Source organism: Massilia sp. BSC265, from assembly GCF_000740675.1.
In the GTDB taxonomy this organism is placed as follows: domain Bacteria; phylum Pseudomonadota; class Gammaproteobacteria; order Burkholderiales; family Burkholderiaceae_D; genus Telluria.
Genome location: NZ_JPXI01000031.1, coordinates 226,969 through 284,639 on the forward strand (window position 1 = coordinate 226,969; position 57,671 = coordinate 284,639).

Genomic DNA, 57,671 nt, shown 5'->3' on the forward strand with positions numbered 1-57,671 from the left:
AGGTACCGCCGCGCACTTCGCCAACGATGCGCGTCAGACTGTCGTTCATGTGACGCAGCGCGCGCAGCAGGGCGCCGGTTTCGTCCTTGGTACGCGCGTCGAAGCGGTGCGTCAGGTCGCCGCTGGCGACGGTCTCGGCCACGGTGACGGCTTGGCGGATCGGCGCGACAATGCTGCGGGTAAGCAGCCACGCCATGACAAAACCGACGATGACGATGACGCCTGCGAACAGGATGACCAAGTTCCTGGTCTGCACCTGAATTTCCTGGATGGCGGCGCCCTGGGCATCCATGTTCCGGTGCTGCATGACGACCAGTTGGTCGAGCAGGTCCTGATAGGTTTTTGCCGCCGGCAAATAGACATCATTGATCAGCTTTAAGGCTGCTTCATGTTGCCCCTCGGCCTTGGCCATCTCCGCAGCGGTGGTCGCATCCTTGTAGACCTTGCGCTGGTCGACGATCTTTTGGTACAGCGACTGTTCCGCAGGGGTGTCCAGCAGGGGCTTGATCATATTGATGAGCTCGGTTGACCTGCCGCTGGTTGTTGCCGCATCGTCCTTAAAAAAGGTCTTGAGGCTGTCGTCACTGCTCTTGATGATGGCTGTCGTGCGGCGGATCGCCCCGAACACTTGTTTATTCCACTCCACAATCATGCGTTCTTTCTTCAACGGTAGTGCCATCGCCTCCGTCGATGCGGCGACCATACTCAGGCGCCATAGGCTGAAGCCGGCACAAGCCGTTGCCATCGCCAGAATCAGCGCAAATCCGACGCCGAGGCGCCTGCCGATATTCATGTTCACAATCCAATTCACCAGCTGCTCCTCTTGGTCGACTCAAATGAGCGGCATTCTATCTTTCTGAAAGCAAAAAATAATTTCAATGTGGAAAATACGTACCGACTTGGTGCGGAGCGGCAACACCCAGGCCAATGGATGGCCCCTGCCGGTGCGAGCGGTGTCGATGGCGCCAGCGCGCCTGCCCTGGGAATTGCAGGGCATGGCAAGACGATTGGGCGTTGAAGAGATCGGCGGCGCGGGAAGGGCGGATGGCCCTGGAGACGCAAGCGCTTTTGCCGTACTGATGAGGGGAGACTGGTTGCCGATCTGGCGCAGGAAGGCACAAAGCAAAACAGCGAGTCGAGGACTCGCTGTTCTTGAATTCGTGGTCGGGGTGAGAGGATTCGAACCTCCGGCCTCTACGTCCCGAACGTAGCGCTCTACCGGGCTAAGCTACACCCCGACTGTTTGAGATTCCGTTTCCGAAATCTCGGGAAGGCATTACTATAGTCGGCTCAATGGTTCCTGTCAACAGCGAAACTGCAGAGCTGCTGCAGGCTTGCCTTGTAGACGCTCTCCGGCAGGCTTGATATCGCCTCGGCCGCGCGCCTGGCAGCCTGTTCCGCTTGCTGGCGGGTGTAGTCCAGTGCGCCGCTCGAGGTCACGGCGGCCAGCACCGCCTCGAACTGTTCTTCGTCGCCGTGCTCGATGCAGCTGCGCACCAGCTGGCGCTGTTGTTCGGTGCCGTTTTCCATCAGCCAGATCAGCGGCAGGGTAGGCTTGCCTTCGCGCAAATCATCGCCCAGGTTCTTGCCGATCTCGGCGGCGTCGCCGGCGTAGTCCAGCACATCGTCGATCAGCTGGAACGCCGTGCCGAGCGAGCGGCCGTATTCGCCGGCCGCGGCGATCTGCTCGTCGCTGGCGCCACCCACCAGCGCGCCCAGCTCGGCGGCCGCCTCGAACAGCTTGGCGGTCTTGGAGCGGATCACTTTCAGGTAGCTTTCATGCGTGACGTCCGGGTCGTGCATGTTCAGCAGTTGCAGCACTTCGCCTTCGGCGATCACGTTGGTGGCGTCGGACAGGATGCGCATCACGCGCATGTCGTCGAGGCTGACCATCATCTGGAACGAGCGCGAATATAAAAAGTCGCCGACCAGCACCGAGGCGGCGTTGCCGAACAGGGCATTGGCGGTCTGGCGGCCGCGGCGCATCGAGGATTCGTCGACCACGTCGTCGTGCAGCAGCGTCGCGGTGTGGATGAATTCGACCACCGCCGCCAATTCGTGGTGGGCGGTACCCTTGTAGTTATAGGCATTGGCCAGCAGCAGCACCAGCACCGGCCGGATCCGCTTGCCGCCCGCGCTGATGATGTACTCGGCGATCTGGTTCACCAGGCTCACTTCCGAGTGCAGCCGCTGTCGGATCACCGCGTTCACGGCCTCCATGTCGGTGGCGATCGATTGGGCGATGTTGTTCTGGGCGTGTTGGGTAGCGGCTGACAAGGCGAACCTGCAATAAACAGTGAGTATTCGGTTAAGTGCGGCGATTATACGACATGCAAGGGGAGAGCGTCCCACTGATGACTCCCTGGGACTCCCTGGCGAGCCGAAGTGGCCAGGCCGCGTGTCGCCCGAGGCTTGGCATTGCGTTAAGCGAGCAACACGTCCCGCCGAAATCGTCAAGGTCTTTTGACGCGCTGCAGCGAGTTATGTATAATCGCCTGTTCCCCGGCTTCCTAACAGTTCAGCGTCTCGACGCCGGTGGGAATCTTTTAAACATTTGATGAGGTTTCAATCATGTACGCGGTCATAAAAACCGGTGGCAAGCAATACAAAGTTGTCGCTGGCGAAAAACTCAAAGTAGAACAGATACCTGCTGACATTGGTTCCGAACTCACCATCGATCAAGTTCTCGCGCTCGGCGCGGGCGACAGCATCAAGTTTGGTGCTCCGCTGGTCGAAGGTGCCTCGGTCCTGGTGAAAGTTGTTTCCCACGGTCGCCACGACAAGGTCCGCATCTTCAAGATGCGCCGTCGTAAGCACTACCAGAAGCGTCAGGGCCATCGCCAGAACTTCACCGAAATCCAGGTGGTGTCGATCAACGGCTAATCGCCGTCTGATTCACCAAGTTCATTCATCAAGGAGCAAATAAATGGCACACAAAAAAGGTGGCGGTACTACCCGCAACGGCCGTGACTCAGAAAGCAAACGCCTTGGCGTGAAAGTCTACGGCGGCCAGGCGATCAACGCCGGCGGCATCATCATCCGTCAACGCGGCACCCCGGTGCGCGCTGGCGCCAACGTCGGCACCGGCAAGGACCACACCCTGTTCGCGCTGGTCGACGGTACCGTCAAGTTCGTCAAGCAAGGCGTCGGCTCGAAGCAGTACGTGACCGTCGTTGCTAGCGAAGCAGTCGCAGCCTAAGTCATTAGGTCATCGCGCCGCCTTCGAGCGGCGCTCTTTGTAAGGCGCAAGCCTTCCATCGAAAGGCTCTGCCCAAGGTAGGGCCTTTTTAGTTTTTATCGGTCATCATCATGAAGTTTATCGACGAAGCAAGAATTGAAGTCATCGCCGGCGACGGCGGCAACGGGTGCGCCTCGTTCCGCCGCGAGAAGTTCCGCCCATTCGGCGGCCCGGACGGCGGCGACGGCGGCAAGGGCGGCTCGATCTACGTGGTGGCCGACCGTAACATCAACACCCTGGTGGACTTCCGCTACTCGAAGACCCACCACGCCCGCAACGGCGAACCGGGCCGCGGCTCGGACTGCTACGGCAAGGGCGCCGAGGACGTCTACCTGCGCATGCCGGTGGGCACCCTGATCATCGACGACGTCAACGGCGAGATCATCGCCGACCTGACCGAGCACGGCCAGACCGAACTGCTGGCCAAGGGCGGCGAGGGCGGCTGGGGCAACATCCACTTCAAGACCTCGACCAACCGCGCGCCGCGCCAGAAGACCGAGGGCAAGGCGGGCGAGCGCCGCACCCTGCGCCTGGAACTGAAGGTGCTGGCCGACGTGGGCCTCTTGGGCATGCCGAACGCCGGCAAGTCCACTTTTATTACCGCCGTGTCGAATGCGCGCCCGAAGATCGCCGATTACCCGTTCACCACCCTGCACCCGAACCTGGGCGTGGTGCGCGTGTCGCACGAGAAGAGTTTTGTCATCGCCGACATCCCGGGCCTGATCGAGGGCGCGGCCGAAGGCGCGGGCCTGGGCCACCAGTTCCTGCGCCACCTGGCGCGTACCGGCCTGCTGCTGCACATCGTCGACCTGTCGGGCTTCGACAGCAAGGTCGATCCGGTCAAGGAAGCCAAGGCCCTGGTCAAGGAACTCGAAAAATACGACGAAGAGCTGCTCAACAAGCCGCGCTGGCTGGTGCTGAACAAGCTCGACGTGGTGGACGAGGCCGAGCGCAAGAAGATCGTCAAGGATTTCGTCAAGCGCATGGCCTGGAAGGGCCCCGTGTTCGAGATCTCGGCATTGAACCGCGAAGGCTGCCAGGACCTGGTCAACGCCATCTACCTGCACCTGGAAGAGAAGCGCACGACCGAGCAGCGGGCCGAAGAAACCGCGATGACCGAGGAAGCTCGCGGCATCCATTCGATTGACCCGGACGATCCGCGTTTCAAGATCATCGAAGACTAAGTTGAGTGCAGCTGTGCTGAACCGCAGCTGGCTGCGCAGCCAGCTGCTGCAAATCCTCGCCACCGCCAGTTCGCTGGCGGCACTGGCGGCCATGCTCGATCCCGACCGTATCGCGTCGGCGATGGGCATTTTTCTGGTCGGCGTGAACGGCTACAGCCAGTTCTACGCCATCTACGTGGGCATGCGCCTCGCTACCGCGATGCTGGCGCTGCTGGCATCGAGACAGGGCGACCAGCCCCTCCTCGTCGACCTCACCGCATTGTTCCTCCTGGCCCAGCCGGCCGGGCGTCTCGTCGCCGCTTTCGCGATCGGGCTGCCGAAGGGGGTATTATTAGCAGTCTGCGCGGTCGAGTTGTTGGCAGGACTTTCCCTGCTGGCCTTACGGCCGCGAGGAAAATTCCTGTCACCATGAACTCACTTGCCCACTCCACGCTCCAGCAAGCTTCCCGCATCATCGTCAAGGTCGGTTCCTCGCTCGTCACGGACGAGGGCAGGGGCCTGGACCACACCGCTATCGCCCGCTGGGCGGCCCAGATCGCCGCACTGCGCGGCCTCGGCAAGGAAGTCGTGCTCGTGTCGTCCGGCGCAATCGCCGAAGGCATGCTGCGCCTGGGCTTCGCGGCACGGCCGACCGACATCCATGAACTGCAGGCCTGCGCCGCCGTGGGCCAGATGGGCCTGGCGCAGATCTACGAGACCAGTTTCCGTACCCACGGCATCGGCACAGCCCAGGTGCTGCTGACCCACGCCGACCTGGCCGACCGCGAGCGCTACCTGAACGCGCGTTCGACGCTCACCACCCTGCTGCGCCTGGGCGTGGTCCCGATCATCAACGAGAACGATACGGTCGTCACCGACGAGATCAAGTTCGGCGACAATGACACGCTCGGCGCCTTGGTGGCCAATTTGATCGAAGCCGACGCGCTGGTAATTTTGACCGACCAGCGCGGCCTGTATTCGAGCGATCCGCGCAAGGATCCGAATGCGCAACTGATCCAGGAAGCCCAGGCGGGCGACCCGGCACTGGAAGCGATGGCCGGCGGCGCCGGCTCCAGCATCGGGCGCGGCGGCATGCTGACCAAGGTGCTCGCCGCCAAGCGCGCGGCGCGCTCGGGCGCCCACACCATCATCGCCTGGGGCCGCGAAGAGAACGTCCTGGGCCGCCTGGCAGCCGGCGAGGCCATCGGCACCCAGCTCACGGCGGCAACCGGCCGCCTGACCGCGCGCCGCCAGTGGATGATCGACCACCTCCATACCACCGGCGAAGTCGTGATCGATGCGGGTGCGGTGCAGAAGCTGACCAACGAGGGGAAATCGCTGCTGCCGATCGGGGTGGTCGCGGTGCGCGGCGAGTTCGGGCGCGGGCAGGTGATTACCTGCATCGACGAGGCGGGCAAGCCGCTGGCGCGCGGGCTGACCAACTACACCAGCAGCGAAGTGCGGCGCATCATGCGCCATTCGTCGGCCGAGATCGAGCGCATCCTGGGTTATGTCGAGGGGCCGGAACTGGTCCACCGCGACAATCTCGTGTTGCTGTAGGGGGGGATCTAGTCCGGTGGACTAGATCACGGTCCAGTGGGCCAGATCACGCTCTGCCGACCGCCCTACGGTAAGATGCATAACGCGCCGCGGTTGGCGCGTTTTTTCACTCACGGAGCCCATGAACACCACTTCCCCCCTCGCCGTCGTCCAGGCGCAGCTCGACGCCTACAATGCCAAGGACCTCGACGCGCTGATGCGCACCTACGCCCCCGACGCCCAGCAGTTCTCTCTGCATGGCGCGCTGCTGGCGCAAGGTCATGACCAGATCCGCCTGCGCTACCAGGAGCGCTTTGCGGAACCCGAGCTGCACGCCCGCCTTTTGAACCGCTCCGTACTCGGCAACTTCGTCACCGACCTCGAGATCGTGACCCGCAACTTCCCGGAAGGCCGGGGCACGGTGGAGATGCTGTGCGTGTACGAGGTGGTGGACGGGCGCATCGTGCGCGCCTCGTTCGCTACCGGCGAAAAACGGCTCGGCTGAGGCGATCAGGCCAGTTCGGCCGCCTGTACCGCGGCCTGCACCGCAGGATCCATCACGCCGGCCGGCGCCGGCGTCTTTTCCTTGTATTCGCACAGGTCCACGATCAGGCAGTTCCAGCACTTCGGCTTGCGCGCCACGCAGGTGTAGCGGCCGTGCAGGATCAGCCAGTGGTGGGCGTCGTGCAGGAAGTCCTTGGGCACGAACTTGAGCAGCTTCTGCTCGACGATGTCGACGTTCTTGCCCGGTGCGATTTTGGTGCGATTCGAGACCCGGAAGATGTGGGTGTCGACCGCCATGGTCGGTTCCCCGAAGGCCGTGTTGAGCACCACGTTGGCGGTCTTGCGGCCCACGCCGGGCAGGGCTTCCAGCGCCTCGCGCGAGCGCGGTACCTCGCCGCCATGCTGCTCCACCAGGATCCGGCAGGTCGCCATGACATTGGCGGCCTTGGTGTTGTACAGGCCGATGGTCGAGATATAGGACTTGAGTTCGTCCAGGCCCAGGTCGAGGATTGCCCGCGGCGTGTTCGCCACCGGATAGAGGCGGCGCGTGGCCTTGTTGACGCCGACGTCGGTCGACTGCGCGGACAGCAGCACCGCGATCAGGAGTTCGAAGGGCGTGGTGAATTCGAGCTCGGTGGTCGGCTTCGGATTGGCCGTGCGAAAGCGCGTGAAAATTTCTAAACGTTTGGCCGGGTTCATCAGTTTTGCTTACGTTTTGTCTGGCGAATTGCCCGCCGCCTTCAGGCGCGCCCGTTCCATCGCCGCGGCGATGATGGCGCGCTTGCGCTCCTTCTCCGCCAGTTCTTCCGGCGTATTGGTCACTTCCGCCGTCACGGCGCGCATCTTTTCCAGCGCCTTGGCGGCCAGGCGCGCGTCGTTTTCTTCCCTCTCGCGGCGCAGGCGCTCGGTGCGGAAGTCATGGCGGCTTCGTGCCGCGTCGGCGGCTTCCTGCGACCATGCGGCCCAGCCGGTTTCGAGCGTGACGGGCACCATCGAGATGCAGTCGACCGGGCAGGGCGCCACGCACAGATCGCAGCCGGTGCACAGGCTCGGCAGGATGGTGTGCATCTGCTTGGCCGCGCCCATGATGGCGTCCACCGGGCAGGCCTGGATGCACAGCGTGCAGCCGATGCAGAGCGATTCGTCGATGAAGGCGACCGGGCGCGGGCGCTCGATGCCGTTGGCCGGATTGAGCGGAATGACCGGACGCCCGGTAACGGCGGACAGGCGGCGCACGCCCTCCATGCCGCCGGGCGGGCACTGGTTGATCTCGGCTTCGCCGCGCGCGATCGCTTCCGCATACGGACGGCATGCGGGATAGCCGCACTTCGTGCATTGCGTCTGCGGCAGTGCGTCTTCGATCAGGTCGGCGAGGGTCTTGGTCACGGTGCGATGAACGGGTAAAAGCGACATTATCCGCCAAAACCGGGGGAGACGCGAAGTTGCCCTGCGTGCTGGAGCGAACAGACTGCCGTGTCCGTGCGTGCTGTACTGGAGCCTCGACGCTGAACGGAGGTCACATGAACAAACTCATCGTACCGGTACTCGTTGCCGTGGTGCTGGCCGGTGGCGCCGCGGCCCAGGCGCACCAGCGCGGCGAACAGGAAGCGCGTGCGCAGCAGGCGAAGCAGGCCGCCAAGGCCGGCCCTTATCGCAGCGTGGAGTCCAGCGGCCAGCTCAAGCGCGGCGAGCAGCTGCCGCCACGTTACCGGACCCATCATTTCGTGGTGGAGAACTGGAAGGCGCATCGCCTGACGGAGCCGCCGCCGGGGCACCAGTGGGTGCAGGCGGGGAGCGATTTTGCGATGGTGGCGATTGCAACCGGGGTGGTGCAGGAGGTGCTGGTGGGGCGGTGAAACGAGACCGCAGCCCCAAACAAGAATGCCGGAGCAAGCTCCGGCATTTTTACGTCAATCAGGCATGCGCCCGGATGAATTCCCCGATCTTCGGGCAGATGATCTCGCGCCAGCGGCGGCCCGAGAAGATGCCGTAGTGGCCGCACTTGGGCGCCACGAACTCCTGGTGCATCTCCTTCGGGATGCCCGTGCACAGGTCGTGCGCGGCGCGGGTCTGGCCCAGGCCGGAGATGTCGTCCAGCTCGCCCTCGACAGTGAACAGCGCCACCGTCTTGATGTCCTGCGGACGCACCAGCTGGCCGCCGACTTCCCAGGTTCCCTTCGGCAGGCGGTGTTCCTGGAACACGGTCTTGATGGTCTCCAGGTAGTACTCGGCCGGCATGTCGAGGACGGCGTTGTACTCGTCGTAGAACTGGCGGTGCGCTTCGGCCGAATCGTCGTCGCCGCGCACCAGGTGCTGGTAGAACTCGCGGTGGCTCTGGGCGTGGCGGCCCGGGTTCATCGCGATGAAGCCGGCATGCTGCAGGAAGCCCGGATAGACCTTGCGGCCGAAGCCCGGGTAGTTGCCCGGCACCGAGTAGATCACGGTGTTCTCGAACCACGAGAACGGTTTCTCGACCGCCAGGTCATTCACCGCGGTGGGCGACTTGCGCGGGTCGATCGGGCCGCCCATCATCGTCATGGTCTTCGGCAGCTTGGGATCGTTGTTGGTCGCCATCAGCGAGATCGCCGCCAGCACCGGCACGGTCGGCTGGCACACCGAGATCACGTGCACGTCCGGGCCGAGGTGGCGGATGAAGTCCTGGACGTAGTAGATGTAGTCGTCAAGGTGGAACGGACCCTTCGACAGCGGCACCATGCGCGCGTCGATCCAGTCGGTGATGTAGACGTCATGCTCGACCAGCAGGGCGCGCACGGTGTCGCGCAGCAGGGTGGCATGGTGACCCGACAGGGGCGCGACGACCAGCACCTTCGGCTGCCCGAGCGCGGCAAAATCCTTGTCGCTCAGGTCTTTCTTGAAATGGATGAGCTTGCAGAACGGCTTTTCGACGGCCGTGCGCTCGATGATGCCGACGTCGGCATCATTGATACGCACGGTCTTGATGCCGAACGCCGGCTTTTCGTAATCCTTCCCCAGGCGGTACATCAGCTCGTAGCCGGCAGCGATACGCTGCGCGAACGGGGTGTGCGCGAACGGCGAAACGGGGTTGGAGAACAGTTTCGACGACGCATCTGCCCACTGCATCAGCGGGGTCAGGAAGGAGCGTTGCATCTCGTGCAGTTGGTAAAGCATAAATAATTCCTTCGGGTGGACTAGGCGTCGCAATCGATTGCGCATGCTCTCAGTCAATTATAGGGGATAGTGATTTACTTGTGGAAACAGTCGTTTTCACTTCCCTTTATTCACAGACCAGTTGTAGCATATTTGTGCAATACCGCTCGGTGAAGCGGACCACATAAGCAGGTAGGCGCTGTCCGACACGGCTTTTCCGTTGCATCGGACTTACTGAACGCAGACGCGAGCGCCAATGAAAAATGCCGCCGAGCTTGCGCCGGGCGGCATTTTTTACCAGAAGGTAAAAATCAGTCGAAGACCGGGGTCTCGACGCCGAGAATCTTGTGCAGTTTCGGCGAGGTCGTCGTGTACTGCATGTGGATCTTCTTGTCCGGGAAGATGTACGGCGCGGCGCCGAAGGCAGCCAGCGCGGCTTCGTGGAAGCCCGACAGGATCAGCTTCTTCTTGCCCGGGTAGGTGTTGATGTCGCCCACGGCGAAGATGCCCGGCACGTTGGTCTCGAACTTCTCGGTGTCCACGACCTTGAGCTGCTTGCGCTCGATGTCCAGGCCCCATTCGGCAATCGGGCCCAGCTTCGGCGACAGGCCGAAGAACACCAGCAGCATGTCCAGCGGTACGCGGCGGGTGACGCCGTCGGCGCCGGTGACCTTCACTTCGGTCAGCTTGCCGTCCGCTTCATCGAAGCCGGTGACCTGGCCGATGATCAGCTGCATCTCGTACTCGTCGCACAGGGCCTTCATCTTGGCCACCGAAGCCGGGGCCGCGCGGAAATCTTCGCGGCGGTGCAGCAGCACGACCGACTCGGCCTTGCTGACGAAGTTCAGGGCCCAGTCCAGGGCGGAGTCGCCGCCGCCGCAGATGACCAGATTCTTGCCTTCGAACAGCGCCGGATCCTTGACGCGGTAGAACAGCTGGCTGTTCTCGAATTTCTCGATGCCGTCGACCTTCATGGTGCGCGCCTGGAACGAGCCGACGCCGGCAGCGATGAAGATGGTCTTGGTGATGAAGCGGGTCCCAAGCGAGGTCTCGACGTTGAAGCGGTTGTCTTCGCGGCGCTGGACGGTGGTCACTTCCTGGCCCAGGTGGAAGGTCGGCTCGAAGGGCTCGATCTGCTTGAGCAGGTTGTCGGTCAGTTCCTGGCCGGTGCACACCGGCACGGCCGGGATGTCGTAGATCGGCTTGTCCGGATACAGTTCCACGCACTGGCCGCCGACAGCCGGCAGCGAATCGATGACGTGGGCCTTGATTTCGAGGAGGCCGAGTTCGAAGACCTGGAACAGGCCGACCGGACCGGCGCCGATGATCACGGCATCGGCGTCGATCGCGCCGGCGAACGAGCTGTTGGGAGCGATGCTGCCCGCTTCGTGGGAGGCACTGATAGTCATGCGCTTAAACTTTCTGTGAATTATGGCTGTAGATGCGTGGCTGTAGACGCGTGGGTGTGGATGAGACGATGGCCGCTAGTGTGCCATGATTGACGAACCTGCGCAGAAGGCGACCCCGGGCGGGGCCGCCCTTGTCGCGGTCAGCGGGCGAGCTGGTCCAGCTTGTCTTTGACGTCTTTCCACTCTTCGGCGTCGGGGAGCGCCGGCTTGGTCTTGGTGATCGATGGCCAGAAGCGCGCGAGATCCGCGTTCAGCTTGATGAACTGCTGCTGGTCGGACGGCACGTCTTCTTCCGCATAGATCGCGTTCACCGGGCACTCGGCCACGCAGACGGCGCAGTCGATGCATTCGTCAGGGTCGATGGCGAGGAAATTCGGGCCTTCCCGGAAACAATCTACCGGGCATACATCGACGCAGTCGGTGTAGCGACAACGGATGCACGATTCGGTGACAACGTGGGTCATAACAGTCCTATTAGTTGTTGAAGTGTCGCGGCACCGGGCGCTGCGTGGGCCGGCGGGACTTGCAAAGCACTGTATTTTAGGGCAATTCGGGTTTTCCTACAAATCAGGCTTATACACAATATATATAAGCAAATGTGGACCGCGATGGCGTGCCGCGGCGGCCATCCACGGTCCGGACTTGCTCTTTGCCGCACACGTAACGCTCATGCGCTGGTCCTGAGCCGGTCGAGCAGGGCCTGCCAGTCGCCGCCGCTGCCGTCCTCGCGCAGGAATACGGTATGGCAGCGCGGGCCGTCCTCGACCGTGATCTCCCAGCGCGGCAGGTCGGCCCCGAGCGGGCAGCTGGGCGATGCCGAGAAGAAGTCGAGCCGTTGCAGGAGATCCTCGAAATCGCCGCCGCCGGGGTGGGCGGCGGTGTCGAGGTCGTAGGCTTCGGCCAGCCCGGCGAAACCGCCGCAGGCGCGGGCGCTGATTTTCATGTGGATTTCATGTGGACACCGGCACGACGCGCGCGTCAGGCACGACGCATTCGCCGATCCGGCCGTTGGATGCGCACCAGCGCGCCAGCGCCTGGGCTTCGCTGTCGAGTACCCGGTCCACCCGGTAGTATTCGGGCAGGTTCATGGTGCCGCAGCAGGAACGGCGGTCCTGGCGCGCGCCCGGCTTGTCGCAGACCTTCGGCACCAGCGGTCCGCACGCCAGTTGGCCCATGGCGGCCGGTCCGGAGAGCTCCTGCGGCTGCTCGACCACGTCACGGCGCGCGAACTGGTTGCGGATGAAGCCCGCGTAGGCGGCCGGCTTGCCGTCTTCCTGCACGATGCGCAGCATCCCGTTGACCACGTCGACGTAGGTCGCGGCGCGGTCGGGCGCGGCGATCAGGGCGCGCAGCAGCAACCCGCGCAGGTAGGCCGCCACCCGGTGCAGCACCGCTGCGCAGTCGTCGTAAACGGGGTTGCGCTCGTAGGCGAACATGTCGGCCAGCACGTCGTACATGGCGCCGGTGAACACCTGCGAGATCGCGTGCACCTGGGTGCCGGCCTGCGCCAGCGTCAGGTCGTTGTCGGCATTGCGCAGGCCGGTGGTGCCGCCCAGCGCCGTGCCGAACTGCTCGGCGATGTCGGAGAGATAAGTCTTGTCGTGCAGGTGGGCCTTGGTCTGGGCCACCACCGCTTCGCACTGGTCGAGTTGGGACAGGGCCAGGAAGATCGCGGTGAGGTCGCCGAAGGCTTCGTGCAGGCCGCCGGTCTGGGGCGGGGCGTCGGCCAGCAGCCATTGCGGCTTGATGCCGTCGAGCACCGCGTGCGCCGTCTCGTGGGCCACGATGTCGAAGGAGCGACAGGTGTACACGCGCGCAGCCTCGCCTCCTTCAACCCCGTTGGGAATGAAATCGCCGAACTTCAGGCAGCCCTGGGTGCGGCTGTAGAAGGCGTTCATCACGTTCGGCAGGCCATAGGGGTAGACCGCCAGCGGACGCGTGTCCAGGCTGGTGTTCCACTGCCAGGGCAGGGGCATGTCGAGGCCGGCGGCGAGCAGGGAGCGCTGGTACATGGTCAGCGTCTGGCGCACCACGGCAAAAGTGTGCACCGCGTCGAACTGCGGGGTGTCGGGCTGGGTGACGAAGTCGCCGAGGGCATTCGGCTCGACCGGGTCGATGCCGGGCGCGCCCGGGGCGATGCGGGCGTCGCGCGGGCCGGCCAGCACCGGGCCGGGCAGGTAAGCGCGGCGGGTGCCGATCTCGCCCACCGACGGGTCCTGCTTCCACATCAGGACGCGGGCGCCGAAGGCATGGGGCAGCGCCGGCGCTTCGAGTGGTTCTTCCTCGGGCCCGGATTCCATCGTCGGGTCGCCGGATGGCTCGGCGGGCTGCTCGAGCAGCTTGGCGAGACGGTGCTGCTGCTGGTAGGGGGCGCTGGGCGTAGGGATGAAGCGGACCGGCGGCTGGTCACGAGACGTGTCCAGTTCGTCCGGCAAGAGGGCACCTGATTCCATGACGGCTCCTTGCGAATTGTCGGGCGGCATTCCAATGGTCGCGCGCCGGGCGGCGCAGGCATTGAGAGGAATCAATTGATTTGGATCGAGACCCGAAACGCTCACAAGACTGGCCGACTCTGCCGTCTGCTGGCATCATGGCGGACTTTTCTTGCAACCGTGCATAACTACACAGAAGAAGGATTGCCCAGCATGTCGGAAATTAGCATCGTCCAGGAACACAACCTGAGCCCCCAACAGGCGCGCGAGGCCGCCCAGCAGGTGGCGCAGCGGATCGCGGCCGAGTATGGCCTGGCGTGCCAGTGGGACGGCGACGTGCTGCGCTTCGAGCGCAGCGGCGTGGAGGGCGCGCTCAGCCTGGAAGGCCAGCGCGCGGCCATGCGGATCCGCCTGGGATTCTTCATGGGCGCATTCGCCCCGGCCATCGAGGCCAAGGTGACGGAAAAGATGCGCAAGGTGTTCGTGACCGCCTGATTTCAGGCAGGGCCCGGGCACTGCCCGGGCGCCGCCACGGGGTGGCCGGGAGGGCCGGATCAGCCCTTGAGTTCTTCGATCAGGTCGATGTACTGCTGCATCGCGTCTTCCTGCGAGGTGCCCTTGAGGGCGGCCCAGGCGTCGTACTTGGCGCGGTTGACGAAATCGGTCATGCCCGGGCGCTCGCCGGTGACGTCGCCGCTCGATCCCTGCTTGTACAGCGCGTAGATCTTCAGCAAGGTCATGTTGTCCGGGCGTTCCGGCAGATTCTTGGATTCGGCCTGGGCCTGGGCGAACTGTTCCTGCAAGCTCATGAATACTCCTGTGTTGGTTGCGTTGGCAATGTGGAAATGCAGGAGAGGATCTTAGCGCAGGAGGGGCGTGTCCACTGCCAAACCGAGCGAACTTTAGAGGGGATGCTCAAGGGGGGGAGGGTGGTCGGCTTCGCCGACCGCGCGTTCAAGCGGCACGCGTATGGACGATGTGCTTGATCGCACCGTGTAGTTGAATGCGCGCACGGCAAAGCGTGATCTGGTCCACCGGACCAGATCACGTCTACGCGTTGCTTAGACCGCCAGCAGTTCGACGTCGAAGATCAGCGTCGCGTTCGGCGGAATCACGCCGCCGGCGCCGCGTGCGCCGTAGCCCAGGCTGGCCGGGATGGTCAGGCGGCGCTGGCCGCCGACCTTCATGCCCTGCACGCCTTCATCCCAGCCGCGGATCACGTGGCCGGCGCCCAGCGCGAACTGGAACGGGTCGTTGCGGTCCTTGCTCGAATCGAACTTGGCGCCCTGGCTGCCGTCGTCGTTGCGCAGCCAGCCGGTGTAGTGGACGGTGACGTGCTGGCCGGCTTTGGCCTCGGCGCCGCTGCCGGCGACGGTGTCTTCGTATTGCAGGCCGGAATCAGTGGTAATGGTGGACATGGTTTTCCCTGTTGTTCAAGTTGAACGGCGATTGTAGTGCATCGGTCCTGGTCGCGCCAATGCGCCTGCCTGCCGGCCAGGCGGCCTTGTGCGCGCATCTGGGTACAATGGCAATATCGGAATCGGGAACAAGGAGCTGCAATGCAGAGAACCAGAGCTGCCACGCAGGGCGTCGGCACCGCCTATCGGCGCGCGCTGCGCGCCCAGTTCTCGCGCCGCATGCTGCTGCTGTCCGGCGCGCCGCTGGTGCTGTCGCTGCTGCTGTGGGGCGCTGTGCTGTGGACCGGCCTGCAGCCCTTGCTCGACTGGCTGCAGGGCGTGTTCGCGGACTATGGCTGGCACCAAGCGAGCGGCAACATGCTGGCCATGCTCGGCCTGGGCGTGCTCAAGGTGATGGTGGTGCCGTTGCTGGCGATTGCGCTGCTGCTGCCCCTGATGATCGGTTCGGCGCTGCTGTTCATGGGCGTGATCGCCATGCCGCAGATCGAGCGCCACGTGGGCAACAGCCAGTATCCCAAGCTGCAGCGCAAGGAGGGTGGCAGTTTTTTCGGCAGCGTTGCCGTCAACGTCGGCAGCACGGCGGTGTTTGCGGTGCTGTGGCTGTTCACGCTGCCGCTGTATGCGCTGCCGCCGCTGGCCTGGCTGGTGCAGGCCTGCCTGTGGGCCTGGGTGACCTCGCGCGTGATGAGCTACGACGCGCTGGCCGCGCACGCCAGTCCCGAAGAGCGGCACGAGCTGATGCGGCGCCACCGCGGCGCGCTGTGGGGCATCGGCTTCGCCTCCGGCCTGGCCGGCGCCTTGCCCGGCATCGCCTGGATGGGCGGTGCGCTGCTCTCGATCGTGCTGTTTCCCTTCCTGGCCATGCTGTCGCTGTGGCTGTATGTCATGATCTTCCTGTTCGCCGGGCTGTGGTTCCAGTATTTCTGCCTCGGAGCGCTTGAAGAACTGCGCGCGGGCGCACACCTGAACGAAGGAGAACGCCATGGCATTCGGCCTGATCGTCATCGGTGACGAGATCCTGTCCGGCAGGCGCCAGGACAAGCATTTTTCGACAGTGGTGGAGCTGTTCGGCGCGCGCGGCCTGCAGCTGGCCTGGGCCGAATTCGTGGGCGACGACCCAGTCCGCCTGACGGCGCTGCTCCGGCGCAGCTTTGCCGGGGAAGACATCGTGTTCTCCTGCGGCGGCATCGGCGCCACCCCGGACGACCACACGCGCCAGTGCGCGGCCGCCGCGCTCGGGCTGCCCCTGGTGCTGCATCCCGAAGGGCGCCTGAACATCGAGGAGCGCATCCGCGAGACCGCGCGCGAGGCGGGGATGGAGGCCGACCTCGGGGCGCCCGAGAACCTGCAGCGCCTGAAGATGGCCGAATTCCCGCAGGGCGCAAGCCTGATCCCGAATCCCTACAACCGCATCGCCGGTTTTTCGATAAAGGACCCGGGCGTGGCCGACCACCACTTCGTGCCCGGCTTCCCGGTCATGGCCTGGCCCATGATCGAATGGGTGCTCGACACCCACTACGCTCATTTATTCCACGCCTCTGTCCACCTGGAACGCGCGCTGATCGTTTACGAGCAGGCGGAGGCATCGCTCACCCCGCTGATGGAGGCGATCGAGCGCGAATATCCAGGGGTAAGGGTGTTCAGCCTGCCGAGCGTGGGCGACGCCCGGACCCGGCGCCACATCGAACTGGGAGTGAAGGGCGCGCCTGCGCAAGTGGAGCCTGCATTCCTTGCCATGCAGGCCGAACTGCAGCGCCGCGGGGCCGAATTCCGGCCTTTGTAGGACTGCATGCCATCCTGCTAACCCAGCCGTTGTTTTTTTGCGAAAATTCTTCGCGCGCATCAAATTTGTTAAACGGTGTCTCGCGCGTGTCGTATTGATGTGGTGGAATGATACCTGTGGAGGTGCAATCCTGAGTGAGTTTGCACCGCGCATTTTTGCAGACTGACGAGGACCCAATCACTCGAACACACCAGGGCAAGGATGGCGGGCAGGTTGCAGGGATTGAGCACGATTTGATTCAGACCAGTTGAGCCATCATGGATAGTATTCGCCGCATCGAGCGGCCCAGTAATGTCAGCAATGTCATGCGCGCGCTAGGCGAGTGGTTCCGGCGAACCGCCCAGGCCATGAGCGGCAGCGCCCCCGCGCTCGCATCCGCGGGCGGCAGCGATGTTCCCCTGTACGAAGCCTATCCGCACCTGGCGGCCGGCGGTGGTGCGCCCAGCGGCGCGCCTGTGCCGCCGGAGCGCCCCGAAGGAGCGCCCGAAGGAGCGCCCGAGCCGGCGCCGCGCAAGCGCCGCTTCAAGCCCTGGTTCTACCTTGCCCTCCTGATCCTGCTGGTGCTGCTGGGCGGCTGGGGCGCGCTCGAGATGCGCACCTCGCGCCTGCAGGCGAAGATCTTCGCCGAGATGGCCGCCGATCTCACCTTCCGCATGGAGAAGGGGCCGAGCAACGCGATCCGCTTCCCCGATGCAAGCCCCTATGACACCCGCCTGGGCTACGCCAGCATGCCGGCCTACCTGCAGAAGCTGCAGTCGCGCGGCTACTACATCGACGCCCAGGCCCGCATGTCGCCCAAGATGGTGGAGTTCGCCGACCGCGGCCTGTACGCCACCTACCACGAAAAGACCAAGGTCGGCCTCGAGATCCTCGACTGCCGCGCGCAGCCGCTGTTCGCCTCGCGCTTCCCCGAGCGCTTCTACCACAAGTTCGAGGAAGCGCCGCCGCTGCTGGTGCAAAGCCTGCTGTTCATCGAGAACCGCGAACTGCTCGACCCGGCCTACCCGCATCGCAATCCGGCGGTCGAATGGGACCGCTTCTCGAAAGCGGTGTTCGACAAGACCCTGAGCAGTATCGGCCTGGGCGGCGGCGGGCGCGTGGCCGGCGGCTCGACGCTCGCGACCCAGATCGAGAAGTACCGCCATTCGCCGGAAGGACGCACCGGTTCGCTGCAGGACAAGATGATCCAGATGGCCTCGGCCACGCTGCGCGCCTACCAGGACGGCGAAGACACCACGAAGGCACGGCGCCAGATCGTGCTCGACTACCTGAATACCGTGCCGCTGTCGGCCAAGCCGGGCTACGGCGAAGTCAACGGCATCGGCGACGGCATGTGGGTCTGGTACGGCCGCGACTTCGACAAGACCAGCAAGATGCTGCGCGGCCCGATGGACAGTACCGAGGCGGTGACGGCCTACAAGGAAGCGCTGTCCCTGATGATCGCGCAGCGCCGCCCGGCCTACTACCTGGGCGCCGGCGAGCATGACCTCGAAACCCTCACCAACAGCCACCTGCGCGTGCTGGCGCAGGCCGGCGTGATCTCGCCGCAGCTGCGCGACGCCGCCCTGAAGGTGGAGCTGCATCCGGCCCAGGGCTCGGGCGTGGCCGCGCCGGGCGCCGACGCCTTCGTGTCGCGCAAGGCCGCCAACGCGGTGCGCAACCACCTCGGCTACCTGGTGGGCGACAACCGCCTGTACAACCTCGACCGCCTCGACCTGTCGGTGGTGTCGACGCTCGACTCCCAGGTCCAGCAGGCCGTCACCGACGTGCTGCGCAAGCTGTCCGATGCCGAGGTCGCGAAAGCCGCCGGCCTGACCGGCAAGGGCCTGCTCGGCAACGGCGACCCGTCCCAGGTGGTGTACAGCTTCACCCTGATGGAGCGCGGCGAGCACGTGAACTACCTGCGCGTCCAGACCGACAACTACGACCAGCCGCTCGACATCAACGAAGGCGCCAAGCTCGACCTCGGTTCCACCGCCAAGCTGCGCACCCTGGTGACCTACCTCGACATCGTCGACCAGCTGCACAAGCGCTTCGAGCCGATGGACGAGATCGGCCTGATGGGCGTGACGGTCGATGCGAAGGACCGCATGTCGCAATGGGCGCTGGAATACTTCCGTACGCTGCCCAAGGGTGCCGACCGCGGCCTCAAGCCGATGCTGGCGGCGGCGATGGAGCGCAAGTACTCGGCCAACCCGGGCGAAGCCTTCTTCACCGGCGGCGGCCTGCACACCTTCGGCAACTTCAGCAAGCTGGACAACAGCAAGATCATGACGGTCACCGAGGCCCTGCGCCAGTCGACCAACCTGGTCTTCGTGCGCATGATGCGCGACGTGGTGCGCTACTACATGTTCCAGCTGCCGGGCTCCTCGGCCCAGCTGCTGGCCGATGCCGACGACCCGCGCCGCCAGATGTACCTGGCCCGCTTCGCCGACAACGAAGGCAAGGTCTTCATGGCCAAGTTCTGGAACAAGTACAAGGGCAAGACCCCGGCCGAGATCGAGGCGCTGCTGTTCTCGGGCGTGCGTCCGCTGGCCTCCAAGCTGGCCGCCGCGCACCGCACCGTGTTCCCGGATGCCACCCTGGCGCAGTTCGGCGAATTCATCACCAAGTCGCTGCCGGCGGCGAGCGACATGGACCCCGACCGCATCCCGAAGATGTACGAGATGTACGACCCGCGCAATATGTCGCTGGCCGACCGCGGCTACGTGGCCTCGGTCCACCCGCTGGAACTCTGGCTGGCGGGCTACCTGCGCACCCATCCGAAGGCCGGCTGGACCGAAGTGACGAATGCCAGCGTCAAGGAGCGCCAGGAAGTGTATTCGTGGCTGTTCAAGACCCACCGCAAGCACGCGCAGGACAACCGCATCGCCGGCCTGCTCGAGGTGGAAGCCTTCCTGAAGATCCACGCCCAGTGGAAGAAGATGGGTTATCCCTTCGATTCGCTGGTGCCGTCCTATGCGACCACGCTGGGCGCCTCGGCCGACCGTCCGGCCGCGCTGGCCGAGCTGATGGGCATCATCGTCAACGGCGGCGTGCGCAAGCCGGTCGAGCGCATCGACTCGCTGCACTTCGCCAAGGCGACGCCTTACGAGACCCTGGTCAAGCGCAGCAAGGGCGGCGGCAAGGAGCAGGTGCTGGCGCCGGAAGTGGCACGCGCGGTCGCGGACGCAATCCAGGGCGTGGTCACCGACGGCACCGCCAAGCGCGTCAAGACCGCCTTCATGCAGTCCGACGGCAGCGTGATCGCGGTGGGCGGCAAGACCGGCACCGGCGACCAGCGCTTCGAAGTGTATGCGCGCGGCGGGCGTGTGATCGAGTCGCGCTACGTGAACCGCTCGGCCACCTTCGTCTTCAATATCGGCGAGCGCTACTTCGGCAGCATGACCGCCTACGTGCACGGCCCGCAGTCCGGTAACTACGACTTCACCAGCGCGCTGCCGGTGCAACTGCTGGCCAACCTGGCGCCGAGCCTGATGCCGATGATCGAGCCGCCTCCGGGCAGCATTGCCGCCCAGCGTCAGTGCGTCCGTTGAAAGGGGAGGCTGGCGCACCCGGGGAAGCAAAGCGCGGTGCGCGGGTCGGCTCTGTCATGCGGGCCATGACGCGTGTGCGCCAGTTCAGCATCGTGTCCCTGCGCGATCTGCTGGTCGCAAGCGGGCCGACGCTGCTGGCGGCGGTCGCGGTGGCCGTGCTGGCCTACATCTGGGTCGACCCGGCGCCGCCGCGCCAGCTCGGCATGGCCACCGGTCAGTTCAACAGCGCCTACGAGGAATTCGGCCGCCAGTATGCCGCCCGGCTGGCGCGCGACGAGATCAAGCTGAGCCTGCAGCCTTCGCTCGGGTCCCGTGACAACCTGCAGCGCCTCCTCGAGGGCAAGGTGGACGTCGCCTTCGTGCAGAGCGGCTCCACGGAAGACGGCGAGGCTGCACGGGCCGGACTGCTCTCGCTGGGCAGCCTGTTCACCGAACCGGTCTGGTTGTTCCTGCGCGAGCCGGCTGGGGTAACGCAGCTGACCGACCTGCGCGGCAAGCGCATCAACCTGGGGCCGGAAGGCACAGGCGTGCCGCGCCTGTTCCGCCAACTGCTGGACGCCAACGGCATCGGGCCGGGCGAGCTGGAGATCGGGGCGCTGGAGAACACGCCGGCCACGGTGGAACTGCTGGCGGGCCGCATCGACGGCCTGGTGTTCAGTTCCGCGCCGGAAGCGCCGCTGATCCAGATGCTGCTGCAGACCCCCGGCATCAAGCTATTCAACTTCACCCAGGCCGATGCCTACACCCGCCGCCTGCCTTTCCTGACCCACGTGGTGCTGCCGCGCGGGATCGTCGACCTCGGGCGCGACATCCCGGCCCAGGACTACCACCTGATCGCGCCCACCGCCACCCTGGTGGCGCGCGAAGACCTGCACCCGGCCCTGATGGGCCTGCTGGTGAAGTCGGCCGGCGAGATCCACGGCAAGGCGGGGTGGTTCCAGCAGCAGGGCCAGTTCCCCTCGCCGAAGTACACCGAGATCCCGGTGGCGCGCGAGGCGGAGCGCTACTACCGCGACGGTCCGCCTTTCCTGCAGCGCTACATGCGCTTCTGGCTGGCCAACCTGTTCGAGCGCCTGTGGGTGGTTGCGGTGGCGCTGGCCGCGCTCCTGATTCCCTTGTCGAAGATCGTTCCGCCGATCTACGTGTGGCGGGTGCGCTCGCGCGTGTATCGCTGGTACGGCGAACTGCGCAAGGTGGAGCAGGAACTGGAAACGATCGCGCCGGAAGACCGGGAAGCCGCGCGTGAAGGCTTGCTGCTGCGCCTGGATGACATCGAGGAGCGCGTCAACCACATCTCGATCCCGCTCGCCTACGCGGAAGAGCTGTATCGCCTGCGCAGCCACATCAACTTCGTGCGTGAGCGGGTGCGCGGCACTATCGACCAGCATGGCATGGCGCTTCCCCAAGGGCTGATGCGGAAATAGCAATTTCTCTCGCGGAAACGATTACACTGGCGGCCTTTGTCTCGAATTCGAAAGAAGCCATGATCCGTCGTCCGTTGTCCGCCCTTGCATTGGGCGTGATGCTGGCCTGTGCCGTTGGGGCCCAGGCTGCAAGCGTATCCGCAGCACATGCGGATGCGCCGGCCCAAAAGCGCAACCCGCGCGAGGCCTATACCAAGTATGAGTACCGCATCCCGATGCGTGACGGCGTCAAGCTGTTCACGACGGTGTACGTGCCGAAGGACAGCTCCAAACCGTATCCCTTCCTGGTGCAGCGCACCCCCTACAGCGCCGGCGTGTATGCGCAGGGCGAGCAGCGCTACGGCGTGGACTGGTTCCCCGAGGCGCTCAGCCCCTCGCGCGAGCTGGAGGAATCCGGCTACATCTTCGTGACCCAGGACGTGCGCGGCCGCTACATGTCGGAAGGCTTGTGGCAGGAAATGACCCCGCATGCCAAGGGCAAGCGCCTCAAGGGCGAGGGCCAGGAAAGCGAGGACATGCACGACACCGTCGAATGGCTGCTGAAGCACATCCCGAACAACAACGGCCGCGTCGGCATCTGGGGCATCAGCTACCCGGGCTTCTACGCGGCCGCGAGCATCATCGACTCGCACCCGGCGATCAAGGCCGCCTCGCCGCAGGCGCCGATCGCCGATCTGTACATGGGCGACGACTCCTACCACGGCGGCGCCTTCATGCTGTCGGCGAACTTCGACTTTTATTCGTCCTTCCTGCCGCAGAAGAACCCGACCACGGGCAACAAGGAGCGTTCGCGCTTCGAGTACGGCGAGGCCGACGCCTACGACTTCTTCCTGAAGCGCCTGACGATGGAAAACATCCTCGCCAGCATGAGCGCGGAGCAGCGCGAGCTGCTCGAGCCGACCATCGTGCACGATACCTACGACGAGTTCTGGCGTTCGCGCGCCATCACGCCGCACATGAAGAACGTGAAGGCGGCGGTGCTGACCGTGGGCGGCTGGTTCGACGCGGAAGACCCGGCGGGGCCGTTCGCGATTTATAAAGCGGTCGGCAAGAACAACCCGGGCACGCCGAACGCGCTGGTGATGGGCCCCTGGGTGCACGGCGGCTGGGCCCGCAGCGACGGCGCGCGCCTGGGTCACGTGAGCTTCGATGCGAAGACGGGCGAATACTTCCGCCGCGAGATCCAGTTCCCCTTCTTCGAGCAGCACCTGAAGGGTGTGAAACCGGCGCGCGCGATCCCGAGCGTGACGGCTTTCGAAACCGGCACCAACGTCTGGCGCAGCTACGCGGCCTGGCCGCCGGCGCCGGCGAAGGCGCGCACCCTGTACTTCGGCCCGAACGGTAGGCTGGACTGGAAGCCGCCAGTTGCCAGCGGCGCCGGCTACGACGAATACGTGGCCGACCCGCGCAAGCCGGTGCCCTTCATCGGCTACCCGGCCACGGGCGTGCCGCGCGAGTACATGGTGTCGGACCAACGCTTCGCCGCGACCCGCCCCGACGTGCTGGTGTACCAGAGCGAGGTGCTGGAAGAGGACGTGACGGTGGTCGGTTCTGTGGTGCCGAAGCTGTTCGTGTCGACCACCGGGACGGACGCCGACTGGGTGGTCAAGCTGATCGACGTCTACCCAAGCGGGTATCCCACCCCGGCGGTCGAGCGCAAGGGCAACGACGTCGCTCCTCCGAGCCTGAACCTGGGCGGCTACCAGCAACTGGTGCGCGGCAATCCGCTGCGCGGCAAGTTCCGCAACAGCTTCGAGAAGCCCGAGCCTTTCACCCCGGGCAAGCAGGAAGCGATCAGCTTCGACATCGGCGAAGTGAACCACACCTTCCGCCGCGGCCACCGCATCATGGTGCAGGTGCAAAGCTCGTGGTTCCCGCTGGTCGACCTGAATCCGCAGACCTTCACCCACATCCCGAAAGCGAAGCCGGAAGACTTCAAAAAGGCGACCCAGCGCGTGTATCGTGCGCCGGACGCGGCATCGGGCCTGCAGCTGATGGTGATGCCGGCTAACTGATGTCGCAGGCGTGATCTGGTCCAGTGGACCAGATCACGCCTACGCGCCGATCCAGGGCAAGCCCGCTTTGCACCAGCCCCCGATGGTCTTGCGATGCCCCTCCGCATCGCGGTCGCCTTCAAAACCTTCGAGGATGTCGTAGGACTCGGCAAACCCATGCTCGGTCGCCACGCGCGCACTGTGGCGCGAGCGCACGCCCGAGCGGCACAGGAACAGCAGCACCTCGTCCTTGCGCGCCAGCTGTTCCAGCTGCGCACCGAATGCGGGATTCGGCGCGCCGCCCGGGTAGGTGGCCCACTGCAGCGCAAGGTGCTGGGTCTCGGGGATCGCCACCCGGCCGACCCAGTCGCGCTCGGCACTGGTGCGCACGTCGACCAGCTTGACGCGTGGATCGCTCTGCAAGAGCGCGAAGGCTTCTGCGGGCGTCACCGCACCCGCATAGGGCTGGCCTGCGGCGCGCTGGCGCGCCTGGGCAAGGATGGTCTCGGTCGTCGTCATGATGTGATCCGTTTTGAACAAGAAAAGTCAGTGCACCAACTTGGTTCGGTGTATCCTGCGCTGCGATGGTGCACGGCCATCGTTGGCGCACCAAGTTGGTGCGGCGATGCACGCTGGTGCACCGGCAGGCGATGGGCATACCGGGCGATTTTAGGCTGGATGCGCGCGATTTCCAACGAAGCATTGTGCATTTGTTCATAACGCGGGCTTGGCACGGTTCATGCTTTGAGATACAGCAAGTTGCCGCGCTGCGAGCTTATCCGCGCGGCACCCCCTTTTCAATCAGGAGATACGAATGGCAAAGACGGCTGCAGACGTAATTCAACTCATCAAAGACAACGAAGTGAAGTTCGTTGACCTGCGCTTCGCGGATACCCGCGGCAAAGAGCAGCACGTCACCGTTCCCGTCTCGCATTTCGACGAAGACAAGTTCGAATCGGGCCACGCCTTCGATGGTTCGTCGATCGCCGGCTGGAAGGGCATCGAGGCATCGGACATGCTGCTGCTGCCGGACCCGGCCACCGCCAACCTCGACCCGTTCATGGAAGAGACCACCCTGTTCATGCAGTGCGACGTGATCGAACCGTCGGACGGCAAGGGCTACGACCGTGACCCGCGCTCGATCGCCAAGCGCGCCGAAGCCTACCTGAAGTCCTCGGGCGTGGGCGATACCGCCTTCTTCGGCCCGGAACCGGAATTCTTCATCTTCGACTCGATCCGCTGGAAGATCGACATGTCGGGCTGCTTCGTGAAGATCGACTCGGATGAAGCATCCTGGTCGACCGACAAGGAAATCGAAGGCGGCAACAGCGGCCACCGTCCGACCGTCAAGGGCGGCTACTTCCCGGTCCCGCCGGTCGACAGCTTCCAGGACATGCGCTCGGAAATGTGCCTGATCCTCGAATCGATGGGCATCCCGGTCGAAGTGCACCACCATGAAGTGGCCGGCGCCGGCCAGAACGAAATCGGCACCCGTTTCTCGACCCTGGTCGAGCGCGCCGACTGGACCCAGAACATGAAGTACGTGATCTGGAACGTGGCCCACAGCTACGGCAAGACCGCGACCTTCATGCCGAAGCCGATGAACGGCGACAACGGCTCGGGCATGCACGTGCACCAGTCGATCTGGAAGGACGGCAAGAACCTGTTCGCAGGCGACGGCTATGCCGGCCTGTCGGAGACCGCGCTGTATTACATCGGCGGCATCATCAAGCACGCCCGCGCCCTGAACGCGATCACCAACCCGGGCACCAACTCGTACAAGCGCCTGGTGCCGGGCTACGAAGCCCCGGTCAAGCTGGCCTACTCGGCACGCAACCGTTCGGCCTCGATCCGCATCCCGCACGTGGCGAACCCGAAGGGCCGCCGCATCGAAGTGCGCTTCCCGGACCCGCTGGCCAACGTCTACCTGTGCTTCGCCGCGCTCTTGATGGCCGGCCTGGACGGCATCCAGAACAAGATCCACCCGGGCGAAGCCGCGACCAAGGACCTGTACCACCTGCCGCCGGAAGAAGACAAGCTGATCCCGACGGTGTGCGCCTCGCTGGAAGAAGCGCTGGAAGCCCTGGACAAGGACCGCGAGTTCCTGACCCGCGGCGGCGTGTTCAGCGACGCCATGATCGATGCCTACATCGACCTGAAGATGCAGGAAGTGCAGCGCCTGCGCATGACCCCGCACCCGGCCGAATTCGACATGTACTATTCGTCGTAAGCAGAAGGTCAACAGAACCGTTGCGCTCATGCATCACCCAGCGTAAGGGTCTGTAACAAAGGCGGGGAAAGCAAGCGCTTTCCCCGCCTTTTTTCATCCTTGCGGTACACTCGCCCGGTCTACAATGCATGCACGTTTATTGTGCAGACTGATTTCTGATGGGAAAGACAATTAGCCTCTTCCGAGTGTCGATGATCGTGCTTGCCGGCCTGACGCTCCACAACGGGGCACAGGCGCAAGGCACCGTCTACAAGTGCGTGGACGAGCAGGGACGGGTGGAATTCACCGATACCAGCCGCAAGGGGTGCAAGGCCCTCGACCTGCCGGGCTATGCGCCGCCACCGCCGCCGCGCGCCTCCGCCCCGATCCCGGCCGTGCGCCCGGCGAGCCCGGGGCCGGCCTCCGCAGTCAGTCCGGCCAGCTTCCCGCGCGTCGACACGGCCCAGCAGCGTGCGCGCGACGACGACCGCCGCGAGATCCTCAACGACGAGCTGCGCATCGAGCAGAAGAAGCTGGCCGAGCTGCGCCGCGACTTCAACAACGGCGAGCCGGAACGCCAGGGCAACGAGCGCAACTACGCCAAGTACCAGGAGCGGGTGGCCTCGATGCGCGACGAGATCGGCCGCACCGAGCGCAACATCGAAGCGCTGCAGCGCGAGATCAGCAATATCCGATGACGGAACCATCCGCCCATGTGCGTTTTGCCGGCCTCGACCTGCTGGCCTCGAGCGTCCTGCTGCTCGGACCCGCGGGCGAGGTGCGCTACGCCAATCCGGCGGCCGAGAACCTGCTCGAACTCTCGCTGAAATCCCTGCAGCGCGCGCCGCTGCCGGAACTCTTCACCAACGGCATTGAATTGGCTGCGCTGTGCGCGCAGGCGCTGGCGCACCAGTACGCCGACCTGCGCCAGGACCTGGTCCTGCAGCGCAACGGGCGCGAGCCCCTGCACGTCAACAGCATCGTCAGCGCACTGGGCCAGGACGAACTCTTGATCGAGCTGCGCGAGAACGTCCAGCAGCTCAAGCTCGACCGCGAGGAGCGCATCCTCGACCAAAGCCAGGCCAACAAGGAACTGATCCGCAACCTGGCCCACGAGATCAAGAACCCGCTGGGCGGCATCCGCGGCGCGGCCCAGCTGCTCGAACTCGAACTGCCGCCGCATCACCCCGCCGACCTGACCGAATATACCCAGGTGATCATCAAGGAGGCCGACCGCCTCCAGACCCTGGTCGACCGCCTGCTGGCGCCGCATCGGAAACCCCATATCGTGGGTGACGTCAACATCCACGAGGTGTGCGAGCGCGTGCGCAGCCTGATCCTGGCCGAATTCCCGGTCGGCCTCACCATCCGGCGCGACTACGACGCCTCGATTCCCGAGTTCAGGGGCGACATGGAGCAGCTGATCCAGGTGGTGCTGAACATCGCCCACAACGCCGCCCAGGCACTCGCGAAACGCATCGCGGCGGGCGATGCCGAGATCGTGCTGCGCACCCGCGTGGCGCGCCAGGTCACCCTGGCCAAGGTCCGTTATGGGCTGGCATTAGATTTGCATATCATCGACAATGGACCGGGCATCGCGCCCGAGATCCGCGACCGCATCTTCTATCCGCTCGTCTCCGGGCGCGAAGGCGGCAGCGGCCTCGGGCTGACGCTGGCGCAAACCTTCGTGCAGCAGCACCTGGGTGTGATCGAGTGCGAAAGCCGGCCTGGACTGACGGATTTCCGGATCCTGCTGCCCCTGCCATAAGCCGGGGGGAGGCATCCGCCGTGAGTCCCCGAATTATCCATATTGCGGGAACCACGAACACATGAAACCAATCTGGATTGTCGACGACGACGCATCGATCCGCTGGGTGCTGGAAAAAGCCCTGGCGCGCGAAAGCCTGGAGACCCGCAGCTTTGCCAATGCGCACGACGCGCTGGCCGCTTTCGAAACCGATACGCCGCAGGTGCTGGTGTCGGACATCCGCATGCCGGGCGAATCCGGCATCGAACTGCTTGCCGCCGTCAAGGCGCGCCATCCCGGCCTGCCGGTCATCATCATCACCGCCTTCTCCGACCTCGATTCGGCGGTCGCCTCCTTCCAGGGCGGCGCTTTCGACTACCTGGCCAAGCCTTTCGACATCGACAAGGCGGTGGCCCTGATCCGGCGCGCCCTGGAAGAGAGTCTGCGCGAAGCCAGCGTGGAAGCGGCGCCCGCGGAGACGCCCGAGATCCTCGGCCACGCGCCGGCCATGCAGGAAGTGTTCCGCGCCATCGGGCGCCTGTCGCAGTCCAACGTGACGGTCCTGATCACCGGGGAGAGCGGCACCGGCAAGGAACTGGTGGCGCGCGCCCTGCACAAGCACAGCCCGCGCGCTTCCCAGCCCTTCATCGCACTGAACACGGCGGCGATCCCGAAGGACCTGCTCGAATCGGAACTGTTCGGCCACGAACGCGGCGCCTTCACCGGCGCCCAGGCGATGCGGCGCGGCCGCTTCGAGCAGGCCGAGAACGGCACCCTGTTCCTCGACGAGATCGGAGACATGCCATTTGATTTGCAGACCCGGCTTCTGCGCGTGCTGTCGGACGGCCACTTCTACCGCGTCGGCGGGCACCAGCCGGTCAAGGCCAATGTGCGCGTGATCGCCGCCACCCACCAGAACCTGGAACAGCGCGTGCGCGACGGCCTGTTCCGCGAAGACCTCTACCACCGCCTCAACGTGATCCGCCTGCGCCTGCCTTCCCTGCGCGAGCGCAGCGAGGACATCCCGATCCTGGCGCGCCACTTCCTGGTGCAGAGTGCACGACAATTGGGCGTCGAGCCGAAGCGCCTGAGCGAACCGGCGATGCGCTTCCTGGCCGGCCTCGAGCTGCCCGGCAACGTGCGCCAACTGGAAAACCTGTGCAACTGGATCACCGTGATGGCCCCGGGCCAGACGGTCGAGGTCAAGGACCTGCCGCGCGACCTGACGCAAGGATCGCCTGCGCCGTCGACCCTGCACGAGCCGGGCCTGGCCGGCGCCGCCACCGCGCCGGCGGCATCCGTGCCGGCCGCCGCGCCGGGTGTGCCGGTGTCGCCCGAAGGCTGGATCGGGCTGCTCGAGCTGCAGGCCGCCGGCATGCTCAGCGCCGGCCAGACCGAGGTGATGGACACGCTCGGGCGCCAGTTCGAGTCGGCCTTGATCAAGACCGCGCTGAAGCACACGCACGGGCGCAAGAACGACGCCGCGATGCGGCTCGGGATCGGGCGCAATACGATCACGCGCAAGATCGTCGAGCTAGGGATAGATGGCGCACAGGAAGAGTAGAAGCATTAGTGTAAGCTGGCGGATCATGTACCGATTTTCCGCTGCCACCATCCATGCTGATTAACTGTGTCGCCTACCAGGAAGGCAAGAAGCTGTCCGATATCCCGGTCGTGGATATCAGCGAACACCTGAAAGAACCGGGAACCTTCGTCTGGGTCGCCCTGCGCGATCCGGATGGGGCGGAAATCGCCGCCATGCAGGAAGAGTTCAACCTGCACGAGCTGGCGGTCGAAGACGCCGCCCGCGGCCACCAGCGCCCGAAGATGGAGGAGTACGGCGACTGCGTCTTCATGACCCTGCATATCGTGGAGCTCAACGGCGACGAGATCAGCGCCGGCGAGCTGGCCATCTTCGCGGGGCCGAACTACGTGCTGTCGGTGCGACGCGACGCCAACCGCGGCTTCCTGGGCGTGCGCGCGCGCGCCGAGCGCGAGCCGCACCAGCTGCGCAAGGGCTCGGGCTTCGTGCTGTATGCGCTGGTCGACGCCGTGGTCGACCGCTACTTCCCGGTGGTCGACATGCTCGAATCCGAACTCGAATCGATCGAGGACCATATCTTCGGCCAGAAGGGCGAGCAGCGCGGCAACGTCGAGCGCCTGTACGAGCTCAAGCGCAAGTCGCAGGTGTTGCGCCATGCCGTGGTGCCGCTGATGGATGCGATCGGGCGGCTGCACGGCGGCAGGGTGCCGGAAGTGGTGGTCGAGACCCAGGACTACCTGCGCGACGTCCACGACCACCTGCTGCGCATCCTCGGCCGCCTGGACACGGTGCGCGACACCATCAATACCGCGATCCAGGTGACGCTGTCGATGGTGGCGATCGAAGAGAACGACATCAGCAAGAAGCTGGCCTCGTATGCGGCGATCTTCGCCGTGTTCACGGCCTTCGCGGGCATCTGGGGCATGAACTTCGAATTCATGCCGGAGCTGAAGTGGAAGTACGGCTATCCGGCGGCGCTGTGCACGATGGCCGGGGTATGCGGCTACCTGTACTGGCGCTTCAAGAAGTCGGGGTGGATCTGACCTTGGTGGGGCCGGTTTGAATTGATGCGACGTCCATTCATGAACCGGCTGAACGCGTGGGCGGCATAGCCGCCCACGCTACAACTGCTTGCCTGCCGTGGCAGCCGCACCGCCGCAGGCCAGGATCACCAGTGCGATCGCCAGCCACTGCATGCCAGCGAGGCGTTCTCCCAGCACCACCCAGCCCGCCAGCGCCGCAAAGGCCGGGCCGGCGCTGACCAGGATGCCGAACACGCGCCGCGGCAGGCGCGCCAGCGCCGCCATCTCGAGCGAATAGGGCAGGGCGCTCGACAGCACCGCCACCGCCAGGCCGCCTGCCAGCACCGTAGGCAGCAGCAGGTCCGCGCCGGCATGCGCGACGCCGACCGGCACCGTGAACAGCGCCGCCGCCAACATGCCCCAGGTGACCGCCTGGCCGCCGTTCAGGGTCGATACCCGCTTGCCGAACACGATGTACATCGCCCAGCAGAAGGCCGCGCCGAGCGCGTAGGCCACGCCGGCCGGGTCGAGCGGGGGAACACCATCGTGCACCGGCGCCAGCAGCCACAGCCCCAAGGCAGCAAGCAGCACCCAGCCGAAGTCGCGTGCGCGGCGCGATGACAGCACCACCACGCCCAGTGGGCCGACCACTTCGATGGCCACGGCGATGCCGATCGGGATGCGGGCAAAGGCCCCGTAGATCAGGAGGTTCATGCAGCCCAGCATCAGGCCGTACACGAGCAGGTTGAGCGCGTCGCGCCGCGCGGGGAGCGCACGCCAGGGACGCACGACGGCCAGCATGATGAGCGCCGCCAGGCCGACGCGCACGGCGGTCACGCCCTGGCTGCCGACCAGCGGGAACAGGTGCTTGGCCCAGGCGGCGCCGGCGTTGACCGACACCATCGAGGCCAGGATCGCCAGGCCGGGACCAAGGGCCCCGTTGCCCGCCTGCGCGCCGCTGGACTGCGTCACTCGGCCATCGCCAGCGCCACGGCTTCCGCCACGCGGATGCCGTCCACCGCCGCCGACATGATGCCGCCGGCGTAGCCCGCGCCTTCGCCGGCCGGGAACAGGCCGCGCGTGTTTAGGCTTTGCAGGTCGCCGTCGTTGCGCTTGATGCGAATCGGCGAGGAGGTGCGGGTCTCGACGCCGGTCAGCACCGCGTCTTCCTTGTAATAGCCCTTGATCTGCTTGTCGAACGCCACGAAGGCTTCGCGCAGCGCGACGATCGCATACTCGGGCAGCGAGGGAGCCAGGTCGGTCAGGTGCACCGCCGGCTTGAACGAGGGAACCACCGAGCCGAATTCTTTCGAAGCGACGCCGCGCACGAAGTCGCCCATCAGCTGGCCCGGCGCATCGTAGTTGCTGCCGCCCAGGACGTAGGCGCGCGACTCCAGCTCGCGCTGGAAGGCGATGCCGGCCAGCGGGTGGCCCGGGTAGTCCTCGGGCGTGATGCCGACCACGATGGCGCTGTTGGCATTGCGTTCGTTGCGCGAGTACTGGCTCATGCCGTTGGTGACCACGCGGCCTTCTTCCGACGATGCCGCCACCACCGTGCCGCCCGGGCACATGCAGAAACTGTATACGGAGCGGCCGTTGGAGGCGTGGTGCACGATCTTGTAGTCGGCCGCGCCCAGCAGCTTGTTGCCGGCGTTCGGGCCGAAGCGGCAGACGTCGATCAGCGACTGCGGGTGCTCGACGCGGAAACCGATCGAGAAAGGTTTCGCTTCGATGTAGACGCCGCGGTCGTACAGCAGCTGGAAGGTGTCGCGCGCGCTGTGGCCGATCGCCATCACCAGGTGGCGGGTGGGGATTTCCTCGCCGTTAGAGAGGCGCACGCCCTGGACCTGGCGCACGCCGTTCTCTTCGCTCACATAGATGTCGTCCACCCGCGTCTCGAAGCGGATTTCGCCGCCCAGGGCAATGATCTCGGCGCGGATCTGCTCGACCATCTTCACCAGGCGGAAGGTGCCGATGTGCGGCTTGCTGACGTACAGGATTTCTTCCGGTGCGCCGGCCTTGACGAACTCGGTCAGGACCTTGCGCCCGTAATGCTTCGGGTCCTTGATCTGGCTGTACAGCTTGCCGTCCGAGAAGGTCCCGGCCCCGCCTTCGCCGAACTGCACGTTCGATTCGGTATTGAGCTTGCGTTTGCGCCAGAAGCCGAAGGTGTCGACGGTGCGCTCGCGCACGATCTTGCCGCGCTCCAGCACCAGCGGGTTCAGGCCCATCTGGGCCAGGATCAGGGCCACGAACATGCCGCAGGGGCCCATGCCGACCACGATTGGGCGCGGCGTGCCCGGCGCCGGCTTCGCCGCCGGGACGAACTTGTAGCCAGTGTCGGGCGAGGGGCCGACGTGCTGGTCATGCTTCAGGCGCGCCAGCACGGCGGCTTCGTCGCGCACCGCGACGTCGATCGCGTAGATCAGCACGATGGCCGATTTCTTGCGCGCATCGTAGCTGCGCTTGAAGACCGTGAAATCGAGCAGGTCGCCGCCGGCGATGCCGAGGCGCTGGAGGATGGCCTCGCGCAGTGCGGGTTCGGGATGGTTCAGCGGGAGTTTGAGTTCGTTTATTCGGAGCATCTTATGGCGGAAGCGCGCCGTGCGACGCGGCCGGGAAGGACGTCTATAGCGCACGGCAAAAGCGTTATTTTACCGTGTTATCGCCTCGCTTCCCCCGCATCGGCGACCCGAAGGCCGCAGGGGTACCCGTTATTGCAGGCATGTGAGCCGCAATGTCGCATGCGTGCGTCACGGCGCGGCGCCCGAGGCCTGGACTGACATGCAAGCGACGGGGGGAAACCGCGCTGCACCAGATGAGTGCAGTGGTCCGGTCTTGATTATTGGAAAACTTTATCCATGCACTAAAAACGGGCTCAGGTCTGCCGCAAGAGAGGGAAAACGTGCTGATTATCCGCGCTCTTGAGAATATTTGCTTTTGGTGGCGCTAGATTTTCCCCCCATGCGTGGGGGAAACAGCACGTCAATATAGCGAGCTGCAATACATATTTTTAATATCTCCCGGTCATCGATGCAAATACGTCAAGTTTGAAAAAGATGCGGAAAACCCGGTGATTCGATTGAATTTCCGGACAAGCTACGTGGAAAATACGATGTATCAAGGAAAAAACAGTAGTTTCATGCACGATAGGTAAATGTTATTTTAGAAAGTGTTGTTTGTGTGCAAAAGCTTATTGTTATTGTTGACGCCATAACTTTGCCTATGGTTCCATGTCTAAGTTGAGCTGGAATCACCAGCGAAACGAAGAATGATTATTCTTCTTTTGCCCAGTTGGGAGAAAAACTCGGCGAGCCAAGAGACGTGAAGCCAGCGGAAAGCAATAGGCGACTGGCAGCTTGTGACTTGCCGTCGGAGGTGCTCCCCGTAACAACAATATTTAGGGAATAACATGTTGAGAAAAACTGTAGTAGCACGTGCATTGTCCATCGCCTTCAGTACCGCGGCGCTGACCATCGCCGTTGTCCCGCCAGCGATGGCGCAGTCGAACGCAACCGGCGTGATCGCCGGCCGCGTGGATTCGGCTGCGGGCGCATCGGTCGTCGTTACCAACGTCGAAACCGGCCTGCGTCGTACCGTTTCCGTGGAGACCGGGGGCACCTACCGCGCTACCGCTCTGCCTCCGGGTCGTTACCGCGTGGATCTGGTCCGCGGCGGCAGCGTTGCGAGCACCTCCGAAGTCGATGTCCTGCTGGGCCAGACCGTTGACGCCTCGTTCGGCGGCATGACCACCGTCCAGGTGACCGGCCGCCGTTCGCGCATCGACGTGACCAATGCAACCAACAGCACCGTGTTCACCGCCAAGGAACTGGCCCAGCTGCCGGTCCAGCAGAACCTGACGGCAGTCGTGCTGCTGGCACCGAACACCACCCAGGGCGATACCGCATTCGGCAACACCGCCTCGTTCGGCGGCTCCGGCGTGTCGGAAAACTCGTTCTACCTGAACGGCTTCCCGATCACCAACCCGCTGAGCCAGCTGGGATCGATGGAACTGCCGTTCGGCTCGATCCAGCAGGCCTCGGTCATGACCGGCGGCTTCGGCGCCGAATTCGGCCGTTCGATCGGCGGCGTGATGAGCCTCACCTCGAAGAGCGGTACCAACACCTGGGAAGCAGGCGCGCAGTACAGCATCACCCCGTCCGCGCTGCGCGAAGACTACCGCAACTCCTTGTATCCGGTCACCGGCGGCAATCCCAACACCGACGGCAAGCTGCGTATCCGCTACGATAACCGCGAGGTCGAGACCCACCAGTACGGCGCCTACGTGGGCGGCCCGATCATCCGCGACAAGCTGTTCATGTTCCTGTCGGCCGAACGCTACACCACGCGCGACGCGTATGCCGGCATGACCACCGCGGCCAACCAGGCGAACGTCAACCAGAGCGGCTGGAACGTCAACAAGGGCATGGATAACCGCTGGCTGGGCAAGATCGACTGGAACATCACCGATAACCACCGCCTCGAGTTCACCTCGGCCGGCAACGAAAACCGCAAGCGTTACCAGACCTACGGCTATACGCTGAACCCGAACAACCCGAACGCGCTGGCGCAGATGGACGGCGTGCCGAACGGCCAGATCTACACCTCGGCGCTGACCCGCAACCTGGGCCCGACCGACCCGTCGTACACCGGTACCCCGGGCGCCAAGCTCAACATGGCGCGCTACGTCGGCAACATCACCGACGACCTGACCGTCACCGCCATGTACGGCGAGATGAAGACCGAGCGCGGCACCACCTATGAGAACCTGGGTGCGAACTCGGGCGGCATGAGCGGCCTGCCGGCAGGCGTCCAGTGGACGACCACCGGCCGCTGGCCGGCGATCAACCAGTCCCTGTACCGCCAGTACAACTTCTTCTCGGGCGGCCGCAGCCTGAGCGATGCGTCCGACAAGGTGCGTGCAGGCCGCCTCGACATCGAATACAAGATCGGTTCGCACACCATCCGTGCCGGTGTCGACTCGGCCGAGCTGGACAGCACCGGCGCAGGCTATTCGACCAGCGGCGGTTCGACCTGGACCTATCGTAACGTCAATAACCCGAACGTCGCGAGCCCGCTGTCGGGCAGCCGTCCGGCGATCGTGGCGAACTACGGCGGCTCCGGCACGGCCGGCTACTTCGTGCGCCAGCGCATCTTCAGCTCGATCACCGATGCATCGTCGACCCAGAACGCGGCGTACATCGAGGACCGCTGGCAGGCAACCAAGAACCTGCTGCTGACCCTCGGCGTGCGTAACGATTCCTACACCAACTCGAACGGCGACGGCGAGAAGTTCATGGACATGGACGACCAGATCGCTCCGCGCTTCTCGGCGGCCTGGGACGTGAACGGCGACGCCTCGTTCAAGGTGTTCGGTAGCGCCGGCCGCTACTACCTGCAGCTGCCGACCCAGGTGGCGGCACGTGCGGCTTCGCGCTCGACCTTCACCGACCAGGACTTCACCTACACCGGCGTCAATCCGACCAATGGCGCACCGCTGGGCCTGGTGGCGATCAACACGCCGTACTCGGCAAACGGCGAATACGGCCAGAAGAAGAACCCCCTCGCGGTGGTGTCGCAGAACCTGAAGCCGAATTACCAGGATGAGATCACCCTGGGCTTCGAACGTGCATGGAGCGCCGACCTGAACTTCGGTGGCCGCCTGACCTATCGTAAACTGGGCGCCGGTATCGACGACAGCTGCGATTGGCGTCTGCTGTATGACCATGCCCGCCGCAACGGCATCCCGGTCGGCGACCCGCACGCAATGGGCTGCTTCATCTTCAATCCGGGCAAGGATGCTGTCGTCTGGATCGACGGCAATGACCAGTTCGCTCAACCGGTCGTGACCGGCAAGGGCCGCATGGTGACCATTACCGCTGCCGAACTCGGGCAGCCGGAAGCCAAGCGTACCTACAAGGCACTTGACCTGTTCCTGGAGCACCCGATGCGCAACGGCTGGTATGGCCGCGTCAACTACACCTGGTCGCGTAGCGAAGGCAACATGGAAGGCCAGACCCGTTCGGATACCGGCCAGTCGGACGTCGGTACTTCGGCAGGCTGGGACTTCGCGGAGTTCTCGGTCGGTGCTGACGGCCTGCTGCCGAACGACCGCGAGCACCAGCTCAAGGCATTCGGCTTCTATCAGCTGACCCCGGAAATCACCCTGGGCGCCAACGCGCTGATCCAGTCCGGTCGTCCGAAGAGCTGCCTCGGCACCAACAATGCCTGGGATGCGGGCGAAGATCCGCGCTGGGCGCTGGGTTACGAGCTGGGCGGGCCGGGCTATGGTCCTGAGTACTTCTTCTGCGGCGGCAAGTTCACGCCGCGTGGCACGCTCGGCCGCATGCCGACCGAGAAGCGCCTTGACCTGTCGGCATCGTACGCGCCGGCGCTGCTCAAGGGCCTGCAGATGAAGGTCGACGTGTACAACGTCTTCAACTCGCAGACCCCGCGTGCGCAAACCGCAACGTATGACGCCGGCGACGAGAACCAGGTTGCGCCGACCTACAACATGCTGGGCCAGTTCATGGCTCCGCGTTCGGTCCGCTTCACCGTCGAGTACAACCGCCGCTTCTAATCGTTTCCTTGACCGCAACAAGCCGCCTTCGGGTAATGCCAGTCACTTGAGGCATTGACCCGTCGGCAGCTTGAGCTGAAACGGATTCACGTGCTACGTGAATCCGTTTTTTTTTACCATGCAAAACAAAGCCCCGGCGCAGGAAGCCTGCTGCCGGGGCATTTTTTTACCAAGTGGTAAAAAAGAAGGGTGTGTCTTCTATATACAGAAGGGGATTACATGCCGCCCCACAGCCCGCCGAGCATGGCCAGCGCCGCCAGCGCCGCCGTCTCGGTGCGCAGCACGCGCGGGCCGACCGACAGGGCCAGGGCGCCGGCGGCGAGGGCGGCGTCTTCTTCCTCGCGGCTGAAGCCGCCTTCGGGGCCGACCATCAGGGTCAGGGCCTGGGGCGCGTTTCCTTTTGCCCAGTCGGCCAGGGACTGGTCCGCACGCGGGCTGAGCAGGATGCGGGGGGCAGGCGAGGGCGCCGCCAGCCAGCGCCCGAAGTCGGCGACCGGGGCCAGCGGCGCCAGGCGGTTGCGCCCGCACTGTTCGGAGGCGGCTTCGATCACGCCCTGCCAGTGCGCATGGCGCTTTTCCGCGCGTTCGCCGGAAAGGCGCACCACGCTGCGCTGCGCCGCCAGTGGCTGTACGCCGGCCACGCCCAGTTCCACCGCCTTCTCGATGATCCAGTCCATCTTCGACCCTTCCGGCAGGCCCTGGGCCAGGGTGACGGCATAGGGCAGTTCGGCTTCGACCGCCTGGTGTTCCAGCACGGTGGCGCTCGCGCGCTTCTTGCCGATCTCCGCCAGGCGCGCGGCATACTGGCCGCCGCGCCCGTCGAACAGGGTCAGGGACGCGCCCGGCTGCATCCGCAATACGTGCAAGTGATGGGCAACGGCATCGGGCAGGTCGACAGTGCTGCCTTGGGCAAGCGGCTGGGGGCAGTAAAAACGTGGCATCGAAGGGAGAGAGAAGGAGGGTGCCGTATTGTAGTGTCGGGATAGTGGCCGGACAAGCCGTGACGGCGGGCTTGAAGACAAGCTGGCTGGACGGCGCTAGTGTTACTTTTTATTCACATGCGCGCAGGATGTTTCGATTTTTCAAGTATTTGTATTGACGATTATCAACTGTTAATGTTTTCATCTTACCCATGTACATATACATATGTCCGGTCCGCTCACCAGGCGGTGCATGTACGTAGAGGGATGGCGCGCCTGACCGGTAGCCCGGGACTGGCAGCCTTCGTGTTGTTAATTCGTCGGATAAATACAATGATCAAAGAGAAAGCAATATCGCGCGCCGTCCGCTTGTCCCTGCTGGTCGCCGGTGTCGGCGCCTTCGTCCAGCCTGCCTTGGCCCAGGCGCAGCAGGAAAAGCCCGCCGTCGTGGAAGTGACGGGCACCCGGATCACCTCGCCCGGCATCACCTCGAACAGTCCGATCTCCTCGATCACGGCTGCGGAAATCCAGTCGGCCCAGCCGGTCGCCGTGGAAGAATTCTTCAAGGCCCTGCCGGCCGCCGTGCCGGCCATCGGGCCGGGCACCAACAACGGTACCGCCGGTGCCGCCACCATCGACCTGCGCGGCCTCGGTTCGAACCGTTCGCTGGTGCTGGTCAACGGCCGCCGCCTGGTGCCCTTCAACCTCGCCGGCACGGTGGATACCAACGCCATCCCGATGGCCCTGATCAGCCGGGTCGACCTGGTGACCGGCGGCGCCTCGGTCGCCTACGGCGCCGACGCGGTCGCCGGCGTGGCCAACTTCAACCTGCGCAAGAATTTCACCGGCATCGACGTCACCAGCACTTACGGCGCCACCACCGGTGAGCGCGACGCCAAGCGCCGCCGCACCGACATCACCATGGGCGCCGGCCTGGACGACGGCCGCGGCAACGTGGTGCTGAGCATCGGCAAGACCACCACCGACCCGCTAACCCAGGGCGAGCGCGAGTACGGCAAGGTGAGCCTGAACTCGGTGACCGGCGCCCCGACCGGCTCGGCCACCGCGGTGCCGGGCCAGTTCTCTACCGGCATCGGGCCGGGCGGCACCAGCACCCTGTCCGGCGCCTGGCAGATCGATCCGGCCACCGGCAAGCTGATCCAGCCGGTGGTGCCATGGAACACCAACCCGCCCAACTACTACCAGACCGGCCTGGACCGCACCCAGGCGACCGCGCTGGCCAACTACCGCATCAACGATTACGCCGAGGTGTATACCGAAGTGTTCTACACCACCAGCAAGGTGGCATCGGCGCTGGCCAGCACGGGTACCTTCGGCAATACCTTCCAGGTGCCGATCGGTAACCCCTACATCCCCCAGGCCGCGCGCGAGCAGATCTGCGACCGCCGCGGCATCCCGCGCGCGAACTGCGTGGCCGGCAACGCCACCATGGTGCCGCTCTTGGTCAACCGCCGCTTCACCGAACTGGGCCCGCGCTTCAACGACTTCGATACCGACACCCTGCAGTACACGGTCGGCCTGAAGGGCGAGCTGATCGCCGAGTGGACCTATGACGCCTACTGGAGCCGCGGCACCTCGGACCAGACCCAGACGCGCCGCAACTGGGGCTCGCTGGCCAAGGTGGGACAGGCCCTGAACGCGCTGACGACGGGCGCCTGCGTCAACCCGGCCAACGGCTGCGTGCCGCTGAACGTGTTCGGCGCCGAAGGCTCCATCACCCCGCAGCAGGCCGCCTTCATCAACCAGACCGCCGTGCTGATGCAGAGCGTGCAGCAGGACGTGGCGCAGGCGACGGTGTCGGGCGATCTCGGCGAGCGCATCCGCAGCCCATGGGCCGCCGACCCGATCGCCGTGTCGCTGCTGGCCGAGCACCGCAAGGTCAGCGCCGGGACCCAGTCCGACGCCGCCTCGCAGATCCAGGGCGAAGTGCTGGGCACCGGCGCGCCGACCCCGGACCGCCGCGGCAGCTTCTCGCTGCAGGAATACGCCGTCGAGATGTTCATTCCGCTGATCAAGAACGTGCCGCTGGTGCGCAGCCTGAACGCCGAGCTCGGCTATCGCGAGACCGAGTTCAAGACCGCCAGCAACAAGACCAGTTACGGCAGCTGGAAGGCCGGCGGCGAGTGGGCGCCGGTGCAATCCTTCCGCCTGCGCGGCATGGTCCAGAAAGCGACCCGCGCGCCGAACGTGAACGAACTGTTCGCGCCGGCCGTCACCGGCCTGTCGAACCTGGCCACCGACCCTTGCCAGGGCAGCAACATCAAGCAGTCCGAGGCGAATACCGCCGGCACCCTGTCCAACCTGTGCCGCCTGACCGGCGTGCCGCTGAGCGAGATCGGCAGCCTGCCGGCCCCGTCCTCGGGCCAGATCAACAGCCTGAGCGGCGGCAACCCGAACCTGGGGCCGGAATCGGCGAAGACCCGCACCTTCGGTTTCGTGTTCGAGCCGCTGCCGCGCCTGGCCGTGTCGGTCGACTACTACAAGATCCAGATCGCCGAGGCCGTCTCGTCGCCGTCGACCACCGACATCCTGGACCGCTGCTACAGCCAGGCGCAAAACCCGGGCCTGACTCCCAACGAGTTCTGCGCCATGGTCGGCCGTAACACGATCAACGGCACCTTCAACGGCAACGAGTCGCGCGGCGTCGCCACGCCGCTGTCGAACCTGGGCAGGCAGAGCACCGCCGGCGTCGACCTGAACGCGGCCTACCGCATGAACTTCAGCCAGCTCGGCATGGATGCGGGTTGGGGCAGCCTGGACCTGAGCCTGGGCGCGAACTTCGTCAACGAGTACCAGTACCAGGCCACCCCGAGCTCGATCGACCGCAACTGCCTCGGCTACTACTCGATCGCCTGCAACAACGTGGTGAACGCACCGGTCTACAAGCGCAAGTTCGCCCAGCGCACCACCTGGAACAAGGGGACCTGGTCGGTCGGCTACAACTGGCGCTACGTGAGCGGCGTCATCGAAGAGCCGGGCGGCACCGTCTTCCTGCCGCGCTTCTCAAGCATCGACGCCTACCACTACGTCGACCTGCATGCCAACTGGAACGTGCTGAAGAACGTGCGCCTGACCCTGTCGGTGACCAACGCCTTCGACAAGAAACCGCCGATCGTCGGCGGCTCGATCGGCGGCACCGGCCCGAACAGCGGCAACACCTTCCCGCAGAGCTACGACGCGATCGGCCGCTACATCACCCTGGGCGCATCGGTCAAGTTCTGAGCGCTCGCCCTGCAAGCGAAGCCCGGCGCCCAGCGCCGGGCTTTTCCTTTCCGGCTTTTCAAGCCGGTCCGACGGCCTCTGGTAAAATAATGGGCTACGGCCAGACGCACCGCCACCGCTTTCCAATCAAGACCACCGCATCCACGGTAATTCTCATGAAATCTACGCAAACCACCACCCTGATGGCCAACGCGATCCGCGCGCTGGCGATGGACGCTGTCCAGCAAGCCAACTCGGGCCACCCGGGCATGCCGATGGGCATGGCCGAGATCGGCGTCGCGCTGTGGGACAAGCACTACCGCCACAATCCGGCCAATCCGGGCTGGTTCAACCGCGACCGTTTCCTGCTTTCGAACGGCCACGGCTCGATGCTGCACTATGCGATGCTGCACCTGGCCGGCTACGACCTGACGATGGACGACCTGCGCGCCTTCCGCCAGCTGCACTCGAAGACCGCGGGCCACCCGGAAGTGGGCATCACCCCGGGCGTGGAGACCACCACCGGCCCGCTGGGCCAGGGCATCGCCAACTCGGTCGGCATGGCGCTGGCCGAGTGGCTGCTGGGCTATGAATTCAACCGCCCGGGCTACGACGTGGTCGACCACTACACCTACGCCTTCCTGGGCGACGGCTGCCTGATGGAAGGCATTTCGCACGAAGTAGCCTCGCTGGCCGGCACCTTGCGCCTGAACAAGCTGATCTGGCTGTACGACGACAACGGCATCTCGATCGACGGCCGCGTGGAAGGCTGGTTCACCGACGACACCCGCAAGCGCTTCGAAGCCTACGGCTGGAACGTGATCGGCCAGATCGACGGCCACAGCGTGACCGCCGTGTCCGACGCCATCGCGCAGGCCAAGGAGTCGGACCGTCCGACCCTGATCATGTGCAAGACCATCATCGGCAAGGGCGCCCCGAACCTGGAAGGCGGAGATAAAGTCCACGGCGCCCCGCTGGGCGACAAGGAAATCGCGGCCGTGCGCCAGCACCTGCTGTGGGATCCGATCCCGTTCGACATCCCGGGAGAAATCTACGAAGCCTGGGACGCGAAGGCACGCGGCGCCGCCGCGGAAGCGGAGTGGAACGCCAAATTCGCGGAGTACCGCGGCGCGCATCCGGAACTGGCCGCCGAATTCGAGCGCCGCATGAAGGGCGAACTGCCGGGCAACTTCCAGCAAACCCTGGACGCCGCCATCGCCGCCTGCGTGGAGAAGCGGGAAACCATCGCCACCCGCAAGGCCTCGCAGAACGCGATCCAGGCCCTGGCCCCGATCCTGCCGGAATTCCTGGGCGGCTCGGCCGACCTGACCGGCTCGAACCTGACCAACTGGAAGGAATCGGTGGCGGTGCGTTCGGGCATTCCGGGCAACCACATCAACTACGGCGTGCGCGAATTCGGCATGGCCGCGATCCAGAACGGCGTTGCCCTGCACGGCGGCTTCATCCCGTTCGGCGCGACCTTCCTGACCTTCTCGGACTACAGCCGCAATGCCCTGCGCATGGCTGCGCTGATGAAGATCCGTTCGCTGTTCGTGTTCACCCACGACTCGATCGGCCTGGGCGAAGACGGCCCGACCCACCAGTCGGTCGAGCACGTCTCGTCGCTGCGCCTGATCCCGAACCTGGACAACTGGCGTCCGTGCGACACCGTCGAGTCGCAAGTGGCCTGGGGCGCGGCAGTGCAGCGCAAGGACGGCCCGTCGACCCTGATCTTCTCGCGCCAGAACCTGCCGTTCATGGAGCGTGACGCCGCCGCCATCGCCAATGTGGCCAAGGGCGGCTACGTGCTGCGCGACGCCCAGGATGCGAAAGTCGTGCTGATCGCGACCGGTTCGGAAGTCGAGCTGGCGGTGAAGGCCGCCGACGCGCTGGCAGCCGAAGGCATCGCCGCACGCGTGGTCTCGATGCCGTCGACCGACGTGTTCGAGCGCCAGGAGGCGAGCTACAAAGCAAGTGTCCTGCCGCGCGGTATCCCGCGCGTCGCCATCGAAGCCGGCGTGACCGACTTCTGGTACAAGTACGTGGGCCTGGAAGGGGCGGTGGTCGGCATCGACACCTTCGGCGAATCGGCGCCGGCGCCGGTGCTGTTCAAGCACTTCGGCTTTACCGTCGAAAACGTCGTGGCCAAGGCCAAGGGCGTGATCGGCGCATAAGTTTCAAACGCGGGCTGCCCTCAAGGCAGCCCGTTTCGTTCTGCGGTACGAAAAAAGGTTTTTTTCTATAATCAGGAGCTAAGCAATGACGATCAAAGTTGCAATCAATGGTTATGGCCGTATCGGCCGCAACATCCTGCGCGCTTTCTACGAGGGCGGCAAGAAGCAAGACATCCAGATCGTGGCGATCAATGACCTCGGCAATGCCGAATCGAACGCCCACCTGACCCGCTACGACACCGCGCACGGCAAGTTCCCGGGCACCGTCACGGTCGAGGGCGATAACATGATCGTCAACGGCGACAAGATCCGCGTGTTCGCGCAACGCAATCCGGCCGAGATCCCATGGGGCGAGCTGGGCGTGGACGTGGTGCTCGAGTGCACCGGCTTCTTCACCACCAAAGAGAAAGCCTCGGCCCACCTGAAGGGTGGCGCCAAGAAGGTCATCATCTCGGCACCGGGCGGCAAGGACGTCGACGCCACCATCGTCTACGGCGTCAACCAGGACGTGCTGAAGTCGACGGACACCGTGATTTCCAACGCATCCTGCACCACCAACTGCCTGGCCCCGCTGGTCAAGCCGCTGCACGATGCCATCGGCCTGGAAACCGGCCTGATGACCACCGTGCACGCCTACACCAACGACCAGGTGCTGACCGACGTGATGCACGAAGACCTGCGCCGTGCCCGTTCGGCCACTCAGTCGATGATCCCGACCAAGACCGGCGCCGCCGCCGCGGTCGGCCTGGTGCTGCCGGAACTGAACGGCAAGCTGGACGGCTTCGCGATCCGCGTGCCGACCATCAACGTGTCGATCGTCGACCTGTCCTTCATCGCCAGGCGCGACACCACGGTCGACGAAGTCAACCAGCTCATGAAATCGGCTTCGGAAGGCGCCCTCAAAGGCATCCTGACCTACAACACCGATCCGCTGGTCTCGGTCGACTTCAACCACAACCCGGCATCGTCGAACTTCGATGCGACCCTGACCAAGGTGTCGGGCCGCCTGGTGAAGGTCTCGTCGTGGTACGACAACGAGTGGGGTTTCTCGAACCGCATGCTGGACACCACCGTTGCACTGATGAACGCCAAGTAATCCGGGCGTCCAACAAAAAAAACCGGCCTCGGCCGGTTTTTTTTCGTCCGTCGCACGGGCAGGGCAGGATTCAGGCGTCGGGCCAGGGCGTCAGGATCTCGACGCCATTCTTGGTCACCGCCACCATGTGCTCCCACTGGGCCGACAGCGAGCCGTCCGCGGTGACCACGGTCCAGCCATCCTCCAGCTGGTCGACGTCGGCCTCGCCCAGGTTGATCATCGGCTCGACGGTGAAGGTCATGCCTTCCTTGAGCAGCAGGCCGGTGTTCGGGCGGCCGTAGTGCAGCACCTGCGGCTCTTCGTGGTAGACGCGGCCGATGCCGTGGCCGCAGTATTCGCGTACCACCGAGAAGCCGGCGCCCTCGGCCAGCTTCTGGATCGCATGGCCGACGTCGCCCAGGCGCGCGCCCGGACGGACCTGGCGGATCCCGGCCATCATGGCCTGGTAGGTGGTATCGACCAGTTTTTTCGCCTGCGGCGAGGGCGCGCCCACGAAGTACATGCGGCTGGTGTCGCCGTGCCAGCCGTCCTTGATCACGGTGACGTCGATGTTGATGATGTCGCCTTCTTCCAGCACTTCCTTCTCGCTCGGGATGCCGTGGCAGACCACGCCGTTGACCGAGGTGCACAGGGTCTTCGGAAAGCCGTGGTAGCCGACATTGGCCGGCGTCGCCTTCTGCACCTTGCGGATGTAGTCGTTGCAGCGGCGGTCGAGCTCCTCGGTGGAGACGCCGGGCACCACGTATTCCTTGATCATCGCCAGTACCTCGGCCGCAAGGCGGCCGGACACGCGCATCTTGGCGATGTCCTTGTCGTTCTTGAGTTTGATTGCCATCGTGTTGTTCTGCTGTCTGGGTAATCCGCCATGATACTCGTCCACATGCGCCGCGCCCAATGAAAAATGCCCGCCAGGCGAGCCTGGCGGGCATTGTCGTCACGCGGACCCTCGCGGGCCCTGCGCGTTACACCATTAGAAGTTCTGGGTGTAACGGACGTAGATGAAGCGGTCCAGCAGCTGGTCGACGTCGACTGCGGCGGCGTCGGCCTGGGTGCTGTACGCGATGCGCGGCTTCTTGTCGAAGACGTTGTTCACGCCCAGCAGGATGCGGCCGTTCCACGCGGTCTTGTAGCCGACGCTCAGGTCATGGATGGTGACCGAGCCCAGCTTGTTGGCGCCGGTGCCGAAGCTGGCGGTTTCGGCGTTAGGCATGTTGCACTCGACGGTCGAGCTCCAGCACTGGTCCTTGACCGGGCTGAAGTAACGGAAGCCCCAGGTGGCGCTCCAGTTGCCCATCGCCCAGTCGACCGAGTTGTTCGACTTCACGCGGTTGTAGAAGTAGTCGCCGGCGTACTCGTTCCATTCCTGGTCGGCGGTGCTGCGGGTGCGGAACTTGTCGGTGTACGAGGTTTCGCTGCGCAGACCGAACTGGCCGTAGGCGGTACGCGGGAAGCGATAGTTGATCGCCAGGTCCAGGCCTTCGGTTTCCATTTCGCCCAGGTTGGCGTTGCCGCGTGCCAGCTGGTTGATCTGGCCGGTGACCGGGTCACGCTGGATCACGCTGCAGAAGTTGGCATTGCCTTCGCGGAAGCACTGGTTGGCCACATAGGTCGCGGTGATCGCGGTGATGCGGTTGTCGACCTTGATGTTGTACCAGTCCAGGCCCACGCTGAAGCCCGGGATGAACGACGGGCTGTACACGAAGCCGGCGGTCTTGGTGACCGCGGTTTCCGGCGACAGGAAGGCATTGCCGGCGCCCGACTGGAAGGCGACCAGCGACTGGGTGCCGTTGGTGCTGGTGATCGGGGTACCTGCCTGCTGGAGCTGGCGGTAGTTGGCCGGGGTGCCGCGCACGCCGGCGAAACCGCTGGCGCAGCGTGCTGCCACTGCCGCATTGCGCGAGGCTTCGCCGAACACGGTGTCGCACGGGTCCAGGAAGGTGTCGAAGGACTGCGAGCCGCCGCCTGCCAGGTCGTCCAGGGTCGGTGCGCGGAAGCCTTCGGCCCAGGTACCGCGGACCAGCACGTCACGGACCGGCTTGTACATGAAGCTGGCCTTGCTGTTGTTGGTCACGCCGAAGTTGCTGTAGTCCGAGTGGCGGGTCGCCAGGTTGAAGCTCAGCAGATCAGCGAAAGGCTGGCCCTTGAACACCGGGATGTTCACTTCGGCATAGGCTTCGCGCACGGTGTAGCGGCCATAGGTCGGCAGGCCCGACAGGTTGGTCGAGTAGCCCGACTGCGAGAACTGGTCAGGCACGTCCGAACCCTTGACTTCGCGGTGCTCGACGCCGACCGCCACGCCCAGGGCGCCGGCCGGCAGCTGCCACACTTCGCCGCCGATGTTGGCGGTGGCGCTGTTGATGGTCGAACCGTAGGTCTTGGCGCCCGAGGTGTTGACGTAGGCCAGTGCCTGCGGGGTCGATGCCGACGGGCCGCCCAGGATGTCGAACGGTACGCAATCGGCCAGCGGGATCGGCGAACCCGGGGTGCCGCACTGGATCACGCCGGAAGCGTTGCGGAACGACGGGCCGAGGGCGCGCTTCAAGGTCAGCAGGTTGATGTTGCCGCTGTCGCGCGAGACACCCGATACCTTGTTGTGGTTGTAGCCGATGTCCCAGTTCCAGGCGGTGTCACGGAAGCTGAATTCGCCTTCCAGGGTGGCATCGATGTGGAGGGTGCGGTTTTCGTTCTCGGTAATACGCGGCAGTTCGATGGTGCGGCGATAGAAGTACAGGTCCTGGCCATTGCCGGCGCCGGCAACCTGGTTGCCGTACGGGTTGAAGTAGCTGTCCTTGTCGATGTAGACCGGGTACTTGGCCTGGCTGGCCGATTGCAGCGGGTAGCCGGCGATCTGGCGGGTCGACTCGCGCTGCGAGTACATCGCGGTGGTCTTCAGGCGCATGTCCTTCGGCAGTGCCACCTCGCCCTTGATGAACAGCGTGTCCAGCTTGTTCGGCGACAGGATGTCCATGTCGCGGGTCGAGTTGTACTTGTCCTCGTTGGCGCCGGCGTAGGTGTGGTAGCTGTTCGGATCGCGCGAGTTGGCGCCGGTGCCGTCGCCGTTCCAGTTGCCGGTGTGGTTCAGGATGCGGTTGAAGCCGGTTGGGCTGCCGCCTGGGGTCAGCTGGCGGATGCGGCCCCATGGGGCGGCGCCGAAACCGTCGCCGAAGTGGGCCGGACCGTAGGAACTCGCGGTGATGTCGCGGGTCTGCGAGCCGACGCGGCCCTGGGTGGTGTGCGCCAGGCCGAACATCAGCGATGCCTTGTCGTTGCCGGCGCCGTAGGTCAGCGAGAAGTCCTTGTTGCGGCCGTCGCCTTCCTCGAAGGCGCCGGTGTACAGGTTCAGCTGGCCGCCTTCCATGTTCTTCTTCAGGATGATGTTCACCACGCCTGCGATCGCGTCCGAGCCGTAGATCGACGAAGCGCCATCCTTCAGGATTTCCATGCGCTCGATCATGGCCGACGGGATGGTCGACAGGTCGGTGAAGCCGGCAACGGTCTGGGTCCAGCGCTTGCCGTCCACCAGCACCAGCAGGCGGTTCGAACCCAGGTTGCGCAGGCTGACGTACTGGCCGCCGGCTTCGGTGTTCGAGGTCAGCGAGCCGCTGCGGCTGAAGTCAGGCGCGCCGGCCGACGACAGGTTGTTCAGGATGTCACCGACGGTAACCAGGCCGGTTTTCTGGATCTGTTCCTGGTTCAGGATCTGGACTGGCTGGGCAGTTTCCAGATCGACCTGACGGATACGGGAGCCAGTCACTTCGACGCGCTGCAGCGGTTGCGACGTCTCCTGAGCAATCGCGGCGGTCATGCCGAGGGTCATGCCGCCCAGGCAGATCGCGCGGATCGACTGGGACAAGATTTTTTCCATCATGTTGCAAAACTCCTTGGGTGAAAACGCGGCCATACCGTTGTGCAGCACAGCCACTGGGAAGGGTCTGTCGACCACCTGAAAGTAGTCAATGTTTTAACTGGAATTACTTTCAAGTCAGCAATCAAAGCACTCGATATGCATAACTGTCAACGGAATCGATGTTGATAATCACGTATTGTTGCTAAATTGTGTATTTACTCGCACGATACAATTTGACTGTTGACATATGCATATGGCCTAGAAAAAAGAAAAAAGCCCGCCCGGCTTTCGCCGGACGGGCTCGCTGCGCAATTAAATTGCGCGAAAACCGCTAATCGTGGTGTGCGATCAGAATGCCTGGTTGTAGCGCACGAAGATGAAGCGGTCGATCGGCAGGTCGGCGTCAACGAAGGTCGAGGACGCTGCGCCCAGGACGGTGAAGCGCGGCTTCTTGTCGAATACGTTGTTGACGCCGACGCGCACGTCGCCGTTCCAAGGCAGCTTGTAGCCGACGCTGATGTCATGGAAGGTCAGCGAGGACAGGCGGTTCGCGCCGGCCGAAGTCGCACCGGCACGGAAGGTGGTCGGTGCATTGCATTCCCAGCCGCGCGGAATGTTCAGGCACTGATCCAGCACCGCGCTCATGTAACGCACACCCCAGGTGGCGCTCCAGTTGCCCAGCGACCAGTCGGTGGTGAAGTTCGACTTCCAGCGGTGGAAGTCGTATTCGCCCGAGAAGTCGATCCAGCGCGAGGCGGCCGAGCTCTTGGTCGAGTACTCGTCCAGGTAGGTGGTTTCGCTGCGCAGGTTGACCTGGCCCCACGAGAAGCGCGGCAGGCGATAACGCAGTTCGACGTCGACGCCTTCGGTCTTGATCTGGCCGAGGTTGGCATTGCCGCGTGCCAGGTCGATGATCGAACCGGTGGCAGCGTCGCGGCGGATGCCCTGGCAGAATGCCGCCAGGCCCTGGGTGTAGCACTCGCCCAGGATGTAGTTCGCCGACACACCCACGATGCGGTTGTCGATCTGGATGCTGTACCAGTCAACTGCCGCCGAGAAGCCCGGCACGAAGGACGGGTTGAACACCAGGCCCAGGGTGCGGGTCACCGCGGTTTCCGGCTGCAGGTTGCTGTTGCCGGCGCCTGCCTGGAACGGGAACGCGGTCTGGGTGCCGCCGCTCGAGGTGATCGCGGTGCCGGTCTGGCCGCGCTGGCGGAAGCCCGCCGCGGTGCCGCCGATGCCGCCAAAGCCGCTGTTGCAGCGTGCCAGCACGGCCGGGGTGCGTGCCGCTTCGCCGTACACGGTATCGCACGGGTCGAGGTAGGTGTCGAAGGCCTGCTGGCCGCCACCGAAGGTGTCGCCCACGGTCGGTGCCCGGAAGCCCTCGGCCCAGGTGCCGCGGAACAGCAGGTCCTTGGTCGGGCGGTAGGTGAAGCTGGCCTTGCTGTTGTTGGTCGAGCCGAAGTTGCTGTAGTCCGAATAACGGGTGGCCAGGTTGAAGGACAGCGATTCGACGAACGGCAGGCCCTTCAGGACCGGGATGTTCAACTCGGCGTAGGCCTCGCGCACGGTGAAGCGGCCGGTGGTCGGGTTGCCCGCCAGGTCGGTCGAGTAGCCCGAACGCTGGAACTCGCTCGGGAGGTCTTCGCCGCGCACGGTGCGGTGCTCGATACCGCCTGCGACGCCGAGCGCACCGGCCGGCAGCTGGAACAGTTCGCCGCTGAGGTCGGCAGTGGCGCTCTCGACCGTGCTGCCGAAGTTGTAGCCGCCGGTCGACATGACGTAGTTCAGCACCTGCGGATTCGAGGCCGACGGGCCACCCAGGATGTCCCATGGGACGCAATCCGCCAGCGGGATCGGCGAGGCTGCGGTGCCGCACTGGATCACGCCGGAGGCATTGCGGAACGACGGGCCGAGTGCGCGCTTCAGGTTCAGGAGGTTGAGGTTGCCGGTGGCGACCGAGTTGCCGTCGACCTTGCTGTAGTTGTAGCCGGTGCTCCAGTTCCACGGCAGGCCGCGCAGTTCGAAGTTGCCTTCAAGGGTGGCGTCGATGTGCAGGGTACGGTTGTTGTTCTCGGTCTCGCGCGGCACTTCGATGGTGCGGCGGAAGAAGAACAGATCCTGGCCGCGGCCGGCGCCGGCCACCTGGTTGCCGTACGGATTGTAGTAGCTGTCCTTGTCGATGTAGACCGGGTACTTGCTCTGCGAAGTCGTGGACAGCGGATAGCCGGCGGTGGTCGACACGCCCTTGCGCTGCGCGTACATCGCGGTGGTGACGAAGCGCAGGTCGTACGGCAGCTGCAGTTCACCCTTGGTGAAGATGGTGTCCAGCTTGGACGGCATCGCGAACACCATCTGACTGGTGGTGTTGAACAGGTCTGCCGGGACCGGGGCACCGCCGACGACATCGTGGTAGTTGGCCGGGTTGCGCGAATCGGCGCCGACGCCCACGCCCGACTGGTTGCCGGTGTGGTTCAGGATCTTGTCGAAGCCGGTGGCACCGCCCGAGGCGCTGACCTGGCGGATGCGGCCCCATGGGCCCGAACCGAGGTTTTCGAGCGGGAACAGGGAGGTGCGCGAGTAAGCGGTGAATTCACGGTCGCGCGACCAGACCGCGCCGGATTCGGAGTGCGACAGGCCGAACATCAGCGAAGCCTTGTCGTTGCCGGCGCCGTAGGTCAGCGAGAAGTCCTTGTTGCGGCCGTCGGCGACGCTCTCGTTGCGGCCGGTGTACAGGCTGATCTGGCCGCCTTCCATCGACTTCTTCAGGATGATGTTGATCACGCCTGCGATCGCGTCGGACCCGTAGATCGCCGAAGCGCCATCCTTCAGGATTTCCATGCGCTCGATCATCGACGATGGAATGGTCGACATGTCGGTGAAGCCGGCCACGGACTGCGACCAGCGCTTGCCGTTGACCAGCACCAGCAGGCGCTGGGAGCCGAGGTTGCGCAGGTTGGCGTACTGGCCGCCATTCTCGCGGTTCGAGGTCAGCGCGCCGCCCTTGCTGAAGGCCGGGGAACCGGCCGACGACATATTGGCGATGATGTCACCCACGGTGACCAAACCGCTTTTCTGGATCTGTTCCTGGGTCATCACCTGGACCGGCTGCGCAGTTTCCAGGTCAACCTGGCGGATACGCGAACCGGTGACTTCCACGCGCTGCAGGACCTCTTGAGCCTGAGCGACGGAAACCATGGACTGGAGGGCGACGGCGACTGCCAGCGCGATCTTGGTTCGTTGTTGCATGTGTTCTCCATCTTTGCGTCTGGGAAGGGACGCGATTTATGTTTTCAAAGGGTGCAACTGTGCGGCCAGGCATACCACGGGTAGCGGCGATGCTGATGTGCATACACATCTGTATAAGAGCATTGCGTGTTGATCAGTGTCAATATCTGCGCAGGTCAAAACTGAACAAAAAACAACAATTACGTGAGGTAAATTTCTGACTTCGAAGTCAATAGAAAAACGGCGCACGAGGACCGTGCGCCGCAGCATCTATTTGCTTGCAAAAGGGGCGCCCGCACCGGGGCGGTGCAGGCATGGGGGGATGGAGATCAGTCGCCGAAACAGGCCGCCCAGAGGCGGCGGACTGCTTCGGGATGCCCGCCCAGCAACTGGGGATCGACACGCGCCTTTTCCTGGCCCTGCAGGCGCACCTGGTGCTGCAGGCGGCGCATCGCGCGGTAGGCGTCGGCCGCCGCCGCGGCCAGGCCGGTATCGATCAGCCCGAGCTCGCCGGATAGCCTCAACAGGGCGATGTTGCCGGCATTTGCCGTCAGTTGCGGGTAGCGGGCGGCATGGCGCAGGATCAGGTACTGGACGATGAACTCGATGTCGATCATCCCGCCTTCGTCCTGCTTGAGGTCGAACAGTTCGCCATGGTTGACGTTGGCGTCGCGCATGCGCTTGCGCATCGCGCGGACCTCGTCCTTCAACTGCTGTTCCTGGTCGCTCCTGTCCTTGCGCAGCACCGCATCGCGGATGCGCTCGAACCTGGCGCCGATGGCGGCGTCGCCGGCGCAGAAGCGGGCCCGGGTCAGGGCCTGGTGCTCCCAGATCCAGGCCGAAGCATGCTGGTAGCGCTCGAAGGCGGCGACCGTGGACACCAGCATGCCGCTGGCGCCGTCCGGACGCAGCGCGGTGTCGATGTCGAACAGGATGCCGGCCGCCGTGTGGGCGGTGTTCCAGGTGATGAAGCGCTGCGCCAGCTTGGCGTAGTTGGACGGCGCCATCTCGTCCTCGTCGTCGAACAGGAAGATGACGTCGAGGTCGGATACGTAGCCGAGCTCCTTGCCGCCCAGCTTGCCGTAGGCGATGACGGCGAAGCGCGGCTCCTCGCGGTGGCGGCTGGCGATGGCGCGCCAGGCATGGCGGATGGTGGCACCGACGATGGTGTCGGCCAGCAGGGACAGGTGGTCGGCCAGGCGCTCGACCGAGAGCTCGCCGGCCAGGTCCAGGGCCAGCAACCGGAACAGCTGGGCATGATGGGCTTCGCGCAGGATGTCGAGCTGGCGCTCGGTGTCGCCGGCGGCGGCATTCAATTGCTCGTCGAGGACGGTGGCCAGTTCGGTCATGTCGCCGGCGCCCTCGTTGCGGTCGTCCAGCAGTTCGTCGAGCAGGATCGGGTGCTGGGTCAGGAAGGTGGCGGCCCAGCCGCTGGCATTCATCATCCGGATCACGCGCTCGAGCGTGTGGGGGTATTCGGTCAGCAGCGACAGGTAGGCCGAGCGGCGCGCGATCGCCTCGAAGAAGTCGAGCAGGCGCCCGAGCGTGGCGGCGTGGCTGCCGACCCCGGCTTCGCGCACCACGGTGGCGATCTGGCCGAGGGCGGCGTCGCCCAGCGCCAGCAGCCGGGCGCGGCTGGCCTCGGGCAGGCTGGCCAGGCGCGGGCCCTGCAGGGTGGCAACCAGGCGCGCCGCCGCCGCGGACGGGTCGTCATAGCCGAGCTCGAGCAGCCGGGCCGCGATCGCCTCGCGGTTTTCCGGGTCGTCGGCGAGAAGGGTGGCTTCGGGATCGGCGCCGTCGGATTTGTCGGCGAAGATGGCGTCGAACTGGGCAGCCACGAAGGCGCGTTGTTCTTCCAGCCGGGCGAGCAGGGTGGCGACGTCGGGGAGGCCCATCATCTGCGCCACCGTCAGCCGGTCTTCTTCGCTGGCCGGCAGCGTGTGGGTCTGGGCATCGTCCAGGTATTGCAGGCGGTGTTCGAGGTTGCGCAGGAAGGTATAGGCTTCGAGCAGGCGCGCCACCGTGTCCTGGGGCAGCAGTTCGCGCTCGGCCAGCAGGCGCAGGGTGGCGCGGGTGGAGCGTTCGCGCAGGGCCGGGTCGCGCCCGCCGCGGATCAGCTGGAATACCTGGGCCAGGAACTCGATCTCGCGGATCCCGCCGCGGCCCAGCTTGACATTGTGGCTACGCTCGGGGTGCAGGCGCTCCTGGCGCTTGACCTCGGCGCGGATCTGGGCGTGCATGTTGCGGATCGCGTCGATCACGCCAAAGTCGAGGTAGCGCCGGAACACGAAGGGACGCACGATGTCTTCCAGCGCCGCGATGTCCTCCGAATCGCCGGTGACCGCGCGCGCCTTGACCCAGGCATAACGCTCCCATTCCCGGCCCTGCACAATGAGGTATTCCTCGACCATGTTCAGGCTCGCCGCCAGCGGGCCGGAATTGCCGTTGGGACGTAGCGCCATGTCGACGCGGAAGGTGAAGCCGTCCTCGATGATTTCCGACAGGGCGGCATTCAGGCGGCGGCCAAGGCGAACGAAAAATTCATGGTTGGACAACTGGCGCTGGCCGGGGGCGGCGGCGGTCTCGCCATCCTCGGGGTAGACGAAGATCAGGTCGATGTCGGACGAGACGTTCAGCTCGCCGCCGCCGCCCTTGCCCATGGACAGCACCATGAGCTGCTGCGGCCGGCCGGATTCCTCGCCCGTCGGCATGCCGTGGGCGGCGACCAGTTCGGCGGTCAGGGCTGCGGCATGGGTCTGGATGGCGAAGTCGGCAAAGCGGGTCATCGCGGTGACGACCTCGTCCAGGTCGGCCAGGCCCTCCAGGTCGCGCCGGATGAGGGCGCACACGAGGAGGTTGCGCAGACGGCGCATTGCACGTGGCAGTGGCAGGCCAGCGTCCAGCTCGCGTGCCAACAACGCGCCGAGGTCGACGCTGGACAGGGATAATCGGCATATCCCGTCGAGCAGGGCGGCGCGGGCCGGGTCGGCGCCGAGCCAGCGCTGGAGGAAGCGGGAATGGTCAGACGGCGAAGCTGGGTGCATGGTGTCGATCCGGTGTGTGTTTTTGCCGTCCGGCAGGCATTCGTGCGGTAGAATTGCCCGCCGTGCCGCCTGGGAACCTAGGGTCAGCACGATGGTAAGGTAGACGCCGCGACTGTTGCAACTATCTGTTATTAGAGAATCAAACTTACGGCGAGCCTTTTTGAGCACCTTGATGGACAACCAGGACCCGCAGGCGGCCGCCGCTCACCTGTCGGCGCTCGAGGGAGCGCTTGTGCGCTGGCGGCGCCTGCGTGCGTGCTATCGCTATGCGAACCTGGCCTCGCACCATGTCCTCGGCTTCACCATCAAGCTGGTGCTGCTGCTGTATTTCGGCTTGGCGCTGCTGTTCCTGGCGCTGCGCTATGCCATCCTGCCCAACATCGACCTGTATAAAGGCGACATCGAAGCGGCCGCCGGGCGCGCGCTCGGCAACCGCGTCACCATTGCGCACCTGGAGGCTGGGTGGCAGGGCATCCATCCCGTATTGACGCTGGGCGACGTGCGCCTGATCGACCGCGGCGGGCGCCAGGTGCTGGCCTTGCCGGAGGTGACGGCGGCCCTGTCCTGGTGGAGCCTGGCTGCCTTCGAGCCGCGCCTGCATGCGCTTGAAGTGCGCAGTCCGCAGCTGGACATGCGGCGCGGCCGCGACGGTATCATCAGCGTGGCGGGCATCCGGCTCGATCCCGATAAGCGAGACGACGGGCGCGGCGCCGACTGGCTGCTGCGCCAGCGCGAGATCGTGATCCGCGGCGGCCGCATCGATTGGACCGACGAGCTGCGCGGCAGGCCCACACTGGCCCTGACCGACGTGACCCTGGCCTTGCTGAACCGTTTCGGCGGCGGGCACCGCTTCGCGCTGCGCGCCACCCCGCCGCGCGCGCTCGGCCAGCCGCTCGACGTGCGCGCGCGCTTCCGCCACCGTTTCGGCGCGCGTCCCTCCGATATCGCGCGCTGGAAGGGGGAGCTGTATGCCGACTTGCGCGGCGCCGACCTGGTGGCCTGGAAACAGCACGTCGACTTGCCGTTCCAGATTGCCAGCGGACGCGGTTCGGTGCGCGCCTGGCTGAGCGTCGACCAGGCCAGGGTGGCCGGCTTTACCGCCGACCTGGCCCTGGCCGACGTCAACGCGCGCCTGGGCACGACCCTGGAGCCGCTCGAGCTGGCTCGCATTTCCGGCCGCCTGGCCGCGCGCGAAGAAATGCTTCCAGGGAAGGACGAGGGCAAGCCGACCTTCGGCGCCCACGGCCATACCATCAGCCTCACCGATTTTTCCGTCACCACCCGCGATGGCCAGGCGCTGCCGCCCGCCACGCTCGAACAGACCTGGCGCCCGGCGCGCGACGGCAGGCCCGAAACGGGCGAGCTGAGCGCGCGCCAGCTCGACATCGGCGCACTCGCCGCACTGGCCGGCTACCTGCCGCTGCCGCCGCAGCAGCGCCAGATGCTGCTCGACTACGCCCCGCGCGGCCGCCTGCTCGACGTGGCCGCCGAGTGGGAAGGGCGCTATCCGGCGCTGCGCAGCTACCGCGTGCACGGCGACGTGGCCGGCCTGGCCATCAATGCCCAGCCGGCGCGCGCGGCCCAGCCGGCACGTGGCGACCAGCCGGCAATCCCGGCCCGTCCGGCCACGCCCGGCTTCCAGAACCTCAGCGGCAGCATCGACGCCAGCCAGAACGGCGGCAGCGTGACGGTCGATTCGACCGCGCTGGTGCTGCACATGCCGGCCTGGTTCGCCGAACCCGCGCTGCCGCTCGACCGCCTCGACCTGAAGGCGCGCTGGAATTTCGATCCGGGCAAGCAGCTGCTGGTCGAGGTCGAGCGCCTGGCTTTCGCGCAGGGGACACTGAGCGGCTCGCTGTCCGGACGCCACAGCCTGCCGCTGCTGCCGGGGGGCGGCGCGGCAGGCCCGGGCACGGCCGACATCACGGGCACCCTGGACGGCTTCGCGATCAATTCGGTTGGGCGCTTCCTGCCGCTGGGCACGCCCGAGCACCTGGCCGGTTGGCTGGGCACGGCCCTGCAGGGCGGCACCCTGCGCGACGCGCACCTGCGCCTGCGCGGCGACCTGGCCGGCTTCCCATTCCGCGCCACGGGAGGAGTCAATGCGGTACTGGAACGTGCGCGCGGCGAATTCCATGCCGCCGGACGCCTCGAGAACGCGCGCCTCGAATATGCGCCGGACCACCGCCACGCCGACGGCACTCCGCTGTGGCCGGTGGCCGAGAACATCAACGGCCGCATCGAATTCGACCGCGCCCGCATGGAGATCCGCGGCGACACGCTGCGCACCATGGGCGTGGCGCTGTCGAACGTGAAGGCGGTGATCCCCGACCTGGGCGCGCACGAGAAGATGATGCTCGAGATCGACGGCAATGCGGCGGCGCCGATGCAGGAATTCCTGCGCTACGTGGCGGCCAGCCCGGTGCCGGAATGGATCGGCCACTTCCTGGATGAGACCCGTGCCGGAGGCAACGCGCGCCTGGGCTTGCGCCTGCGCATGCCGCTGGCGCACCTGCCCGACACCAAGGTGCAGGGCAGCCTGCAATTGCTGGGCAACGACATCAGCCTGTTCCCGGAACTGCCACAGCTAACGGCGGCGGAAGGGAAGATCGAGTTCTGGGAGCGCGGCGTCGCCCTCAACGGCGTGGGCGCCAGTTTCCTGGGCGGGCCGCTGGGCCTGTCCGGTGGCACCCAGAAGGACGGCAGCATCGCCATTCGCCTGCACGGCATCCTGTCGGCCGAAGGCATGCGCCGCACTGCGCCCGTCCCCGCGCTGAGGCGCCTGGCACAGCGCCTGTCGGGTAGCACGCCCTATACCGGCAGCGTGGTGGTGCGCGAAGGGCGGCGCCTGGTCACCCTCGAATCGAACCTGGCCGGCCTGGGCATGGAACTGCCGGTCCCGCTCAACAAGCCGGAGGCCGACAGCCTGCCGCTGCGCTTCGTGCTGGCGGGCGAACCGACCGTGGGCAACGTGGCGCGCGACGAGATCCGTCTGGCGCTGGGCGAGGGCGTGGCGGCGCGCTACCTGCGCGAGAAGACGGGGCGCGCACCCTGGACCGTGCAGCGCGGCGGCATCGGCATCAACGTGCCGGCGCCACAGCCGGACAGCGGCATGATGATCCATGTGGACATGCGCGCGCTGAATGTGGACGGCTGGATCGCTGCCGGCAAGGCGATCGCGGGCGAGGGCGAAGGCTCCGGCAGCGATGGCGCCGGCCCCGGGTTTGCCCAGTACGTGATGCCGACCGTGATTGGCGGCCGGGTAGGCGAGCTGACCATCGGCGAGCGCCGCCTGGCCGACGTGATCCTGGGCGCCACCCACCTGCGCGACACCTGGCAGGCCAACCTGCATTCGCGCCACGCGAGCGGCTATGTGACCTGGGCCGAGACCGGTGGCGGCCAGGGCGTGGGCAAGGTGACAGCACGGCTGGCTTCGCTGGTGATCCCGGAATCCAGCGAAGCCGAGGTCA

Annotated in this window: 42 protein-coding genes and 1 tRNA gene (1 of these 43 running past the window's edge); 23 read left to right on the plus strand and 20 right to left on the minus strand. The window is 65.2% G+C overall.

What is annotated here, in order from left to right:
- From MA09_RS11690 to ispB, 3 genes are all read right to left on the minus strand, one after another.
- Positions 1 to 793 carry the 5' portion of a methyl-accepting chemotaxis protein gene (locus MA09_RS11690; protein WP_036248448.1) on the minus strand. It extends 803 nt beyond the left edge of the window, so 793 of the gene's 1,596 nt are visible here — the first part of the coding sequence; its start codon is at positions 791 to 793; its stop codon lies beyond the left edge, outside the window.
- Positions 794 to 1,161: 368 nt separating this feature from the next.
- Positions 1,162 to 1,238 (minus strand) — tRNA-Pro (locus MA09_RS11695).
- Positions 1,239 to 1,290: 52 nt separating this feature from the next.
- A complete protein-coding gene (ispB, locus tag MA09_RS11700; protein ID WP_036248449.1) occupies positions 1,291 to 2,277 on the minus strand; it encodes an octaprenyl diphosphate synthase in 987 nt (328 codons plus the stop codon).
- Between the two features lie 294 nt (positions 2,278 to 2,571).
- Between ispB and rplU the strand changes: the two genes are divergently transcribed.
- The 6 genes from rplU to MA09_RS11730 all read left to right on the plus strand — a co-directional run bounded on the left by rplU (position 2,572) and on the right by MA09_RS11730 (position 6,445).
- Positions 2,572 to 2,883, plus strand: a complete 312-nt coding sequence (gene rplU / locus MA09_RS11705; protein ID WP_027865917.1) for a 50S ribosomal protein L21 — start codon at positions 2,572 to 2,574, stop codon at positions 2,881 to 2,883.
- 43 nt (positions 2,884 to 2,926) lie between these two features.
- The gene (rpmA, locus tag MA09_RS11710; protein ID WP_036248451.1) at positions 2,927 to 3,199 is read left to right on the plus strand and encodes a 50S ribosomal protein L27; all 273 of its coding nucleotides are present in this window, start codon (positions 2,927 to 2,929) and stop codon (positions 3,197 to 3,199) included.
- Positions 3,200 to 3,309: 110 nt separating this feature from the next.
- Positions 3,310 to 4,422, plus strand: coding sequence for an Obg family GTPase CgtA (cgtA, locus tag MA09_RS11715; RefSeq protein WP_036248453.1), 1,113 nt, complete (start codon positions 3,310 to 3,312; stop codon positions 4,420 to 4,422).
- Position 4,423: 1 nt separating this feature from the next.
- A complete protein-coding gene (locus MA09_RS11720; protein ID WP_036248455.1) occupies positions 4,424 to 4,834 on the plus strand; it encodes a hypothetical protein in 411 nt (136 codons plus the stop codon).
- On the plus strand, positions 4,831 to 5,961 hold the full coding sequence (proB, locus tag MA09_RS11725; RefSeq protein WP_036248457.1) for a glutamate 5-kinase: 1,131 nt from the start codon (positions 4,831 to 4,833) through the stop codon (positions 5,959 to 5,961). Before MA09_RS11720 ends, proB begins: the two co-directional genes overlap by 4 nt.
- A 121-nt stretch (positions 5,962 to 6,082) precedes the next feature.
- Entirely contained in the window at positions 6,083 to 6,445 is a 363-nt protein-coding gene (locus tag MA09_RS11730) for a nuclear transport factor 2 family protein (protein ID WP_036248460.1), read from the plus strand.
- A gap of 5 nt (positions 6,446 to 6,450) precedes the next feature.
- Here the strand turns inward: MA09_RS11730 and nth are convergent, their stop codons facing one another.
- Both nth and rsxB read right to left on the minus strand, forming a co-directional pair.
- Positions 6,451 to 7,143 carry an endonuclease III gene (nth, locus tag MA09_RS11735; RefSeq protein ID WP_036248463.1) on the minus strand — a complete coding sequence of 231 codons (693 nt, stop codon included), beginning with the start codon at positions 7,141 to 7,143 and terminating at the stop codon, positions 6,451 to 6,453.
- Positions 7,144 to 7,152: 9 nt separating this feature from the next.
- Positions 7,153 to 7,857 (minus strand): electron transport complex subunit RsxB, encoded by a 705-nt coding sequence (rsxB, locus tag MA09_RS11740; protein WP_036248465.1) that lies wholly within the window; start codon positions 7,855 to 7,857, stop codon positions 7,153 to 7,155.
- 107 nt (positions 7,858 to 7,964) lie between these two features.
- Between rsxB and MA09_RS11745 the strand changes: the two genes are divergently transcribed.
- On the plus strand, positions 7,965 to 8,300 hold the full coding sequence (locus tag MA09_RS11745; RefSeq protein ID WP_036248467.1) for an RcnB family protein: 336 nt from the start codon (positions 7,965 to 7,967) through the stop codon (positions 8,298 to 8,300).
- A gap of 58 nt (positions 8,301 to 8,358) precedes the next feature.
- Here MA09_RS11745 and MA09_RS11750 read toward each other — a convergent pair whose 3' ends face one another.
- The 5 genes from MA09_RS11750 to MA09_RS11770 form a co-directional block, all read right to left on the minus strand.
- On the minus strand, positions 8,359 to 9,594 hold the full coding sequence (locus tag MA09_RS11750; RefSeq protein ID WP_036248468.1) for a polyhydroxyalkanoate depolymerase: 1,236 nt from the start codon (positions 9,592 to 9,594) through the stop codon (positions 8,359 to 8,361).
- Positions 9,595 to 9,884: 290 nt separating this feature from the next.
- Positions 9,885 to 10,982: an NAD(P)/FAD-dependent oxidoreductase gene (locus MA09_RS11755; RefSeq protein WP_036248472.1), complete on the minus strand. Its 1,098-nt coding sequence runs from the start codon at positions 10,980 to 10,982 to the stop codon at positions 9,885 to 9,887.
- Between the two features lie 140 nt (positions 10,983 to 11,122).
- Positions 11,123 to 11,446 carry a ferredoxin FdxA gene (gene fdxA / locus MA09_RS11760; protein WP_027865906.1) on the minus strand — a complete coding sequence of 108 codons (324 nt, stop codon included), beginning with the start codon at positions 11,444 to 11,446 and terminating at the stop codon, positions 11,123 to 11,125.
- 203 nt (positions 11,447 to 11,649) lie between these two features.
- Entirely contained in the window at positions 11,650 to 11,925 is a 276-nt protein-coding gene (locus MA09_RS11765) for a protealysin inhibitor emfourin (RefSeq protein WP_036248475.1), read from the minus strand.
- A gap of 7 nt (positions 11,926 to 11,932) precedes the next feature.
- Positions 11,933 to 13,435: a hypothetical protein gene (locus tag MA09_RS11770; RefSeq protein WP_051933386.1), complete on the minus strand. Its 1,503-nt coding sequence runs from the start codon at positions 13,433 to 13,435 to the stop codon at positions 11,933 to 11,935.
- A 192-nt stretch (positions 13,436 to 13,627) separates the two neighbouring features.
- Here MA09_RS11770 and MA09_RS11775 point away from each other — a divergent pair, with 192 nt between their 5' ends.
- Positions 13,628 to 13,909: a polyhydroxyalkanoic acid system family protein gene (locus MA09_RS11775; protein WP_036248478.1), complete on the plus strand. Its 282-nt coding sequence runs from the start codon at positions 13,628 to 13,630 to the stop codon at positions 13,907 to 13,909.
- Between the two features lie 59 nt (positions 13,910 to 13,968).
- Here MA09_RS11775 and MA09_RS11780 read toward each other — a convergent pair whose 3' ends face one another.
- Together MA09_RS11780 and MA09_RS11785 are read right to left on the minus strand one after the other, a co-directional pair.
- Positions 13,969 to 14,223, minus strand: a complete 255-nt coding sequence (locus MA09_RS11780; RefSeq protein WP_036248481.1) for an acyl-CoA-binding protein — start codon at positions 14,221 to 14,223, stop codon at positions 13,969 to 13,971.
- A 252-nt stretch (positions 14,224 to 14,475) separates the two neighbouring features.
- The gene (locus MA09_RS11785) at positions 14,476 to 14,832 is read right to left on the minus strand and encodes an FKBP-type peptidyl-prolyl cis-trans isomerase (RefSeq protein WP_036248483.1); all 357 of its coding nucleotides are present in this window, start codon (positions 14,830 to 14,832) and stop codon (positions 14,476 to 14,478) included.
- A gap of 141 nt (positions 14,833 to 14,973) precedes the next feature.
- Between MA09_RS11785 and MA09_RS11790 the strand changes: the two genes are divergently transcribed.
- From MA09_RS11790 to MA09_RS11810, 5 genes are all read left to right on the plus strand, one after another.
- Positions 14,974 to 15,843, plus strand: a complete 870-nt coding sequence (locus tag MA09_RS11790) for an EI24 domain-containing protein (RefSeq protein ID WP_051933387.1) — start codon at positions 14,974 to 14,976, stop codon at positions 15,841 to 15,843.
- On the plus strand, positions 15,815 to 16,615 hold the full coding sequence (locus MA09_RS11795; RefSeq protein ID WP_036248485.1) for a molybdopterin-binding protein: 801 nt from the start codon (positions 15,815 to 15,817) through the stop codon (positions 16,613 to 16,615). The genes MA09_RS11790 and MA09_RS11795 overlap by 29 nt, the downstream gene beginning before the upstream one ends.
- Positions 16,616 to 16,872: 257 nt before the next feature.
- The gene (locus MA09_RS11800) at positions 16,873 to 20,151 is read left to right on the plus strand and encodes a transglycosylase domain-containing protein (RefSeq protein ID WP_081897559.1); all 3,279 of its coding nucleotides are present in this window, start codon (positions 16,873 to 16,875) and stop codon (positions 20,149 to 20,151) included.
- Positions 20,152 to 20,216: 65 nt separating this feature from the next.
- The gene (locus MA09_RS11805) at positions 20,217 to 21,575 is read left to right on the plus strand and encodes a TAXI family TRAP transporter solute-binding subunit (RefSeq protein ID WP_036248631.1); all 1,359 of its coding nucleotides are present in this window, start codon (positions 20,217 to 20,219) and stop codon (positions 21,573 to 21,575) included.
- Positions 21,576 to 21,634: 59 nt separating this feature from the next.
- Entirely contained in the window at positions 21,635 to 23,590 is a 1,956-nt protein-coding gene (locus MA09_RS11810; RefSeq protein ID WP_036248487.1) for a CocE/NonD family hydrolase, read from the plus strand.
- 39 nt (positions 23,591 to 23,629) lie between these two features.
- On the opposite strand, the gene MA09_RS11815 is transcribed toward MA09_RS11810, so the two are convergent.
- Positions 23,630 to 24,088 carry a rhodanese-like domain-containing protein gene (locus MA09_RS11815; RefSeq protein ID WP_036248490.1) on the minus strand — a complete coding sequence of 153 codons (459 nt, stop codon included), beginning with the start codon at positions 24,086 to 24,088 and terminating at the stop codon, positions 23,630 to 23,632.
- Between the two features lie 295 nt (positions 24,089 to 24,383).
- Here MA09_RS11815 and glnA point away from each other — a divergent pair, with 295 nt between their 5' ends.
- From glnA to corA, 5 genes are all read left to right on the plus strand, one after another.
- Complete coding sequence (glnA, locus tag MA09_RS11820; RefSeq protein ID WP_036248493.1) at positions 24,384 to 25,799, plus strand: type I glutamate--ammonia ligase; 1,416 nt, start codon at positions 24,384 to 24,386, stop codon at positions 25,797 to 25,799.
- Between the two features lie 191 nt (positions 25,800 to 25,990).
- Positions 25,991 to 26,476, plus strand: coding sequence for a DUF4124 domain-containing protein (locus tag MA09_RS11825; RefSeq protein ID WP_036248633.1), 486 nt, complete (start codon positions 25,991 to 25,993; stop codon positions 26,474 to 26,476).
- A complete protein-coding gene (gene glnL / locus MA09_RS11830) occupies positions 26,473 to 27,546 on the plus strand; it encodes a nitrogen regulation protein NR(II) (protein ID WP_036248495.1) in 1,074 nt (357 codons plus the stop codon). Before MA09_RS11825 ends, glnL begins: the two co-directional genes overlap by 4 nt.
- 61 nt (positions 27,547 to 27,607) lie before the next feature.
- Positions 27,608 to 29,089 (plus strand): nitrogen regulation protein NR(I), encoded by a 1,482-nt coding sequence (gene ntrC, locus MA09_RS11835; RefSeq protein ID WP_036248497.1) that lies wholly within the window; start codon positions 27,608 to 27,610, stop codon positions 29,087 to 29,089.
- A 53-nt stretch (positions 29,090 to 29,142) separates the two neighbouring features.
- Positions 29,143 to 30,111, plus strand: coding sequence for a magnesium/cobalt transporter CorA (corA, locus tag MA09_RS11840; protein ID WP_036248500.1), 969 nt, complete (start codon positions 29,143 to 29,145; stop codon positions 30,109 to 30,111).
- A 78-nt stretch (positions 30,112 to 30,189) separates the two neighbouring features.
- On the opposite strand, the gene MA09_RS11845 is transcribed toward corA, so the two are convergent.
- On the minus strand, positions 30,190 to 31,062 hold the full coding sequence (locus MA09_RS11845) for an EamA family transporter (protein ID WP_036248502.1): 873 nt from the start codon (positions 31,060 to 31,062) through the stop codon (positions 30,190 to 30,192).
- Positions 31,059 to 32,675, minus strand: coding sequence for an NAD(P)/FAD-dependent oxidoreductase (locus MA09_RS11850; RefSeq protein ID WP_036248505.1), 1,617 nt, complete (start codon positions 32,673 to 32,675; stop codon positions 31,059 to 31,061). The genes MA09_RS11845 and MA09_RS11850 overlap by 4 nt, the downstream gene beginning before the upstream one ends.
- An 827-nt stretch (positions 32,676 to 33,502) precedes the next feature.
- On the opposite strand from MA09_RS11850, the gene MA09_RS11855 reads away from it, so the two are divergent.
- On the plus strand, positions 33,503 to 36,670 hold the full coding sequence (locus MA09_RS11855; protein ID WP_036248508.1) for a TonB-dependent receptor: 3,168 nt from the start codon (positions 33,503 to 33,505) through the stop codon (positions 36,668 to 36,670).
- 215 nt (positions 36,671 to 36,885) lie between these two features.
- Here MA09_RS11855 and MA09_RS11860 read toward each other — a convergent pair whose 3' ends face one another.
- Positions 36,886 to 37,611, minus strand: coding sequence for a 16S rRNA (uracil(1498)-N(3))-methyltransferase (locus tag MA09_RS11860; protein ID WP_036248510.1), 726 nt, complete (start codon positions 37,609 to 37,611; stop codon positions 36,886 to 36,888).
- 312 nt (positions 37,612 to 37,923) lie between these two features.
- Here MA09_RS11860 and MA09_RS11865 point away from each other — a divergent pair, with 312 nt between their 5' ends.
- The 3 genes from MA09_RS11865 (at position 37,924) to gap (ending at position 44,082) form a co-directional block, all read left to right on the plus strand.
- Entirely contained in the window at positions 37,924 to 40,833 is a 2,910-nt protein-coding gene (locus MA09_RS11865) for a TonB-dependent receptor domain-containing protein (protein ID WP_036248512.1), read from the plus strand.
- 155 nt (positions 40,834 to 40,988) lie between these two features.
- Positions 40,989 to 42,986 carry a transketolase gene (gene tkt / locus MA09_RS11870; protein WP_036248515.1) on the plus strand — a complete coding sequence of 666 codons (1,998 nt, stop codon included), beginning with the start codon at positions 40,989 to 40,991 and terminating at the stop codon, positions 42,984 to 42,986.
- A gap of 85 nt (positions 42,987 to 43,071) precedes the next feature.
- On the plus strand, positions 43,072 to 44,082 hold the full coding sequence (gap, locus tag MA09_RS11875) for a type I glyceraldehyde-3-phosphate dehydrogenase (protein ID WP_036248519.1): 1,011 nt from the start codon (positions 43,072 to 43,074) through the stop codon (positions 44,080 to 44,082).
- 70 nt (positions 44,083 to 44,152) lie between these two features.
- Here gap and map read toward each other — a convergent pair whose 3' ends face one another.
- The 4 genes from map to glnE all read right to left on the minus strand — a co-directional run bounded on the left by map (position 44,153) and on the right by glnE (position 54,201).
- Positions 44,153 to 44,917, minus strand: coding sequence for a type I methionyl aminopeptidase (map, locus tag MA09_RS11880; protein WP_036248521.1), 765 nt, complete (start codon positions 44,915 to 44,917; stop codon positions 44,153 to 44,155).
- A gap of 135 nt (positions 44,918 to 45,052) precedes the next feature.
- On the minus strand, positions 45,053 to 47,950 hold the full coding sequence (locus MA09_RS11885) for a TonB-dependent receptor domain-containing protein (protein ID WP_051933389.1): 2,898 nt from the start codon (positions 47,948 to 47,950) through the stop codon (positions 45,053 to 45,055).
- Between the two features lie 327 nt (positions 47,951 to 48,277).
- Positions 48,278 to 51,178, minus strand: a complete 2,901-nt coding sequence (locus MA09_RS11890; protein WP_036248524.1) for a TonB-dependent receptor domain-containing protein — start codon at positions 51,176 to 51,178, stop codon at positions 48,278 to 48,280.
- Between the two features lie 308 nt (positions 51,179 to 51,486).
- The gene (gene glnE / locus MA09_RS11895; RefSeq protein ID WP_036248527.1) at positions 51,487 to 54,201 is read right to left on the minus strand and encodes a bifunctional [glutamate--ammonia ligase]-adenylyl-L-tyrosine phosphorylase/[glutamate--ammonia-ligase] adenylyltransferase; all 2,715 of its coding nucleotides are present in this window, start codon (positions 54,199 to 54,201) and stop codon (positions 51,487 to 51,489) included.
- Positions 54,202 to 54,361: 160 nt separating this feature from the next.
- On the opposite strand from glnE, the gene MA09_RS11900 reads away from it, so the two are divergent.
- Positions 54,362 to 57,671 (plus strand): YhdP family protein (locus tag MA09_RS11900; RefSeq protein WP_229440676.1); only part of this gene is annotated, 3,310 nt, incomplete at its 3' end.

What these genes read in the sequence shown, in the direction of transcription:
- MA09_RS11795 (WP_036248485.1), top strand. Translation starts at nt 15,815, where the DNA reads ATGGCATTCGGCCTGATCGTCATCGGTGACGAGATCCTGTCCGGCAGG.
- MA09_RS11815 (WP_036248490.1), bottom strand. Translation starts at nt 24,088, where the DNA reads ATGACGACGACCGAGACCATCCTTGCCCAGGCGCGCCAGCGCGCCGCA.
- MA09_RS11785 (WP_036248483.1), bottom strand. Translation starts at nt 14,832, where the DNA reads ATGTCCACCATTACCACTGATTCCGGCCTGCAATACGAAGACACCGTC.
- MA09_RS11850 (WP_036248505.1), bottom strand. Translation starts at nt 32,675, where the DNA reads ATGCTCCGAATAAACGAACTCAAACTCCCGCTGAACCATCCCGAACCC.
- MA09_RS11755 (WP_036248472.1), bottom strand. Translation starts at nt 10,982, where the DNA reads ATGACTATCAGTGCCTCCCACGAAGCGGGCAGCATCGCTCCCAACAGC.
- MA09_RS11825 (WP_036248633.1), top strand. Translation starts at nt 25,991, where the DNA reads ATGATCGTGCTTGCCGGCCTGACGCTCCACAACGGGGCACAGGCGCAA.
- MA09_RS11860 (WP_036248510.1), bottom strand. Translation starts at nt 37,611, where the DNA reads ATGCCACGTTTTTACTGCCCCCAGCCGCTTGCCCAAGGCAGCACTGTC.
- MA09_RS11885 (WP_051933389.1), bottom strand. Translation starts at nt 47,950, where the DNA reads ATGATGGAAAAAATCTTGTCCCAGTCGATCCGCGCGATCTGCCTGGGC.
- MA09_RS11855 (WP_036248508.1), top strand. Translation starts at nt 33,503, where the DNA reads ATGTTGAGAAAAACTGTAGTAGCACGTGCATTGTCCATCGCCTTCAGT.
- MA09_RS11775 (WP_036248478.1), top strand. Translation starts at nt 13,628, where the DNA reads ATGTCGGAAATTAGCATCGTCCAGGAACACAACCTGAGCCCCCAACAG.
- corA (WP_036248500.1), top strand. Translation starts at nt 29,143, where the DNA reads ATGCTGATTAACTGTGTCGCCTACCAGGAAGGCAAGAAGCTGTCCGAT.
- MA09_RS11810 (WP_036248487.1), top strand. Translation starts at nt 21,635, where the DNA reads ATGATCCGTCGTCCGTTGTCCGCCCTTGCATTGGGCGTGATGCTGGCC.
- MA09_RS11745 (WP_036248467.1), top strand. Translation starts at nt 7,965, where the DNA reads ATGAACAAACTCATCGTACCGGTACTCGTTGCCGTGGTGCTGGCCGGT.
- fdxA (WP_027865906.1), bottom strand. Translation starts at nt 11,446, where the DNA reads ATGACCCACGTTGTCACCGAATCGTGCATCCGTTGTCGCTACACCGAC.
- nth (WP_036248463.1), bottom strand. Translation starts at nt 7,143, where the DNA reads ATGAACCCGGCCAAACGTTTAGAAATTTTCACGCGCTTTCGCACGGCC.
- rpmA (WP_036248451.1), top strand. Translation starts at nt 2,927, where the DNA reads ATGGCACACAAAAAAGGTGGCGGTACTACCCGCAACGGCCGTGACTCA.
- rplU (WP_027865917.1), top strand. Translation starts at nt 2,572, where the DNA reads ATGTACGCGGTCATAAAAACCGGTGGCAAGCAATACAAAGTTGTCGCT.
- MA09_RS11750 (WP_036248468.1), bottom strand. Translation starts at nt 9,594, where the DNA reads ATGCTTTACCAACTGCACGAGATGCAACGCTCCTTCCTGACCCCGCTG.
- MA09_RS11730 (WP_036248460.1), top strand. Translation starts at nt 6,083, where the DNA reads ATGAACACCACTTCCCCCCTCGCCGTCGTCCAGGCGCAGCTCGACGCC.
- MA09_RS11790 (WP_051933387.1), top strand. Translation starts at nt 14,974, where the DNA reads ATGCAGAGAACCAGAGCTGCCACGCAGGGCGTCGGCACCGCCTATCGG.
- MA09_RS11805 (WP_036248631.1), top strand. Translation starts at nt 20,217, where the DNA reads ATGACGCGTGTGCGCCAGTTCAGCATCGTGTCCCTGCGCGATCTGCTG.
- MA09_RS11865 (WP_036248512.1), top strand. Translation starts at nt 37,924, where the DNA reads ATGATCAAAGAGAAAGCAATATCGCGCGCCGTCCGCTTGTCCCTGCTG.
- MA09_RS11800 (WP_081897559.1), top strand. Translation starts at nt 16,873, where the DNA reads ATGGATAGTATTCGCCGCATCGAGCGGCCCAGTAATGTCAGCAATGTC.
- glnL (WP_036248495.1), top strand. Translation starts at nt 26,473, where the DNA reads ATGACGGAACCATCCGCCCATGTGCGTTTTGCCGGCCTCGACCTGCTG.
- cgtA (WP_036248453.1), top strand. Translation starts at nt 3,310, where the DNA reads ATGAAGTTTATCGACGAAGCAAGAATTGAAGTCATCGCCGGCGACGGC.
- MA09_RS11780 (WP_036248481.1), bottom strand. Translation starts at nt 14,223, where the DNA reads ATGAGCTTGCAGGAACAGTTCGCCCAGGCCCAGGCCGAATCCAAGAAT.
- MA09_RS11890 (WP_036248524.1), bottom strand. Translation starts at nt 51,178, where the DNA reads ATGCAACAACGAACCAAGATCGCGCTGGCAGTCGCCGTCGCCCTCCAG.
- MA09_RS11770 (WP_051933386.1), bottom strand. Translation starts at nt 13,435, where the DNA reads ATGGAATCAGGTGCCCTCTTGCCGGACGAACTGGACACGTCTCGTGAC.
- proB (WP_036248457.1), top strand. Translation starts at nt 4,831, where the DNA reads ATGAACTCACTTGCCCACTCCACGCTCCAGCAAGCTTCCCGCATCATC.
- glnE (WP_036248527.1), bottom strand. Translation starts at nt 54,201, where the DNA reads ATGCACCCAGCTTCGCCGTCTGACCATTCCCGCTTCCTCCAGCGCTGG.
- glnA (WP_036248493.1), top strand. Translation starts at nt 24,384, where the DNA reads ATGGCAAAGACGGCTGCAGACGTAATTCAACTCATCAAAGACAACGAA.
- ntrC (WP_036248497.1), top strand. Translation starts at nt 27,608, where the DNA reads ATGAAACCAATCTGGATTGTCGACGACGACGCATCGATCCGCTGGGTG.
- tkt (WP_036248515.1), top strand. Translation starts at nt 40,989, where the DNA reads ATGAAATCTACGCAAACCACCACCCTGATGGCCAACGCGATCCGCGCG.
- MA09_RS11765 (WP_036248475.1), bottom strand. Translation starts at nt 11,925, where the DNA reads ATGAAAATCAGCGCCCGCGCCTGCGGCGGTTTCGCCGGGCTGGCCGAA.
- map (WP_036248521.1), bottom strand. Translation starts at nt 44,917, where the DNA reads ATGGCAATCAAACTCAAGAACGACAAGGACATCGCCAAGATGCGCGTG.
- rsxB (WP_036248465.1), bottom strand. Translation starts at nt 7,857, where the DNA reads ATGTCGCTTTTACCCGTTCATCGCACCGTGACCAAGACCCTCGCCGAC.
- gap (WP_036248519.1), top strand. Translation starts at nt 43,072, where the DNA reads ATGACGATCAAAGTTGCAATCAATGGTTATGGCCGTATCGGCCGCAAC.